Source organism: Streptomyces sp. NPDC056480 (genome assembly GCF_042795405.1).
GTDB lineage: Bacteria > Actinomycetota > Actinomycetes > Streptomycetales > Streptomycetaceae > Streptomyces.
The window spans coordinates 57,672-114,003 of record NZ_JBHTSA010000010.1; the positions used below are offsets into that span (position 1 = coordinate 57,672).

54 protein-coding genes and 1 pseudogene (2 of these 55 only partly in view) are annotated in these 56,332 nt (G+C 70.9%); 36 read left to right on the forward strand and 19 right to left on the reverse strand.

Annotated features, from left to right (window positions below):
- From thrB to ACFQ79_RS07705, 20 genes are all read left to right on the forward strand, one after another.
- On the forward strand, nt 1-812 hold the 3' portion of the coding sequence (thrB, locus tag ACFQ79_RS07610; RefSeq protein ID WP_383580030.1) for a homoserine kinase. Its footprint begins 106 nt before the window's first position; 812 of the gene's 918 nt are visible here — the last part of the coding sequence; the start codon falls outside the window, past its left edge; its stop codon occupies nt 810-812.
- 419 nt (nt 813-1,231) lie between these two features.
- On the forward strand, nt 1,232-3,286 hold the full coding sequence (rho, locus tag ACFQ79_RS07615; protein ID WP_383580031.1) for a transcription termination factor Rho: 2,055 nt from the start codon (nt 1,232-1,234) through the stop codon (nt 3,284-3,286).
- Nucleotides 3,287-3,503: 217 nt separating this feature from the next.
- A complete protein-coding gene (locus ACFQ79_RS07620; protein ID WP_383580032.1) occupies nt 3,504-4,601 on the forward strand; it encodes an LCP family protein in 1,098 nt (365 codons plus the stop codon).
- A gap of 178 nt (nt 4,602-4,779) precedes the next feature.
- The gene (gene rpmE / locus ACFQ79_RS07625; protein WP_030321069.1) at nt 4,780-4,998 is read left to right on the forward strand and encodes a 50S ribosomal protein L31; all 219 of its coding nucleotides are present in this window, start codon (nt 4,780-4,782) and stop codon (nt 4,996-4,998) included.
- 96 nt (nt 4,999-5,094) lie between these two features.
- Nucleotides 5,095-6,171: a peptide chain release factor 1 gene (gene prfA / locus ACFQ79_RS07630; protein ID WP_383580033.1), complete on the forward strand. Its 1,077-nt coding sequence runs from the start codon at nt 5,095-5,097 to the stop codon at nt 6,169-6,171.
- 47 nt (nt 6,172-6,218) lie between these two features.
- On the forward strand, nt 6,219-7,064 hold the full coding sequence (gene prmC, locus ACFQ79_RS07635; RefSeq protein ID WP_015036198.1) for a peptide chain release factor N(5)-glutamine methyltransferase: 846 nt from the start codon (nt 6,219-6,221) through the stop codon (nt 7,062-7,064).
- A 49-nt stretch (nt 7,065-7,113) separates the two neighbouring features.
- Nucleotides 7,114-7,761, forward strand: coding sequence for an L-threonylcarbamoyladenylate synthase (locus ACFQ79_RS07640; RefSeq protein WP_383580034.1), 648 nt, complete (start codon nt 7,114-7,116; stop codon nt 7,759-7,761).
- Entirely contained in the window at nt 7,758-8,405 is a 648-nt protein-coding gene (locus tag ACFQ79_RS07645) for a protein-tyrosine-phosphatase (protein ID WP_383580035.1), read from the forward strand. The genes ACFQ79_RS07640 and ACFQ79_RS07645 overlap by 4 nt, the downstream gene beginning before the upstream one ends.
- 130 nt (nt 8,406-8,535) lie before the next feature.
- On the forward strand, nt 8,536-9,783 hold the full coding sequence (gene glyA / locus ACFQ79_RS07650) for a serine hydroxymethyltransferase (RefSeq protein ID WP_383580037.1): 1,248 nt from the start codon (nt 8,536-8,538) through the stop codon (nt 9,781-9,783).
- A 118-nt stretch (nt 9,784-9,901) separates the two neighbouring features.
- Entirely contained in the window at nt 9,902-11,215 is a 1,314-nt protein-coding gene (locus ACFQ79_RS07655) for an MraY family glycosyltransferase (protein ID WP_383580038.1), read from the forward strand.
- 262 nt (nt 11,216-11,477) lie between these two features.
- Nucleotides 11,478-11,891: a hypothetical protein gene (locus tag ACFQ79_RS07660; protein ID WP_073912432.1), complete on the forward strand. Its 414-nt coding sequence runs from the start codon at nt 11,478-11,480 to the stop codon at nt 11,889-11,891.
- Nucleotides 11,892-12,113: 222 nt separating this feature from the next.
- Nucleotides 12,114-12,923: a F0F1 ATP synthase subunit A gene (gene atpB, locus ACFQ79_RS07665; RefSeq protein ID WP_319309821.1), complete on the forward strand. Its 810-nt coding sequence runs from the start codon at nt 12,114-12,116 to the stop codon at nt 12,921-12,923.
- A gap of 94 nt (nt 12,924-13,017) precedes the next feature.
- The gene (gene atpE, locus ACFQ79_RS07670) at nt 13,018-13,275 is read left to right on the forward strand and encodes an ATP synthase F0 subunit C (protein WP_093874070.1); all 258 of its coding nucleotides are present in this window, start codon (nt 13,018-13,020) and stop codon (nt 13,273-13,275) included.
- A 40-nt stretch (nt 13,276-13,315) separates the two neighbouring features.
- A complete protein-coding gene (locus ACFQ79_RS07675) occupies nt 13,316-13,861 on the forward strand; it encodes a F0F1 ATP synthase subunit B (RefSeq protein WP_030321090.1) in 546 nt (181 codons plus the stop codon).
- Entirely contained in the window at nt 13,858-14,673 is an 816-nt protein-coding gene (locus ACFQ79_RS07680) for a F0F1 ATP synthase subunit delta (protein WP_383580039.1), read from the forward strand. The genes ACFQ79_RS07675 and ACFQ79_RS07680 overlap by 4 nt, the downstream gene beginning before the upstream one ends.
- Before the next feature lie 146 nt (nt 14,674-14,819).
- The gene (gene atpA, locus ACFQ79_RS07685) at nt 14,820-16,418 is read left to right on the forward strand and encodes a F0F1 ATP synthase subunit alpha (protein WP_030321094.1); all 1,599 of its coding nucleotides are present in this window, start codon (nt 14,820-14,822) and stop codon (nt 16,416-16,418) included.
- Between the two features lie 20 nt (nt 16,419-16,438).
- Nucleotides 16,439-17,356 carry a F0F1 ATP synthase subunit gamma gene (locus ACFQ79_RS07690; protein WP_266969308.1) on the forward strand — a complete coding sequence of 306 codons (918 nt, stop codon included), beginning with the start codon at nt 16,439-16,441 and terminating at the stop codon, nt 17,354-17,356.
- Nucleotides 17,356-18,798, forward strand: a complete 1,443-nt coding sequence (atpD, locus tag ACFQ79_RS07695; protein ID WP_030321098.1) for a F0F1 ATP synthase subunit beta — start codon at nt 17,356-17,358, stop codon at nt 18,796-18,798. Before ACFQ79_RS07690 ends, atpD begins: the two co-directional genes overlap by 1 nt.
- Before the next feature lie 113 nt (nt 18,799-18,911).
- The gene (locus ACFQ79_RS07700) at nt 18,912-19,286 is read left to right on the forward strand and encodes a F0F1 ATP synthase subunit epsilon (protein WP_024761909.1); all 375 of its coding nucleotides are present in this window, start codon (nt 18,912-18,914) and stop codon (nt 19,284-19,286) included.
- A 142-nt stretch (nt 19,287-19,428) separates the two neighbouring features.
- Entirely contained in the window at nt 19,429-19,875 is a 447-nt protein-coding gene (locus tag ACFQ79_RS07705) for a DUF2550 domain-containing protein (protein WP_383580040.1), read from the forward strand.
- A gap of 64 nt (nt 19,876-19,939) precedes the next feature.
- On the opposite strand, the gene ACFQ79_RS07710 is transcribed toward ACFQ79_RS07705, so the two are convergent.
- The 3 genes from ACFQ79_RS07710 to ACFQ79_RS07720 all read right to left on the reverse strand — a co-directional run bounded on the left by ACFQ79_RS07710 (nt 19,940) and on the right by ACFQ79_RS07720 (nt 23,766).
- The gene (locus tag ACFQ79_RS07710) at nt 19,940-21,787 is read right to left on the reverse strand and encodes a glycosyl hydrolase family 18 protein (protein ID WP_383580041.1); all 1,848 of its coding nucleotides are present in this window, start codon (nt 21,785-21,787) and stop codon (nt 19,940-19,942) included.
- A 132-nt stretch (nt 21,788-21,919) separates the two neighbouring features.
- The gene (locus tag ACFQ79_RS07715; RefSeq protein WP_383580042.1) at nt 21,920-22,573 is read right to left on the reverse strand and encodes a response regulator; all 654 of its coding nucleotides are present in this window, start codon (nt 22,571-22,573) and stop codon (nt 21,920-21,922) included.
- Nucleotides 22,570-23,766 carry a sensor histidine kinase gene (locus ACFQ79_RS07720; RefSeq protein ID WP_383580043.1) on the reverse strand — a complete coding sequence of 399 codons (1,197 nt, stop codon included), beginning with the start codon at nt 23,764-23,766 and terminating at the stop codon, nt 22,570-22,572. Before ACFQ79_RS07720 ends, ACFQ79_RS07715 begins: the two co-directional genes overlap by 4 nt.
- 152 nt (nt 23,767-23,918) lie before the next feature.
- Between ACFQ79_RS07720 and ACFQ79_RS07725 the strand changes: the two genes are divergently transcribed.
- Entirely contained in the window at nt 23,919-24,542 is a 624-nt protein-coding gene (locus ACFQ79_RS07725; RefSeq protein WP_383580044.1) for a hypothetical protein, read from the forward strand.
- Here ACFQ79_RS07725 and ACFQ79_RS07730 read toward each other — a convergent pair.
- Genes ACFQ79_RS07730 through ACFQ79_RS07740 form a run of 3 tightly spaced genes read right to left on the reverse strand, consistent with a single transcriptional unit; the run spans nt 24,462 to nt 26,623 of the window.
- On the reverse strand, nt 24,462-25,034 hold the full coding sequence (locus ACFQ79_RS07730) for a cob(I)yrinic acid a,c-diamide adenosyltransferase (RefSeq protein WP_383580045.1): 573 nt from the start codon (nt 25,032-25,034) through the stop codon (nt 24,462-24,464). The genes ACFQ79_RS07725 and ACFQ79_RS07730 overlap by 81 nt on opposite strands.
- A gap of 13 nt (nt 25,035-25,047) precedes the next feature.
- Entirely contained in the window at nt 25,048-25,797 is a 750-nt protein-coding gene (locus ACFQ79_RS07735; protein ID WP_383580047.1) for an ABC transporter permease, read from the reverse strand.
- A 52-nt stretch (nt 25,798-25,849) separates the two neighbouring features.
- A complete protein-coding gene (locus ACFQ79_RS07740) occupies nt 25,850-26,623 on the reverse strand; it encodes an ABC transporter ATP-binding protein (RefSeq protein ID WP_383580048.1) in 774 nt (257 codons plus the stop codon).
- A 106-nt stretch (nt 26,624-26,729) separates the two neighbouring features.
- On the opposite strand from ACFQ79_RS07740, the gene ACFQ79_RS07745 reads away from it, so the two are divergent.
- The 4 genes from ACFQ79_RS07745 to ACFQ79_RS07760 all read left to right on the forward strand — a co-directional run bounded on the left by ACFQ79_RS07745 (nt 26,730) and on the right by ACFQ79_RS07760 (nt 31,779).
- The gene (locus ACFQ79_RS07745) at nt 26,730-27,368 is read left to right on the forward strand and encodes a TetR/AcrR family transcriptional regulator (protein ID WP_383580049.1); all 639 of its coding nucleotides are present in this window, start codon (nt 26,730-26,732) and stop codon (nt 27,366-27,368) included.
- A 206-nt stretch (nt 27,369-27,574) separates the two neighbouring features.
- The gene (locus tag ACFQ79_RS07750; protein ID WP_187622548.1) at nt 27,575-28,423 is read left to right on the forward strand and encodes a 3-hydroxyacyl-CoA dehydrogenase family protein; all 849 of its coding nucleotides are present in this window, start codon (nt 27,575-27,577) and stop codon (nt 28,421-28,423) included.
- Between the two features lie 126 nt (nt 28,424-28,549).
- Nucleotides 28,550-28,873 (forward strand): STAS domain-containing protein, encoded by a 324-nt coding sequence (locus ACFQ79_RS07755; protein ID WP_015036221.1) that lies wholly within the window; start codon nt 28,550-28,552, stop codon nt 28,871-28,873.
- 227 nt (nt 28,874-29,100) lie between these two features.
- Nucleotides 29,101-31,779 carry an ATP-binding protein gene (locus tag ACFQ79_RS07760; RefSeq protein ID WP_383580050.1) on the forward strand — a complete coding sequence of 893 codons (2,679 nt, stop codon included), beginning with the start codon at nt 29,101-29,103 and terminating at the stop codon, nt 31,777-31,779.
- A gap of 101 nt (nt 31,780-31,880) precedes the next feature.
- On the opposite strand, the gene nucS is transcribed toward ACFQ79_RS07760, so the two are convergent.
- The gene (nucS, locus tag ACFQ79_RS07765) at nt 31,881-32,552 is read right to left on the reverse strand and encodes an endonuclease NucS (protein ID WP_231071679.1); all 672 of its coding nucleotides are present in this window, start codon (nt 32,550-32,552) and stop codon (nt 31,881-31,883) included.
- A gap of 250 nt (nt 32,553-32,802) precedes the next feature.
- Between nucS and ACFQ79_RS07770 the strand changes: the two genes are divergently transcribed.
- The gene (locus tag ACFQ79_RS07770; RefSeq protein WP_015036224.1) at nt 32,803-33,195 is read left to right on the forward strand and encodes an SCO5389 family protein; all 393 of its coding nucleotides are present in this window, start codon (nt 32,803-32,805) and stop codon (nt 33,193-33,195) included.
- A 174-nt stretch (nt 33,196-33,369) separates the two neighbouring features.
- Here the strand turns inward: ACFQ79_RS07770 and ACFQ79_RS07775 are convergent, their stop codons facing one another.
- The gene (locus ACFQ79_RS07775; protein ID WP_383580051.1) at nt 33,370-34,404 is read right to left on the reverse strand and encodes an LLM class flavin-dependent oxidoreductase; all 1,035 of its coding nucleotides are present in this window, start codon (nt 34,402-34,404) and stop codon (nt 33,370-33,372) included.
- Nucleotides 34,405-34,603: 199 nt separating this feature from the next.
- Here ACFQ79_RS07775 and ACFQ79_RS07780 point away from each other — a divergent pair, with 199 nt between their 5' ends.
- The gene (locus ACFQ79_RS07780; RefSeq protein WP_383580053.1) at nt 34,604-34,933 is read left to right on the forward strand and encodes an ATP/GTP-binding protein; all 330 of its coding nucleotides are present in this window, start codon (nt 34,604-34,606) and stop codon (nt 34,931-34,933) included.
- 27 nt (nt 34,934-34,960) lie between these two features.
- On the opposite strand, the gene ACFQ79_RS07785 is transcribed toward ACFQ79_RS07780, so the two are convergent.
- From ACFQ79_RS07785 to mce, 7 genes are all read right to left on the reverse strand, one after another.
- The gene (locus ACFQ79_RS07785; RefSeq protein ID WP_383580055.1) at nt 34,961-35,797 is read right to left on the reverse strand and encodes an ABC transporter permease; all 837 of its coding nucleotides are present in this window, start codon (nt 35,795-35,797) and stop codon (nt 34,961-34,963) included.
- Complete coding sequence (locus ACFQ79_RS07790) at nt 35,794-36,948, reverse strand: ATP-binding cassette domain-containing protein (RefSeq protein ID WP_383580056.1); 1,155 nt, start codon at nt 36,946-36,948, stop codon at nt 35,794-35,796. The genes ACFQ79_RS07785 and ACFQ79_RS07790 overlap by 4 nt, the downstream gene beginning before the upstream one ends.
- A gap of 199 nt (nt 36,949-37,147) precedes the next feature.
- Nucleotides 37,148-37,927, reverse strand: a complete 780-nt coding sequence (locus ACFQ79_RS07795) for an ABC transporter permease (RefSeq protein WP_383580057.1) — start codon at nt 37,925-37,927, stop codon at nt 37,148-37,150.
- Between the two features lie 3 nt (nt 37,928-37,930).
- A complete protein-coding gene (locus tag ACFQ79_RS07800; RefSeq protein WP_383580058.1) occupies nt 37,931-38,899 on the reverse strand; it encodes an ABC transporter ATP-binding protein in 969 nt (322 codons plus the stop codon).
- 164 nt (nt 38,900-39,063) lie between these two features.
- Nucleotides 39,064-39,999 (reverse strand): cellulose-binding protein, encoded by a 936-nt coding sequence (locus ACFQ79_RS07805; RefSeq protein WP_030321132.1) that lies wholly within the window; start codon nt 39,997-39,999, stop codon nt 39,064-39,066.
- Between the two features lie 114 nt (nt 40,000-40,113).
- Nucleotides 40,114-44,343 carry a polarized growth protein Scy gene (gene scy / locus ACFQ79_RS07810; protein WP_383580060.1) on the reverse strand — a complete coding sequence of 1,410 codons (4,230 nt, stop codon included), beginning with the start codon at nt 44,341-44,343 and terminating at the stop codon, nt 40,114-40,116.
- Nucleotides 44,344-44,546: 203 nt separating this feature from the next.
- The gene (mce, locus tag ACFQ79_RS07815; protein WP_383580061.1) at nt 44,547-44,999 is read right to left on the reverse strand and encodes a methylmalonyl-CoA epimerase; all 453 of its coding nucleotides are present in this window, start codon (nt 44,997-44,999) and stop codon (nt 44,547-44,549) included.
- 137 nt (nt 45,000-45,136) lie between these two features.
- Between mce and ACFQ79_RS07820 the strand changes: the two genes are divergently transcribed.
- Entirely contained in the window at nt 45,137-46,339 is a 1,203-nt protein-coding gene (locus ACFQ79_RS07820; RefSeq protein WP_383580062.1) for an acetyl-CoA C-acetyltransferase, read from the forward strand.
- Nucleotides 46,340-46,374: 35 nt separating this feature from the next.
- Nucleotides 46,375-47,331, forward strand: a complete 957-nt coding sequence (meaB, locus tag ACFQ79_RS07825) for a methylmalonyl Co-A mutase-associated GTPase MeaB (RefSeq protein WP_383580063.1) — start codon at nt 46,375-46,377, stop codon at nt 47,329-47,331.
- A 91-nt stretch (nt 47,332-47,422) separates the two neighbouring features.
- On the opposite strand, the gene ACFQ79_RS07830 is transcribed toward meaB, so the two are convergent.
- The 4 genes from ACFQ79_RS07830 to ACFQ79_RS07845 all read right to left on the reverse strand — a co-directional run bounded on the left by ACFQ79_RS07830 (nt 47,423) and on the right by ACFQ79_RS07845 (nt 50,053).
- On the reverse strand, nt 47,423-47,899 hold the full coding sequence (locus ACFQ79_RS07830; protein WP_073912482.1) for a MarR family winged helix-turn-helix transcriptional regulator: 477 nt from the start codon (nt 47,897-47,899) through the stop codon (nt 47,423-47,425).
- Between the two features lie 83 nt (nt 47,900-47,982).
- Nucleotides 47,983-48,768, reverse strand: coding sequence for an AIM24 family protein (locus ACFQ79_RS07835; RefSeq protein WP_383580064.1), 786 nt, complete (start codon nt 48,766-48,768; stop codon nt 47,983-47,985).
- Nucleotides 48,765-49,415: an AIM24 family protein gene (locus ACFQ79_RS07840; RefSeq protein ID WP_030321147.1), complete on the reverse strand. Its 651-nt coding sequence runs from the start codon at nt 49,413-49,415 to the stop codon at nt 48,765-48,767. The genes ACFQ79_RS07835 and ACFQ79_RS07840 overlap by 4 nt, the downstream gene beginning before the upstream one ends.
- Entirely contained in the window at nt 49,415-50,053 is a 639-nt protein-coding gene (locus tag ACFQ79_RS07845; protein WP_383580066.1) for an AIM24 family protein, read from the reverse strand. The genes ACFQ79_RS07840 and ACFQ79_RS07845 overlap by 1 nt, the downstream gene beginning before the upstream one ends.
- 107 nt (nt 50,054-50,160) lie before the next feature.
- Here ACFQ79_RS07845 and ACFQ79_RS07850 point away from each other — a divergent pair, with 107 nt between their 5' ends.
- From ACFQ79_RS07850 to ACFQ79_RS07880, 7 genes and pseudogenes are all read left to right on the forward strand, one after another.
- Complete coding sequence (locus tag ACFQ79_RS07850; RefSeq protein ID WP_187623214.1) at nt 50,161-50,514, forward strand: DUF3817 domain-containing protein; 354 nt, start codon at nt 50,161-50,163, stop codon at nt 50,512-50,514.
- A complete protein-coding gene (locus ACFQ79_RS07855; protein WP_209496847.1) occupies nt 50,511-50,807 on the forward strand; it encodes an MTH1187 family thiamine-binding protein in 297 nt (98 codons plus the stop codon). The genes ACFQ79_RS07850 and ACFQ79_RS07855 overlap by 4 nt, the downstream gene beginning before the upstream one ends.
- Nucleotides 50,808-50,973: 166 nt before the next feature.
- Nucleotides 50,974-51,697: pseudogene (locus ACFQ79_RS07860) on the forward strand (hypothetical protein).
- A gap of 44 nt (nt 51,698-51,741) precedes the next feature.
- Nucleotides 51,742-52,401 (forward strand): DUF4166 domain-containing protein, encoded by a 660-nt coding sequence (locus ACFQ79_RS07865; protein WP_383580075.1) that lies wholly within the window; start codon nt 51,742-51,744, stop codon nt 52,399-52,401.
- Nucleotides 52,398-53,090: a TetR family transcriptional regulator gene (locus tag ACFQ79_RS07870; RefSeq protein ID WP_383580067.1), complete on the forward strand. Its 693-nt coding sequence runs from the start codon at nt 52,398-52,400 to the stop codon at nt 53,088-53,090. The genes ACFQ79_RS07865 and ACFQ79_RS07870 overlap by 4 nt, the downstream gene beginning before the upstream one ends.
- A gap of 90 nt (nt 53,091-53,180) precedes the next feature.
- Nucleotides 53,181-55,004 carry a glycosyltransferase family 2 protein gene (locus ACFQ79_RS07875; RefSeq protein WP_383580068.1) on the forward strand — a complete coding sequence of 608 codons (1,824 nt, stop codon included), beginning with the start codon at nt 53,181-53,183 and terminating at the stop codon, nt 55,002-55,004.
- Between the two features lie 3 nt (nt 55,005-55,007).
- Nucleotides 55,008-56,332: the 5' portion of a galactose oxidase-like domain-containing protein gene (locus ACFQ79_RS07880; RefSeq protein ID WP_383580069.1), read on the forward strand. 637 nt of this gene lie beyond the right edge of the window; the window shows 1,325 of its 1,962 coding nt (coding positions 1-1,325); the start codon lies at nt 55,008-55,010; the stop codon falls past the right edge of the window.

Consider the following 56,332-nt stretch of genomic DNA (forward strand, 5'->3'; position numbering starts at 1 on the left):
ACGACGACGTCGTCGTCCGTGTCGCCGACTCCGGACTGCACGTCGACATCGCCGGCGAGGGCGCCGAGACGCTCCCGCGCGACGAGAGCCACCTGCTCGTACGCTCCCTGCGCACCGCCTTCGACCTGCTCGGCGGGCAGCCGCGCGGCCTCGAGGTCGTCTGCGCCAACCGCATCCCGCACGGCCGCGGCCTCGGCTCCTCCTCCGCCGCCATCTGCGCCGGCATCGTCGCCGCCCGCGCCGTGACCATAGGCGGGGACGCCAGGCTCGACGAGGCCGCCCTCCTGGAGCTGGCCACCGAGATCGAGGGCCACCCCGACAACGTCGCCGCCTGTCTGCTCGGCGGATTCACCCTCGCCTGGACCGAGTCCGGTGCCGCGCGGGCGATCAGGATGGATCCCTCGGATTCCATCGTTCCGGTGGTTTTCGTCCCCGGAAAGCCGGTCTTGACCGAGACCGCCCGCGGACTTCTGCCGCGCACCGTCCCCCACGTGGACGCCGCGGCCAACGCCGGGCGCGCCGCCCTCCTCGTCGAGGCCCTGACCCGCCGCCCCGAGCTGCTGCTCGCGGCCACCGAGGACCGGCTGCACCAGGAGTACCGGGCTCCCGCGATGCCCGACAGCATCGCCCTGGTGAACCGGCTGCGGGCGGACGGCGTCCCCGCGGTCATCTCCGGCGCGGGCCCCACGGTCCTCGCGCTGGCCGAACACGGAACGGCAGACAAGGTCGCCCGCCTCGCGGGCGAGGGCTGGGCCGCGAACCGGCTCGACCTCGACGCGTCCGGAGCGAGCGTCCTTCCGCTGGCGCCCTAGGCGCACGGCGGCCGGACGCCGGGCAGCGTCCGGGACAGGAGATTGCCGGTGAGGGAGAGGGGGAATGTTTGTCGGAGCCGGTAGTGTTAACCTCAAGTCAGCACCCGGCGCCTTTGTGGCGCGGTGCTGAGTGTCCCCATCAGGGACCACCGATTCTTCCGGGAGCCTCCCCAACTGCCTGAGCAGCCTGCCTGAGCAGTTTCGAGCACGCTCCGGAACCGGCACGACACCCCTCGCTCTTCTTTCCTCGCGAGGGCCGAGCAGGGGGCGCTCGGGCCGGACCCCAGCACGTTTTCTCTCCGCCGTACCCGGCGGGACCACCGCCCCGGACACGGTCCACCCAACACGGGACCGCTGCCGGACAGCACAACCGGTCGCCGAGCCAGATGGCCGACGTCCGCTCCAGGGAAGGACCCTTCGTGAGCGACACCACCGATCTGATGGGCGTGACTGCCGACAGCAGTGTCGACGCCGCCGCGCCCGCCGCAGGTGCTGCCACAGGCGGCACCGCACGGCGCCGCCGCTCCGGCACCGGCCTCGAGGGCATGGTTCTGGCCGAGCTGCAGCAGGTCGCGTCCGGCCTCGGCATCAGGGGCACCGCGCGGATGCGCAAGAGCCAGCTGATCGAGGTCATCAAGGAGGCGCAGGCCGGTGGCGGCTCCGCCGCCCCCGCCAAGGCCGCCGACGCCGCCGAGACCAAGCCGAAGCGCCGCACCACCGCCAAGACCCGTACGGCTGAGACCGCCGCCGAGGCCTCCGAGCCCAAGGCGGAGAAGGCCGAGAAGGCCGTCGCCCAGCAGCAGATCGACATCCCGGGTCAGCCGGCCTCCGACGACCAGCCCGCGGGCGAGCGTCGTCGTCGCCGTGCCACCGCCCCCGCCGGTTCGCCGGAGGGCGAGGCCAAGGCCGAGACCGCGCAGGTCGTCAAGACCGAGACCCGTACCGAGGCCAAGGCCGACGCGGGCACCGACGCCAAGGCCGAGGCCGCCGTCGACGGCGCCGAGGGCCGTGGCCGTCGTGACCGCGGCGAGCGCGGGGAGCGTGGCGAGCGCCGCGACCGCCGTGACCGTCAGCGCGACCGCGGCAAGGGCGACGAGCAGCAGGGCGGTGGCCAGGGCGGCCAGCGCCAGCGCCAGGGCGGCCAGGGCCAGGGTCAGGGCCAGCAGGTCCAGGGCCAGGGCCAGGGTCAGCAGGGCGGCCAGCAGGCCGGCCCGCAGGACGACTACGACGACGAGGCCGGCGGTCGCCGCGGGCGTCGCGGCCGCTACCGCGACCGCCGTGGGCGTCGTGGCCGTGACGACTTCCAGGCCGGCGAGCCGCAGGTCGCCGACGACGACGTCCTGATCCCCGTCGCGGGCATCCTCGACATCCTCGACAACTACGCGTTCATCCGGACCTCCGGCTACCTGCCCGGTCCGAACGACGTGTACGTCTCCCTCGCCCAGGTCCGCAAGAACGGCCTGCGCAAGGGTGACCACGTCACCGGTGCCGTGCGTCAGCCGAAGGAGGGCGAGCGCCGCGAGAAGTTCAACGCGCTGGTCCGCCTGGACTCGGCGAACGGCATGGCCGCCGACTCCGGCCGCGGCCGCCCCGAGTTCAACAAGCTGACCCCGCTCTACCCGCAGGACCGGCTCCGTCTGGAGACCGACCCGGGCGTGCTGACCACGCGGATCATCGACCTCGTGTCGCCGATCGGCAAGGGCCAGCGCGGTCTGATCGTGGCCCCGCCGAAGACCGGCAAGACCATGATCATGCAGGCGATCGCCAACGCGATCACGCACAACAACCCCGAGTGCCACCTGATGGTCGTCCTGGTCGACGAGCGTCCGGAAGAGGTCACCGACATGCAGCGGTCGGTCAAGGGCGAGGTCATCTCCTCGACCTTCGACCGTCCGGCCGAGGACCACACCACCGTCGCCGAGCTGGCCATCGAGCGCGCCAAGCGTCTCGTGGAGCTGGGTCACGACGTGGTCGTCCTGCTCGACTCGATCACCCGCCTGGGCCGCGCGTACAACCTCGCGGCGCCGGCCTCCGGCCGCATCCTGTCCGGTGGTGTCGACTCGACCGCGCTCTACCCGCCGAAGCGCTTCTTCGGTGCGGCGCGCAACATCGAGGACGGCGGCTCGCTGACCATCCTGGCCACCGCGCTGGTCGACACCGGCTCGCGCATGGACGAGGTGATCTTCGAGGAGTTCAAGGGCACCGGCAACATGGAGCTCAAGCTCGACCGGAAGCTCGCCGACAAGCGCATCTTCCCGGCCGTCGACGTCGACGCCTCGGGTACGCGTAAGGAAGAGATCCTGCTCGGCAGCGACGAGCTCGCCGTCACCTGGAAGCTGCGTCGCGTGCTGCACGCGCTCGACCAGCAGCAGGCGATCGAGCTGCTGCTCGACAAGATGAAGCAGACGAAGTCGAACGGCGAGTTCCTGCTCCAGATCCAGAAGACGACGCCTGGCGGCAAGAACGACGACTGACGTGTGACCTGCGTCATGCGCCGGCCGTACGACAAGGACGTGGCCTCGGTCTCGTAACCCTGTCGTGACCTGCGTGAACCACTGCGCCCACCGTGCTCCCGCACGGTGGGCGCAGTGCTGTACCGGCCCGCGCTCACCGAAACCTCACAGGCCCGTATGCAACCCTTTCGGGTGCTTCACCGTCACATATGGTGAACCTAGGGCCCGAGGGATGGCGATGACCGAGCAGAGCAAGAGCGGCCGAATAGGCGGCGCGGGAAGCGGCCGCCGGCGCAAGCAGCCCGCCAGGCGCAGCCGCAAGGCGGCCGTGCTGGTCTCGGGCGCCCTCGCCGTACTCGTCCTCGGCGGCACGGGCCTCGGATACGTCTACTTCAAGCTCGACGGCAACCTCGAGACCGTCGACATCAACGCACAGCTGGGCACCGACCGCCCCGACGACGTCGACAACGGCTCCATGGACATCCTCGTCCTCGGCTCCGACTCGCGCTCCGGCGACAACGGCGCGTACGGCAAGGACGAGGGCGGCGCCCGCTCCGACACCGCGATGGTCGTCCACGTCTACGAGGGCCACAAGAAGGCCAGCGTGGTCTCCATCCCCCGCGACACCCTCATCGACCGGCCGAAGTGCGCCGACGCGCAGGGCGCCGCCGTCCCCGCCGAGCGGCGGGCCATGTTCAACACGGCGTACGAGGTCGGCGGCCCCGCCTGCGCCGTCAAGACCGTCGAGTCGATGTCCGGCATCCGCATGGACCACTACATCGAGGTCGACTTCACCGGCTTCAAGAAGCTCATCGACAAGCTCGGCGGAGTGGAGATCACCACCACCACCGCCATCAAGGACACCAAGAGCCACCTCGACCTCGCGCCGGGCACCCACACCCTCGACGGCGAGCAGTCCCTCGGCCTCGTCCGGACCCGCAAGAGCGTCGGCGACGGCAGCGACCTCGGCCGCATCCAGCTCCAGCAGGCCTTCATGAAGGCCTTCATGAACCAGGTCAAGGACGTCGGCGTCCTCACCAACCCGAAGAAGCTCCTCGACCTCGCCGACGCCGCCACCAAGGCCATCACCCCCGACTCCGAACTCGACTCGGTCCAGGAGCTGATGGGCTTCGCCAAGAGCCTCACCGGAATCGGCGCCCAGAACGTCCACATGGTCACCCTGCCCGTCGAGTACGACCCCCGGGACCCCAACCGCGTCGTGCCCCTGGAAGCCCAGTCGCGGCAGGTCTGGACGGCCCTGAAGAAGGACCTGCCGATCCCCGCCTCGGCGACGAAGGACACGGCCACCGGCCAGGCCGACGGCATCGTGAAGTAGCGCCCGGGGCGCCGTGGGGCACGGCGAACCGCCGGCCGGGGCAGTTCAGGAATACTTTCGCCGCCACCCCGGTTTGGGGAGATGCGGCCGGTCCTGGCAGACTGGTACGTCGGCCCCGGTTCACGTTTGCCGCGACCCGCGGAAGCGACCCGGAGCCCTCCCGAAACTAGGAGACACCTTGAAGCGCGAGATTCACCCCGAGTACGTCGAGACCCAGGTCAGCTGCACCTGTGGCGCGTCGTTCACCACCCGGAGCACCCTGACCGAGGGCACCATCCGTGCCGAGGTCTGCTCCGAGTGCCACCCGTTCTACACGGGCAAGCAGAAGATCCTCGACACCGGCGGCCGCGTCGCCCGCTTCGAGGCCCGCTTCGGCAAGGCCGGCTCCGCCAAGTAGCGAGCCCCTGCGCCGGTCCACGGTCGCCCCGCGCGGGTGGCCGGGACCGGCGCTTTGCCGTCCCGTAGCAACTGACGAAAAACCCAGGAGCCCCCGATGTTCGAGGCGGTCGAGGAACTGGTCGGCGAGCATGCCGGCCTCGAGACGAAGCTCGCAGACCCTTCGGTCCACGCCGACCAGGCGAACGCGCGCAAGCTGAACAAGCGCTACGCCGAGCTGACCCCGATCGTCGGCACCTACCGGGCCTGGAAGCAGACCGGTGACGACATCGAGACCGCCCGCGAGCTGGCACACGACGATCCCGACTTCGCCGCCGAGGTCAAGCAGCTGGAGAAGGACCGGGAGGAGCTCACCGAGAAGCTCCGTCTGCTCCTCGTCCCGCGCGACCCGAGCGACGACAAGGACGTCATCCTGGAGATCAAGGCGGGCGCGGGCGGCGACGAGTCCGCCCTCTTCGCCGGCGACCTGCTCCGCATGTACCTCCGGTACGCCGAGCGCGTCGGCTGGAAGACCGAGATCATCGACGCCACCGAGTCCGAGCTGGGCGGCTACAAGGACGTCCAGGTCGCCGTGAAGACCAAGGGCGGCAACGGCGCCACCGAGCCCGGCCAGGGCGTCTGGGCGCGGCTGAAGTACGAGGGCGGGGTGCACCGCGTGCAGCGCGTGCCCGCGACCGAGTCCGCCGGCCGTATCCACACCTCCGCCGCCGGCGTCCTCGTCACGCCCGAGGCCGAGGAGGTCGAGGTCGAGGTCCACGCCAACGACCTGCGCATCGACGTCTACCGCTCGTCGGGCCCCGGCGGCCAGTCGGTCAACACCACCGACTCCGCCGTCCGCATCACCCACCTGCCGACCGGCATCGTCGCCTCCTGCCAGAACGAGAAGAGCCAGCTCCAGAACAAGGAGCAGGCCATGCGCATCCTGCGCTCCCGGCTGCTCGCCGCCGCGCAGGAGGAGGCCGAGTCCAAGGCCGCCGACGCCCGTCGCAGCCAGGTCCGCACCGTCGACCGGTCCGAGAAGATCCGTACGTACAACTTCCCGGAGAACCGGATCTCGGACCACCGCGTCGGCTTCAAGGCGTACAACCTCGACCAGGTGCTCGACGGCGACCTGGACGCGATGATCCAGGCGTGCGTCGACGCCGACTCGGCTGCCAAGCTCGCCGCGGCGTAAGTGGCGTCAGTTCCGTAAGCCCCACCCCCGCACCACGGAGGACCAGCGTGAACCTGCTGCTTGCCGAGGTGGCCCAGGCCACCCAGCGGCTGGCCGACGCCGGCGTTCCCTCACCGCGTTTCGACGCGGAGGAGCTCGCCGCGTTCGTGCACGGCGTCAAGCGGGGGGAGCTGCACAACGTCAAGGACGCGGACTTCGACGCCCGCTACTGGGAGACGGTCGCCCGCCGCGAGGCCCGCGAACCGCTCCAGCACATCACCGGGCGGGCGTTCTTCCGGTACCTGGAGCTCCAGGTCGGGCCCGGGGTCTTCGTGCCGCGCCCGGAGACCGAGTCGGTCGTCGGCTGGGCCATAGACGCCGTCCGCGCGATGGACGTCGTCGAACCCCTCATCGTCGACCTCTGCACCGGCTCCGGCGCCATCGCCCTCGCGATGGCCCAGGAGGTGCCGCGCTCGCGCGTGCACGCGGTGGAGCTCTCCGACGACGCGCTCGTGTGGACGCGCAAGAACGCCGAGGGCTCCCGCGTCACCGTCCACCAGGGCGACGCGCTCAGCGCGCTGCCCGAGCTGGACGGCCAGGTCGACCTGGTCATCTCCAACCCGCCGTACATCCCGCTCACCGAGTGGGAGTACGTGGCACCCGAGGCCCGTGACCACGACCCGGAGATGGCCCTCTTCTCCGGCGAGGACGGCCTCGACACCATCCGCGGCATCGAGCGCACCGCCCACCGACTGCTCCGTCCCGGCGGCCTCGTCGTCATCGAGCACGCGGACACCCAGGGCGGGCAGGTGCCGTGGATCTTCAACGAAGAGGCCGGCTGGGCCGACGCCGCCGACCACCCGGACCTGAACAACCGGCCGCGCTTCGCGACCGCCCGCAAGGCCATGCCGTGACCGGCATGACCGCCATGACGAACCACGCGTACGAGGAGGCCGGGAACTGATGGCACGGCGATACGACTGCAACGAGGCGACCGACCGTCTGACCGGTCTGCGCGAGGCCGCGTCCGCCGTCCGCCGGGGCGAGCTGGTCGTCCTGCCCACCGACACCGTGTACGGGATCGGGGCGGACGCCTTCAGCAGCGAGGCCGTGGCGGACCTGCTCGCCGCCAAGGGCCGGGGCCGCAACATGCCCACGCCCGTGCTCATCGGCTCCCCGAACACCCTCCACGGCCTGGTCACGGACTTCTCCGAGCAGGCGTGGGAGCTCGTCGACGCCTTCTGGCCCGGCGCCCTCACCCTCGTCGCCAAGCACCAGCCGTCCCTCCAGTGGGACCTGGGCGACACCCGGGGCACCGTCGCGATCCGCATGCCGCTGCACCCCGTCGCCATCGAGCTGCTCACCGAGGTCGGCCCGATGGCCGTCTCGTCGGCGAACCTCACGGGACACCCGTCCCCCGAGGACTGCGACGCGGCGCAGCAGATGCTCGGCGACTCCGTCTCCGTCTACCTGGACGGCGGTCCGACGCCCGGCATCGTCCCGTCCTCCATCGTCGACGTCACGGGCAAGGTGCCGGTGCTGCTGCGCGAGGGCGCGCTCTCCCCGGAGGAGCTCCGGAAGGTCGTACCCGACCTCGAGGTGGCGAATTGACCGCCCCTGAGGGGCGTGGCATAGCGGGGTTCGACGACAGCAACACCTTCCGCATCCTCCACGTCAGCACCGGCAACGTCTGCCGCTCGCCGATCACCGAGCGGCTGACCCGGCATGCCCTGAGCGACCGCCTCGGCGACCCTCTCGGCGGCGGCCTGATCGTGGAGAGCGCGGGCACCTGGGGCCACGAGGGCGCCCCGATGGAGGCCAACGCGGAACTGGTCCTCGCCGACTTCGGCGCGGACTACAGCGGCTTCGTGGGGCGCGAGCTCCTCGACGAGCACGTCATCCGCGCGGACCTGGTCCTGACGGCGACCCGCGACCACCGCGCCCAGGTCATCTCGATGGGCCACTCGGCGGGCCTGCGCACCTTCACCCTGAAGGAGTTCACCCGCCTGGTCCGGGCGATCGACCCGGCGACGCTCCCGGACGCCCACGACGAGGGCATGGTGGAACGCGCGCGTGCCCTGGTCCGCGCGGCAGCGGCTCTACGCGGGTGGCTCCTCGCCCCCTCGGTGGACGCGGACGAGGTCAACGACCCGTACGGAGCGCCCATCACCTTCTTCCGTTCGATCGGCGACGAGATCAACCAGGCGCTGGATCCGGTGGTGACGGCGCTGACGGGCGTGCGGGCGCGCGACTGACGTCGCCGGTGGCGTGGCCCGGCGTGGGGGCGGGCGTACCGGCGGGTGGCGTGGCGCGCGAACGGGGTTCGTGTGGTGTCTGCCCGTCGTTCACCGGGCGCGCGGGGGAGTGCGTGCCTACATTGGTGACATGTCGGTCACCGCTCCCCCCGATGAGGCTCTTGACGTCCTGCGCCGGCAGGACCCGGAGATCGCCGACGTGCTGCTCGGTGAGGCGCGGCGGCAGGCCGACAGCCTGCAGTTGATCGCCGCCGAGAACTTCACCTCGCCCGCCGTTCTCGCCGCCCTCGGTTCCCCGCTCGCCAACAAGTACGCCGAGGGGTATCCCGGCGCCCGCCATCACGGCGGCTGCGAGTACGCCGACGCCGCCGAGCGGATCGCCGTGGAACGGGCCACCGCGCTCTTCGGAGCCGACCATGCGAACGTCCAGGCGCACTCGGGCTCCTCGGCCGTCCTGGCGGCGTACGCGGCCCTTCTGAGGCCCGGTGACACGGTGCTCGCCATGGGCCTGGACCACGGCGGGCACCTCACGCACGGTTCGCCGGCCAACTTCTCGGGGCGCTGGTTCGACTTCGTCCCGTACGGCGTCGACGCCGAGACCGGGCTCGTCGACTACGAGCAGGTCGCCGCGCTCGCCCGCCACCACCGCCCCAAGGCGATCGTGTGCGGCTCCATCGCGTACCCCCGGCACCTCGACTACGCGCTCTTCCGTGAGATCGCCGACGAGGTCGGCGCCTATCTCATCGCCGACGCCGCCCATCCCATCGGCCTGGTCGCCGGGGGAGCGGCCCCCAGCCCCGTGCCGTACGCCGACGTCGTCTGCGCGACCACCCACAAGGTGCTGCGCGGGCCGCGCGGCGGGATGGTCCTCTGCGGGGAGGAGCTCGCGGGGCGGATCGACCGGGCCGTCTTCCCGTTCACCCAGGGCGGCGCCCAGATGCACACCATCGCGGCGAAGGCGGTGGCCTTCGGCGAGGCGTCCACCCCGGCGTTCACCGCGTACGCCCATCAGGTGGTCGAGCACGCGCGCGTGCTCGCGGCCGCGCTCGCCGCCGAGGGCTTCGCGCTGACGACCGGCGGCACCGACACCCACCTCATCACCGCCGACCCCTCCCCGCTCGGCGTCGACGGCCGCACCGCACGCGCCCGGCTCGCCGCCGCCGGCATGGTCCTCGACACCTGTGCGCTTCCGTACGGGGAGGGGCGCGGGATCCGGCTGGGCACCGCCGCCGTCACCACTCAGGGCATGGGCGCCCCGGAGATGGCGCGGATCGCCGTGTTGTTCACCGCGGCTCTGCGTGACGATCCCGCGGAGACGGCCCGGGTACGGGCGGAGGTACGGGGGCTGACCGGGCGATTTCCCCCGTACGGAGGCTGAGCGGAGGTCACGGAAAGTCGCTGTGCAACCGTTCGGGGGGGCCAGGTGTCTCCAAGCACATGGACGGCACGGCTAGGGTGTGGGGCTGAGATGGCCAGCGAAACCTGTGGGGCAGCCCGTGCGTGATTACCTGCTGACGCTCTGTGTCACGGCCGCGGTGACCTATCTGCTCACCGGTCCGGTGCGGAAGTTCGCCATCGCGACCGGGGCGATGCCGGAGATCCGTGCCCGAGACGTACACCGAGAACCGACTCCGCGGCTCGGTGGCATCGCCATGTTCTTCGGGCTGTGCGCGGGACTCCTCGTCGCCGACCACCTGCAGAACCTGAACAGCGTCTTCGAGCTCTCCAACGAGCCGCGCGCGCTGCTCTCCGGTGCCGCCCTGATCTGGCTGATCGGCGTCCTGGACGACAAGTTCGAGCTGGACGCCCTGATCAAGCTGGGCGCGCAGATGATCTCGGCGGGCGTCATGGTGGCGCAGGGCCTGACGATCCTGTGGCTGCCGATCCCGGGTGTCGGCGTCGTCTCGCTGACCTCGTGGCAGGGCACGCTCCTGACCGTCGCCCTGGTCGTCCTCACCATCAACGCGGTGAACTTCGTCGACGGTCTCGACGGTCTCGCGGCCGGCATGGTCTGCATCGCCGCCGCCGCCTTCTTCCTGTACGCGTACCGCCTCTGGTACGGCTACACGATCGAGGCCGCCGCCCCCGCGACGCTCTTCACCGTCATCCTCATGGGCATGTGCCTGGGCTTCCTGCCGCACAACATGCATCCGGCGCGGATCTTCATGGGCGACTCCGGCTCGATGCTGATCGGTCTGATCCTGGCGGCCTCGGCCATCTCGATCACGGGGCAGGTCGACCCGGACGCGCTGAAGATCTTCGAGGGCTCGACCCGTCAGGCCACGCACGCCGCCCTGCCGGTCTTCATCCCGCTGGTGCTGCCGCTGACGATCATCGCGATCCCCATGGCGGACCTGATCCTCGCGATCGTGCGCCGCACGTGGAAGGGCCAGTCGCCGTTCGCGGCCGACCGCGGCCACCTGCACCACCGGCTCCTGGAGATCGGGCACTCGCACAGCCGCGCGGTCCTGATCATGTACTTCTGGTCGGCGCTCATCGCCTTCGGGACGCTGGCGTACTCGGTCCACTCGGCGTCGATGTGGATCGTCCTCTGCGTCGTCGCGCTCAGCGCGATCGGTCTGGTGCTGCTCCTGCTGCCGCGCTTCACCCCGCGCGCGCCCCGCTGGGCCGAGTCGGTCGTACCGCCTCGTTACCGGCGCCGCAAGAGGGTTCCCGTCGTGGAGGCCGCTCCGGAGCCCGTCACGGTCGAGGAAGAGCGGATTCCGGTGCCCGCGGGGATCAACGGCGCCACCGCCATCGGCAACCGTGGGCGCTTCACCGACAGGCGGAAGGCCGGAACGCCAAGTTGACGAAGGCCGCATAAGCGGCCATTAGCAGACAAGGCACCGTGCTGTCGCGCACACACGCGCGGGGTAACTCTCATGTGTGACTGTTGGCACACCTTATGGGTAAAGACCTATTCAAATAGTTTGTGATACGGTTCACGAGACCCGGCGACAGTGCCGAAAGACCGTAGTGCGACGGTCTGTTGGCCCCGAGACCCACCTCGGACCGGGCTTACGCTCGTCCTTGACGACACCATCGCCCCCTCCAGCAAGCGGAGACACCGCCATGCCGTCCAACGACGCACGCATCCTTCTGCACACCGTGATCCCCACCGCAGCCGTCGGCGCGATCGCCACGGTCATCAGCGCTGTGGTCGCCGGTGGCAAGGGCGCGCTCGGCGCCGTCGTCGGCACCCTGGTCGTGCTCCTCTTCATGGGGATCGGGCAGGTCGTCCTGCAGCGGACGGCGAAGTCGCTCCCGCATCTGTTCCAGGCCATGGGGCTCATGCTCTACACGGCCCAGTTGCTGGTGCTCTTCATCTTCCTGGCTTTGCTCAAGAACACCACGCTGTTCAACTTCAAGGCCTTCGCTTTCACGCTGCTCGCGACGACCGTGGTGTGGGTCGCCGCACAGGCCCGTGCCTACATGAAGGCCAAGATCACGTACATCGACCCCGGAAACACGGGGTCGAAGTCGTGAAGGGTAGGGCCGGGATAAAGCCGCGTTCGGCTTCCTGCTATCGTCCGGTGCCAACTGCGGCACTGCGGGCGCGGGCATCCGAGACGCCTGTCCCAGCGCGAGGCTCGATGCCGAACCGCCGCCCCCTTATCCGTAAGACCAGTCCAGTGCCGACCCGCGGCTGCGTGCCGCGCCGACACAACGAGGTTGCCGTACCTATGCGCCACGCTGAAGGAGCCCGCGGTGAGTGCTGACCAGACGCTTGCCTTCGACCCGGATTGCCACATCTTCAGTGGATGTGGCTTCCCGGCGCCGGGCCTGCACACGTTCATGTACGAGCCCATCGCGACGGTGGGGGGCATCGAGATCACCAAGCCGATGCTGCTCGCCCTCCTGGGCTCCATCGTGGTCGTCGGGTTCTTCTGGGCCGCGTTCCGCAAGCCCAAGCTGGTCCCCGGCAAGCTGCAGATGGTTGGCGAGGCCGGTTACGACTTCGTGCGCCGCGGCATCGTCTACGAGATCATCGGCAAGAAGGACGGCGAGAAGTACGTCCCCTTCATGGTGTCGTTGTTCTTCTTCGTCTGGATCATGAACCTCTGGTCGATCATTCCGCTCGCCCAGTTCCCGGTCACCTCGCTGATCGCCTTCCCGGCCGGTCTCGCGCTGATCGTCTACGTCATGTGGATCTCGCTGACGTTCAAGAAGCACGGCTTCGTCGGCGGCTGGAAGAACATCGTCGGCTACGACAAGTCGCTCGGCGCGATCCTTCCGATGGTCGTCGTCCTCGAGTTCTTCTCGAACCTGCTGATCCGGCCCTTCACGCACGCGGTGCGACTGTTCGCGAACATGTTCGCCGGTCACCTGCTGATCGTGATGTTCTCGCTGGCCACCTGGTACCTCATGAACGGCCTGGGCTTCGTCTACGCCGGCGCCTCGTTCGTGATGGTCCTCGTGATGACCGCCTTCGAGCTCTTCATCCAGGCCGTCCAGGCGTACGTCTTCGTCCTCCTGGCCTGCAGCTACATCCAGGGCGCGCTCTCCGAGCACCACTGAGCCGATCCGTCCCGGATCGCAGCTTCACCCCCAATCCAACAGTCGTCCGGTGGCCAACCCCCACCGGGTCATTGAAAGAGAAGGAAGTAACGGCATGTCCGCTGCTCTCGACATGGTCAACCTCGCCGCCGGCGCCAAGGAGAACGTGGTCGGCAACGTCGCGTCGATCGGCTACGGCCTGGCCGCCATCGGCCCCGGCGTCGGCGTCGGCATCATCTTCGGTAACGGTACGCAGGCGCTCGCCCGTCAGCCCGAAGCTGCCGGCCTGATCCGCACCAACCAGATCATGGGCTTCGCGTTCTGTGAGGCGCTCGCCCTCATCGGCATCGTCATGGGCTTCGTCTACCAGTAAGCCGGACCGACAGCCCGATTCTTTTACGGAAGGCACTGATGTGAACGCGCTGCTTCTTGCGCAGGCGGAGGAGCCCCAGCCTCCTCTGATCCCGCATCTCGACGAGCTCGTCATCGGCCTGATCGCCTTCGTCATCGTCTTCGGTTTCCTCGCCAAGAAGCTTCTCCCGAACATCAACAAGGTTCTGGAGCAGCGTCGCGAGGCCATCGAGGGTGGCATCGAGAAGGCCGAGTCGGCCCAGATCGAGGCTCAGAGCGTGCTGGAGCAGTACAAGGCCCAGCTCGCCGAAGCCCGCCACGAGGCCGCGCGTCTTCGCCAGGAGGCGACGGAGCAGGGCACCGCGATCATCCAGGAGATGAAGGCGGAAGGCCAGCGCCAGCGCGAGGAGATCATCGCGGCCGGCCACACGCAGATCGCGGCCGACCGCAAGGCCGCCTCTGCCTCGCTGCGTCAGGACGTGGGCAAGCTCGCCACCGACCTGGCCGGCAAGCTGGTCGGCGAGTCCCTCGAGGACTCCGCCCGCCAGAGCCGGACGATCGACCGCTTCCTCGACGAGCTCGAGGAGAAGGCGGAGGCCGTCCGATGAACGGAGCGAGCCGTGAGGCACTGGCCGCCGGACGTGAGTCCCTCGACGCGCTGACCGACAACACGTCGGCCGACGCGACGAAGCTCGCGAACGAGCTGGCCGCAGTCACCACGCTGCTCGACCGCGAGGTGTCGCTGCGTCGGGTCCTGACCGACCCCGCGCAGTCGGGCGAGGCCAAGGCCGAGCTCGCGCAGCGACTCCTGAGCGGTCAGGTGGGCGGCGAGACCGTCGACCTGGTGTCCGGCATGGTGCGTTCCCGCTGGTCGCGTTCGCGTGACCTGGTCGACGCGACCGAGGAGCTGGCGAACACCGCCGACCTCACCGCGGCGCAGAAGGCGGGCGCCCTCGACGGAGTCGAGGACGAGCTGTTCCGCTTCGGCCGGATCGTGTCCTCCAGCCCCGAGCTCCGCTCGGCGCTGACGGACAAGGCCGCCACGGCCACCGCCAAGGGCGAGCTGCTCCGCAGCCTGCTCGGCGGCAAGGCCAACGTCGCCACCGAGCGTCTGGTCGTCCGTCTGGTGACCCAGCCCCGGGGACGTAGCCTGGAAGCGGGACTCGAGTCCCTCTCCAAGCTCGCCGCGGCGCGCCGGGACCGGATGGTCGCCGTCGTCACCTCGGCGGTGCCGCTGTCGGACCAGCAGAAGCAGCGCCTCGGAGCCGTACTCGCCAAGCTGTACGGCCGCGAGATGCACCTGAACCTGGACGTGGACCCCGCGGTCCTCGGCGGGATCACGGTGCAGGTCGGCGACGAGGTCATCAACGGCTCGATCGCGGAGCGCCTCGACGAGGCGACCCGTCGACTGGCCGGCTGACGACCGTCACCAGCACAAGGCATCACAGCTACACAGCATCACCAGCGGCCCGGTTGGGCCGTGCAGAGATTGCAGAAGATTCCTGGGGGTCGGCCCCCAGACCCCTTAAGAAACTTCGGGCCCAACAAGGAGAGCAGGGAACCCAGATGGCGGAGCTCACGATCCGGCCGGAGGAGATCCGGGACGCACTGGAGAACTTTGTCCAGTCGTACCAGCCGGACGCGGCCTCGCGCGAGGAGGTCGGCACGGTCAGCCTGGCCGGTGACGGTATCGCGAAGGTCGAGGGTCTTCCCTCGGCCATGGCGAACGAGCTGCTGAAGTTCGAGGACGGGACCCTCGGTCTCGCGCTGAACCTCGAAGAGCGCGAGATCGGTGCGATCGTCCTCGGCGAGTTCAGTGGCATCGAGGAGGGTCAGTCGGTGCAGCGCACCGGCGAGGTCCTCTCCGTCGGTGTCGGTGAGGGTTACCTGGGTCGCGTCGTCGACCCGCTCGGCAACCCGATCGACGGTCTCGGCGAGATCGCGACCGAGGGCCGCCGCGCCCTCGAGCTGCAGGCCCCGGGCGTGATGGCCCGTAAGTCGGTGCACGAGCCGATGGAGACCGGCTACAAGGCCGTCGACGCCATGACGCCGGTCGGCCGTGGTCAGCGTCAGCTGATCATCGGTGACCGTCAGACCGGCAAGACCGCTCTGTGTGTCGACACGATCATCAACCAGCGCGACAACTGGCGCTCGGGCGACGTGAACAAGCAGGTCCGCTGCATCTACGTCGCCGTCGGCCAGAAGGGCTCGACCATCGCGTCCGTGCGCGGCGCCCTGGAAGAGGCCGGTGCGCTCGAGTACACGACGATCGTCGCCGCCCCGGCGTCCGACCCGGCCGGCTTCAAGTACCTGGCGCCGTACACCGGCTCCGCCATCGGCCAGCACTGGATGTACCAGGGCAAGCACGTCCTGATCGTCTTCGACGACCTGTCGAAGCAGGCCGACGCCTACCGCGCCGTGTCGCTGCTGCTGCGCCGCCCGCCGGGCCGTGAGGCCTACCCGGGTGACGTCTTCTACCTGCACTCGCGTCTGCTCGAGCGCTGCGCGAAGCTCTCGGACGAGCTGGGTGCCGGTTCGATGACCGGTCTTCCGATCGTCGAGACCAAGGCGAACGACGTGTCGGCGTTCATCCCGACCAACGTCATCTCCATCACCGACGGCCAGTGCTTCCTGGAGTCCGACCTGTTCAACGCCGGCCAGCGTCCGGCCCTGAACGTCGGTATCTCGGTCTCGCGTGTCGGTGGCTCCGCCCAGCACAAGGCGATGAAGCAGATCTCCGGTCGCCTCCGTGTGGACCTGGCCCAGTTCCGTGAGCTCGAGGCGTTCGCCGCCTTCGGTTCCGACCTGGACGCCGCCTCCAAGGCGCAGCTGGAGCGTGGACAGCGCATGGTCGAGCTGCTCAAGCAGGCTCAGTACCAGCCGATGCCCACCGAGAACCAGGTCGTCTCCGTCTGGGCCGGCACCACCGGCAAGATGGACGACGTTCCGGTCGCCGACATCCGCCGCTTCGAGGCCGAGCTCCTGGCGTACCTCCGCCAGAACCACTCGGGCCTCATGACCTCCATCCGTGAGGGCGGCAAGATGTCCGACGACACCCTGCAGGCCGTGGGCGACGCCATCGCGGAGTTCAAGAAGCAGTTCGAGACCTCTGACGGCAAGCTGCTGGGCGAGGACGCTCCTGCCGCCGTCAACGTCTCGAAGTGACGACGGAAGGGACCTGACTCATGGGAGCGCAGCTCCGGGTCTACAAGCGTCGCATCAAATCCGTCACCGCGACGAAGAAGATCACCAAGGCGATGGAGATGATCGCCGCCTCGCGTGTCGTCAAGGCGCAGCGCAAGGTGCAGGCGTCGACTCCGTACGCGACCGAGCTGACGCGCGCGGTCACGGCGGTGGCCACGGGTGCGAACGACAAGCACCCGCTGACCACCGAGGCGGAGAACCCGATCCGTGCCGCGGTCCTGCTCCTCTCGAGCGACCGCGGTCTGGCCGGCGCCTTCAACTCCAACGCCATCAAGGCCGCGGAGAAGCTGACGGCGAAGCTTGAGGGCGAGGGCCGTGAGGTCACCGTCTACGTCGTCGGCCGTCGTGGCATCGCCCACTACAACTTCCGCGAGCGGAAGCTGGCCGGTACGTGGACCGGGTTCACGGACCAGCCGTCGTACGGCGACGCCAAGACGATCGCGGCTCCGCTGATCGAGGCGATCGAGAAGGACACGGCCGAGGGTGGTGTGGACGAACTCCACATCGTCTACACCGAGTTCGTCTCGATGATGACGCAGACGGCGGTCGAGGCCCGGCTGCTGCCCCTCAGCCTCGACGAGGTGGCGAAGGAGGCGGGCGACAAGGACACCCTCCGTCCGCTGTACGACTTCGAGCCGTCGGCGGAGGACGTCCTCGACGCCCTGCTGCCCCGGTACGTCGAGAGCCGGATCTACAACGCGCTGCTCCAGTCGGCTGCTTCCAAGCACGCCGCCACGCGACGCGCGATGAAGTCGGCGACCGACAACGCGGGAGACTTGATCAACAACCTCTCCCGACTTGCCAACGCGGCCCGCCAGGCCGAAATCACCCAGGAAATCAGCGAGATCGTCGGTGGCACCGCAGCCCTGGCCGACGCGACCGCGGGGAGTGACAAGTAATGACGACCACTGTTGAGACGGCCGCCGCCACGGGCCGCGTCGCCCGGGTCATCGGCCCGGTCGTCGACGTGGAGTTCCCCGTCGACGCGATGCCGGAGATCTACAACGCGCTGAACGTCCAGGTTCCGGACCCGGCCGAGGAGGGCGCGACCAAGACGCTGACCCTCGAGGTCGCCCAGCACCTCGGTGACGGCGTTGTCCGCACCATCTCGATGCAGCCCACCGACGGCCTGGTCCGCCAGGCCCCGGTGACCGACACCGGCACGGGCATCACCGTGCCCGTCGGCGACGTCACCAAGGGCCGCGTGTTCAACACGCTGGGTCAGGTGCTGAACGCGGACGAGTCCACCGTGGCCGACGCGCCGCGCTGGACGATCCACCGCAAGGCCCCGGCCTTCGACCAGCTCGAGTCCAAGACCGAGATGTTCGAGACCGGCCTGAAGGTCGTCGACCTTCTCACCCCGTACGTCAAGGGTGGAAAGATCGGTCTGTTCGGTGGTGCCGGTGTCGGCAAGACCGTTCTGATCCAGGAAATGATCGTCCGTGTGGCCAAGCTGCACGACGGTGTGTCGGTCTTCGCGGGCGTCGGCGAGCGCACCCGTGAGGGCAACGACCTCATGGTGGAGATGGAGGAGGCCGGCGTTCTGGACAAGACCGCGCTGGTCTTCGGCCAGATGGACGAGCCCCCGGGCACCCGTCTCCGCGTGGCCCTCGCCGGTCTGACCATGGCGGAGTACTTCCGCGATGTGCAGAAGCAGGACGTGCTGTTCTTCATCGACAACATCTTCCGCTTCACCCAGGCCGGTTCCGAGGTGTCGACCCTGCTCGGCCGTATGCCCTCCGCGGTGGGTTACCAGCCGAACCTGGCCGACGAGATGGGTCTCCTCCAGGAGCGCATCACCTCGACCCGTGGTCACTCGATCACCTCGATGCAGGCGATCTACGTCCCCGCGGACGACCTGACCGACCCGGCTCCGGCCACCACCTTCGCCCACCTCGACGCGACGACGGTTCTCTCCCGTCCGATCTCCGAGAAGGGCATCTACCCGGCCGTGGACCCGCTGGACTCCACGTCCCGGATCCTGGACCCGCGCTACATCGCGCAGGACCACTACGACGCCGCCACGCGCGTCAAGGGAATCCTGCAGAAGTACAAGGACCTCCAGGACATCATCGCGATCCTCGGTATCGACGAGCTGAGCGAGGAGGACAAGCTCGTTGTCCACCGCGCCCGGCGTGTCGAGCGCTTCCTGTCCCAGAACACCCACGCGGCGAAGCAGTTCACCGGTGTGGACGGTTCGGACGTTCCGCTCGACGAGTCGATCGCCGCGTTCAACGCGATCTGCGACGGTGAGTACGACCACTTCCCCGAGCAGGCGTTCTTCATGTGCGGTGGCATTGAGGACCTCAAGGCCAACGCCAAGGAGCTCGGCGTCTCCTGAGCCCCGTGCTCTCCCGAGGGGGGCGGGATCCGGTCCCGCCCCCCTCACCACGCCCACTAGAATTGACCCCAACACCCGGCACGACCGCCGGGTGGTGACCCGAGGAGCCACCCTTGGCTGCTGAGCTGCACGTCGAGCTGGTCGCCGCGGACCGGAGTGTCTGGTCCGGCGAGGCCACCCTGGTCATCGCGCGTACCACCTCCGGCGACATCGGCGTCATGCCCGGCCACCAGCCGCTGCTCGGTGTGCTGGAGTCGGGCCCGGTGACCATCCGTACCAGTGAGGGCGCGACTGTCGTCGCCGCCGTCCACGGTGGATTCATCTCGTTCGCCGACGACAAGCTGTCTCTGCTCGCGGAGATCTGCGAGCTGGCGGACGAGATCGACGCCCAGCGCGCCGAGCGCGCGCTGGAGCGTGCGAAGTCGGATTCCGACGCGGCCGCCGAGCGGCGCGCCGATGTCCGGCTGCGCGCGGTAGCGGTCCGCTGACGGTCCGCGCAGAGTAGTGCCCTCAGCCGCGGCACGGCTGGAATTTTCCAGACCGTGCCGCGGCTGAGGCGATGCAGATGCAGGTTGTATTCGGTTCTGCCGGCGGTGCCGGCTACGGGACGCAGCGAGGAGGTCGGTGAAGATGTTCCTCGCTCTGCTCGTGTGCGGCCTGGTCGTCGCACTGGTGGTGATCGGGCTCTTCGTCTTCGGCTTGCGCCGGAGGCTGATCCAGCGCGCCGGCGGCACCTTCGACTGCTCGCTGCACTGGAACGTCCCGGACGAGCCGGACCCGAGCGGCAAGGGCTGGGTGTACGGCGTCGCCCGCTACAGCGGCGACGAGATCGCCTGGTTCCGGGTCTTCTCGTACGCGCCCCGCCCGCGCCGGACCCTGGAGCGTGCGTCCATCGTGGCCCTGGAGCGCCGGATGCCGGAGGGCGAGGAGGAGCTCGCCCTGCTCTCCGACATGGTGATCCAGCCCTGTATGTACGAGGGCGTCCGCCTGGAGCTCGCGATGAGCGAGGACGCCCGGACGGGTTTCATGGCCTGGCTGGAGGCGGCGCCTCCCGGGCAAAGGGTGAACGTCGCGTGATGCGTGAGGAAGCGGGGGTCGGCGTGCTGCGCCGGCCCCCGCTTCGTCGTGACCCCGTGGGGGGTTAGTTCAGACCGGTGTTGATGGCGCCGACGAGCTCGCCGTTGCCGGTGTCACCGCTGAACTCCCAGAAGAACGCTCCGCCGAGGCCCTGGTTCTTGGCCCAGCTCATCTTCGAGTTCACGGTGGCGGGGGTGTCGTAGCTCCACCAGTTGCTGCCGCACTTGGCGTACGCCGTGCCCGCGATCGTGCCGGTGGCCGGGCAGGAGGTCTTGAGGACCTTGTAGTCCTCGATGCCCTGCTCGTAGGTGCCCGCGGCCGGGCCGGTCGCCGTGCCGCCGGGGGCCGCCTGGGTGACGCCGGTCCAGCCGCGTCCGTAGAAGCCGATGCCGAGCAGCAGCTTGTTGGCGGGGACGCCCTTCGCCTTGAACTTGGCGATCGCCTCGGCGGAGTTGAAGCCCGCCTGCGGGATGCCGGCGTACGAGGTGAGCGGGGAGTGCGGGGCCGTCGGGCCCTGCGCCGCCCAGGCGCCGAAGAAGTCGTACGTCATGACGTTGAACCAGTTCATGTACGGTGCGGCGCCCGCGTAGTCGGCGGCGTCGATCTTGCCGCCGGCGGAGGCGTCGGCCGTGACGGCCGCGGTGACCAGGTAGCTGGGGCCGAACTTGGCGCGCATGGCCTGCATCATGTTCTTGAAGGAGGCGGCGCCGCTGGTGTCGCAGGAGAGACCGCAGGCGTTCGGGTACTCCCAGTCCAGGTCGATGCCGTCGAAGACGTCGGCCCAGCGCGGGTCCTCGACCAGGTCGTAGCAGGACTGCGCGAAGGCTGCCGGGTTCTGTACGGCCTGGCCGAAGCCGCCGGACCAGGTCCAGCCGCCGAAGGACCAGAGGATCTTGATGTTCGGGTAGGCCTTCTTCAGCTTGCGCAGCTGGTTGAAGTTGCCGCGCAGCGGCTGGTCCCAGGTGTCGGCGACGCCGTCGACGGACTGGTCGGCGGTGTAGGCCTTGTCGTAGTCGGCGTAGGCGTCACCGATGGTGCACTTGCCGCCGGTGACGTTGCCGAAGGCGTAGTTGATGTGGGTGATCTTGGACGCGGAGCCCGAGGTCACGATGTTCTTCACGTGGTAGTTGCGCCCGTAGACGCCCCAGTTGGTGAAGTAGCCCATCTTCACGGCGTTGGGGAGCGGCTGGCCGCCACCGCCGCCGGTGGTGCGGACGGGGGTCGCGCCGGAGTCCGGGCCGGTCTGGTCGACGGTGTCGCGGGCGACGACCGTGTAGCTGTAGTCGGTGCCGGCGGTCAGGCCCGTGTTGGTGTAGGTGAGGCCGGTGACGGTGGCGACGGTGGTGCCGTCGCGCTTGACGTCGTAGTTCTTGATGCCCTTGTCGTCGGTGGCCGCGGTCCAGGTGAGCTTCACCGAGGTGTCGGTGATGTCGGAGGCGACGGGGGTGCCGGGGGCGGAGGGGGCGTTGTCGCCGGGCTGGCTGGTGCCGTCGCAGGCGGCGCCGTTGATCTTACAGCCGCTGGGGGCGCCGGGACCGGCTCCGTTGTAGCCGAAGGAGACGGAGGCGCCGGGGGCGAGGGTCCCGTTCCAGCCGACGTTCTTGGCGGTCCAGTGGGTGCCGGAGCTGGTGACGGTGGCGTCCCAGGCGGAGGTCACGGAGGTGCCGGTGGGGTAGTCCCACTCGACGGTCCAGGAGTTGATGGTGGTGGTGCCGGTGTTCTTGACGGTCCAGCTGGCACCGAATCCGGTGCCCCAGTCCTGGGTCTTGGTGTACGTGGCCGTGGCCGAGGTGGCCGCTTCGGCGGGGGTGGCGAGGCCGACCATGGCGGCGAGGGGCAGGATCAGGGCGGTGAGACCGGCGGCGGCCCGGTGTCTGAACCCTGTTCTGCGCGTCGGTGCTTGAGTGCTCAACGGTGCTCCTCAAGTTGCGGACGGACATGGGTGGGGGTGGTCCGGTGGTCCGTGAAGATGCGCGCGCCCCGCGAGCGTAGGAAGGTCTGGACCAATCGTCAAGAGGTCCAGACCAACGTCGACGATGTCCCCTCAGACCCCCAACTCCTGTGCCAGGACGGCCGCTTGTACCCTGCTGCGCAGTGCCAGCTTCCCGAGCACCTTGCTGACGTGGGTCTTCACCGTCGCCTCCGCCATGTCGAGCCGTACCGCGATCTCCGCGTTCGACAGGCCCTGGCCGAGCGTCGACAGGACCTGCCGCTCCCGCGGCGTCAGGACGTCGAGCACGGAGGGGTCCGTCTTCGGCGCCGGCCGCGCCGGAGCGCCCGTCGCCGCGAACTCCGCGATGAGCCGCCGGGTCACCGCGGGGGCGATCAGCCCCTCGCCGCGCGCCACCGTCCGGACCGCCTCGATCAGCTCCCGCGCCTCCGCGTTCTTCAGCAGGAAGCCGGACGCCCCCGCCCGCAGCGCCCCGAAGACGTACGCGTCGAGATCGAAGGTCGTCAGGACCAGCACATCGGCGAGCCCCTCCGACACGACGATCCCGGTCGCCGTCACCCCGTCCATCCGGGGCATCTGCACATCCATCAGGACCAGATCGGGGCGCAGTTCGCGGGCGAGCTCCACCGCCCGCTCGCCGTCCGCCGCCTCGCCGACGACCTCGATGTCCGGTGCGCTGCCCAGGATGAGCACAAGGCCCGCCCGTACCGCGGACTGGTCCTCGGCGACCACCACCCGCACTGTCATGCCCGCTCCTCGTCCTTCACGTCCATGGGCAGTTCCGCCCTGACCTGCCACTGCCCGCGTCCGGCGTGGTCCGTCACCGGCCCCGCCTCGAAAGCGCCGCCGAGCAGGTCCACCCGCTCCCGCATCCCCACCAGACCGGCGCCGGAACCGGGTGCGGTCGGGCCGGGGCGCTCCCCGCGCGGACTCGTGACCTCGACCGTAAGGGCTGCCCGTCCGCCGGTGAGCACCACCCGGACCTCACCCGGTGCCGCGTGCTTGAGCGCGTTCGTCAGGGACTCCTGCACGATCCGGTACGCGGCCAGCTCCACCGGCGCAGGGAGGCCCTCGGTCGACTCCCGGCTGTCCTCCAGGACGAGGACGAGACCGCTCGGCCGGGCGTTGGCCCGTGCCTGGTCGACCAGGGCGTCCAGGCCGGCGAGGGTGGGCGCGGCGGCCGGTTCCGAGTCCCCGCTGCTGTCCCGGAGGAGGCCGATGAGCCGCCGCATCTCCGAGAGGCCGGCCACGCTGTTCTCCCGGATCACGGTCAGCGCCTGCCGGGTGGTGGCCGGTTCGTCGATCGACATCGCGGCGGTGGAGTGGATCGCGATGGCGGAGAGGTGGTTCGCGACCATGTCGTGCAGCTCGCGCGCCATCCGGGCCCGCTCGGCCACGACGGCCTGGGTGCGGTCCATCTCGGCGAGCAGCGCGGTCTGCTCCGCGCGGAGGAGGGCGGCGTCGGCGGCCTGGCGGTGGTTGCGCACGACGGCTCCGGTCAACGCGGGCAGGAACGAGACCATGCCGGTGATCAGGCCGACCACCAGGGCGATCGCGTTCTGCCACCAGACGAGGAAGCCGATCGTCAGGCCGATCGTGATGAGCCCGGTCAGGTACGGGAGGCGCCGGGCGGCGGCGGCCGTCCCGTAGACCACGGCCGCGTAGACCAGGTCCGTGAACATCAGCGCGGTCACGAGCGTGCCGTAGGTGAACTGGTCCGCGACGAGGGCGACCGTGCCGACGTTCAGCGCGGTCAGCGGCCTCGTCCGGCGCAGGGCCACCATCGAGGCCATGACGAAGAGCGGGATCAGCGTCGCCCAGCGCGCGGTGATCAGCCGGCCGGTCTGGGTGTGCAGCCCGAAGGACCACATCAGCAGACCGATGGCGAGGCCGCCGGCGGCCATGAGCAGATCGACGCGGTGCGGTCGGGGGAGTGTCACGTCCCCATCCAACACGGCCCGCGGACCCCGGGCCTCGCCGTCCGGGCCGATCCGCTCCTCCATCGAAGGATGTAGGCGCACTTCGTCATCGGCGACGACGATCCGGGCGGTCCGCCGGGGGACGCTGAGGGGGTACCGAAAGGGGAACCGTCGTGATCGTCACGCTGATCGTCGTCTGCGAGGTCGGGTTCTGGGTCCTGCTGGCCGCCGGCCTCGCCGCCCGCTACCTCCTGAAGATGCCCCGGACGGGTATCGCGCTGCTGCTCTGCGAGCCGCTCCTGGAGGTGCTCCTCCTGGTCGCCACCGCGATCGATCTGAAGAACGGCGCCGACCCCAGCTGGAAGCACGGTCTCGCCGCCCTCTACATCGGCTACACCGTCGGGCACGGCCACCGCACCGTGAAGTGGCTCGACGGCCACGCCGCCCACCGCTTCGGCGGCGCTCCCCGGCCCCCGAAGCCCCCGCAGTACGGGATGGCCCGCGCCCGCCACGAGGGCAAGGTCTGGCTGGGCTCGGTCACGGCGGCGGCCGTCGCCTCGGCGCTGCTGCTCCTGGCCGCCCTGTACGTCGGCGACGAGGGGAACACCGACAGCCTCTACGGCTGGATCTTCGTCGCCTGGCGGGCGGCGGGCATCCACGGCCTGATCGCGCTCAGCTATGCGATCTGGCCGAGGAAGGCCCCGGAGGGAGCGGCCTCAGCGGTCCCCGCCCGGGACCCAGAGCACGTCCCCGACCTCCTTGTTCGCCGTCCGGGCAAGGATGAAGAGCAGGTCTGAGAGGCGGTTGAGGTACGTGGCGGTGAGGGTGTTCATCGTCTCGCCGTGCACCTCGAGGGCCGCCCAGGTGGAGCGCTCCGCCCGCCGGACCACCGTGCACGCCTGGTGCAGCAGCGCTGCCCCGGGCGTGCCGCCCGGCAGGATGAAGGAGCGCAGCTTGTCGAGCTGCTCGAGGAAGAGGTCGCAGTCGGCCTCCAGCTTGTCGACGTACGACTGCTCGACCCGCAGCGGCGGGTACTTCGGGTCCTCGACCACCGGGGTGCAGAGGTCCGCGCCCACGTCGAACAGGTCGTTCTGCACGCGGACGAGGACCTTCACGACCTCCGCGTCGAGCTGCCCGAGGGCGATCGCCGTACCGATGGCGGCGTTGGCCTCGTTGGCGTCGGCGTAGGCCGAGATCCGCAGATCCGTCTTGGCGGTCCTGCTCATGTCGCCGAGCGCCGTGGTGCCCTGGTCGCCGGTACGGGTGTAGATGCGCGTCAGATTGACCATGGGACCAGCCTAGTTAGGCGATGGCCTTCTGGAACGTCCGTGTGCCGACCGTCACGGCGAGCGCCGCGACCCCGAGGGCGACGAGCACCCCGTACAGCAGCGTCGGTGTCGTGTAGTGCCCGATGTACGCCTCCCGGACCGCGTCCACCAGATGGCGGAACGGCATCAGGCGCGAGAGGACGTCCAGCCAGCCGGGGGCGAGGGTCATCGGCAGCATCAGGCCCGACAGCAGCATCGCCGGCATCGCGAGCGTGTTGACCGCGGGTCCGAACTCCTGCGGGGTGCGCAGCTTGAGGGCGAGCGCGTACGAGAGGGAGGCCAGCGCCACCGAAAGGAGCGCGACGAAGCCGAAGCCGATCAGGATGCCGGCGAGCGGCGCCCTGAGGCCCATCGGCAGGGCGACCAGGACCAGCAGCACCGCCTGGAAGACGAAGAGGGCGGCGTCCCGCAGGACCCGGCCGAGCAGCAGGGCGAGCCGGCTCACCGGGGTGACCCGCATCCGGTCGAACACGCCCCAGTTCTTCTCCATGATGATCGAGAAGCCGGCGAACGAGGCGCCGAAGAGCCCCAGTTGGAGCAGGAGCCCGGGGACGAGGACCTGCCAGGAGTCGCCCTCGCCGCCGAGTGGCAGTCCGGTGAGCAGCGGCCCGAAGAGCAGCAGGTAGAGCAGCGGCATCAGGGCGCCGAAGAAGATCTGGAACGGGGAGCGCAGGGTCTGGCGGGCATAGCGCCCGAAGAGGAGCGCGGTGTCGCGGAGAAGCATCGGATGTCCTGAGGACGTGAGGGGACCGGGAGGTCCTGGACGGCTACGGGATCTAGACGGCTGCGGGAGTCGTGTCGGCGGGGGCGGGGCCGCGCCCGGTGACGGCGAGGAACGCGTCCTGGAGGGTGGCGGCGCCGTGGGCTGCCTTGAGGCCGGCGGGGGAGTCCTCGGCGACGACCGTTCCCCGGTCGACGACGACCAGCCGGTCGGCGAGGGAGTCGGCCTCGTCCAGGTAGTGGGTGGTGAGGACCACGGTGGTGCCGTGTTCGTCGCGCAGCCGCCGCACCAGCGCCCACAGGTCGGCGCGGCTGCCGGGGTCGAGGCCGGTCGTCGGCTCGTCGAGGAAGAGGATCTCCGGCCGGTGGGTGAGCCCCATGGCGAGGTCGAGCCGGCGGCGCTGGCCGCCGGAGAGCGCCGGGGTCCTGCGGTCGAGGAGCTCGGTGAGGCCGAGGTCCTCCGCGAGTTCCTCGGCGCGGGCCGTCGCGCGGGCCCGGTTCATGCCGTAGAGCCGGCCCTGGGTGACGAGCTCGGAGCGGACGGTCTCCTGCGGGTCGAGGCCGCCGGACTGGGCGACGTACCCGATGCGGCGGCGGACGGCGGCGGGGTCCCGTACGAGGTCGTGGCCGGCGACGGTGGCGGCGCCGCCGGTGGGCGGCAGGAGGGTGGTGAGCATCCGGAGCGTGGTGGTCTTGCCGGCGCCGTTCGGGCCGAGCAGTCCGAGGATCTCGCCGGGCCGGACGGTGAGGTCGATTCCGCGGACGGCCTCCACGGGGCCGCTCCTGGTCGTGAAGGTCCGGGCGAGCCCGGCCGTGCTGATGATGGGCATGGCGACCACGAAAACAGAGTCACTGGAATTTTGCAATGCCTCCAAAAATTCAGAGCCAGCAAAGTTGGGGAGGGTCTAAGATTTCAGGGAGCCTAGGATGAGCGGCATGGCCGAGGGACTCAGGGAACGCAAGAAGCGCGAGACGAAGCAGCGGATCTCGGACATCGCGACCGGGCTCTTCCTGGAGCACGGCTTCGTCCACGTGACCGTCGCGGACGTCGCCGAGGCGGCGGACGTCTCCGTCAACACGGTGTACAACTACTTCCCGGCCAAGGAGGACCTCTTCCTCGACCGGATGGACGGCGTCACCCAGCGCCTCGCCCGCGCGATCCGCGGCCGCGACCGCGGGGAGTCCGCCGCGCGGGCCGTCCTGCGCGAACTCCGCCAGGACATCGGGGCCGTGTCACCCGCGTACGGGCTCATGGACGGCTTCGACGCCTTCATGAACGTCATCGAGCACGCCCCGACCCTCAAGGCCCGGCTGTTCCACGTCCAGCAGCAGGTCCACGACGCCGTCGTCACCACCCTCCGCGAGGAGACCGGCGCCACCGCCGAGGACCCGCTGCCGCTGCTCGTCGGCGGCCAGCTCGCCTGGATCGAGAACACCGTCGTCGGCTACATCACCCGCGCGATGACCGACGGGGGCAGGGCGACCGCCGTCTCCCGCGAGGCGCTCGTCCTCCTCGACGAGATCGAGGAGCTGCTGAGCGAGAAGGTGCTGAACTACGCGGTACGGGAGGGCTGACGGGCCCCGCCTGCCCGACCGCCGCCCCGCAGGGCCTACCCCCCGAGGGTATGTCGCGACCGCGGAGGCGCCCGAACGGGGTGCTGCGAGTGTGACGTCCGTCAAACAGGGCGTGACGCGCATTACTTCACGGTCACATGACGGCTCCCGACCGCTAATCTCCGCCGGAGAGCCAGAAGTGAACAGGCGTTAAGGGGTGGAACATCGTGGCCAGGAAGCTCGCCGTCATCGGGGCCGGACTCATGGGATCCGGCATCGCACAGGTCTCGGCACAGGCGGGCTGGGACGTCGTCCTGCGTGACGTCACCGACGCCGCCCTCACCCGGGGCACCGACGGCATCAAGGCGTCGTACGACCGCTTCGTCGCGAAGGGCAGGCTGGACGCCGCCGACGCCGAGGCCGCGCTCGGCCGCATCACCGCCACCACCGAGCTCGAGGCCGTCGCCGACGCCGACATCGTCGTCGAGGCCGTCTTCGAGAACCTCGACGTCAAGCACGAGATCTTCCGCTCGCTCGACAAGATCGCCAAGGACGGCGCGGTCCTCGCCTCCAACACCTCCGCGATCCCGATCACCAAGATCGCCGCGGTGACCGAGCGCCCCGAGTCCGTCGTCGGCGTCCACTTCTTCTCGCCGGTCCCGATGATGCAGCTCGTCGAGCTCGTCCGCGGCTACAAGACCAGCGACGAGACCCTCGCCACCGCGCGGGAGTTCGCCGAGTCCGTCGGCAAGACCTGCATCGTGGTCAACCGCGACGTGGCCGGCTTCGTCACCACCCGCCTCATCTCGGCCCTCGTCGTCGAGGCGGCCAAGCTCCAGGAGTCCGGCGTCGCGACCGCCGAGGACATCGACATCGCCTGCAAGCTCGGCTTCGGCCACGCCATGGGCCCGCTCGCCACCGCCGACCTCACCGGCATCGACATCCTGGTCAACGCGGCCAACAACATCTACACCGAGTCCCAGGACGAGAAGTTCGCGGTGCCCGAACTGATGCGCCGGATGGTGGACGCGGGTGACATCGGCCGCAAGAGCGGGCAGGGCTTCTACAAGTACTGAGCCGTACCCGCCACCCCGCCTCACCCCGTGGGGTGAATTTCGGTATCGGTTCGCTGACAAGGCGCAACGTATCTGCCGGTGCGGCAGTCAGTTGTTGCGAAGACGGAGCACTCTCGGGGAGCGCATATGCACATCAGGGGCGACCATGTCGAGCTGGTCGTCGGGGGCCGCCTCGACGTCCGGAGCGCGGCGGACGCCCGTACGGTCCTGCACTCGGCCGTCGACGACGGCGTCGGCGACCTGGTGCTCGACCTGACCGGCCTCGACTCCTGGGACGCGACCGGACTCGGCGTCATCATGGGCGCCCACCGGCGTGCGGGCCGCTGCGGCCGAAGGCTCGTCCTGCGCGGGGTGCCGCCCCAGATGCAGCGGCTGCTCGTCGCCACCAAGCTGCACCGCATCCTCGCCATCGAGGGCGGCCTCGCGCTGGAGTCCCTGCCCCGGGTGTGACCACCCGGAGCGGAGGCGACCCGGTGCGGGACAACCCGCGGTGGCACGCGTGTGAAGCAGCTGTGTGAACCAGGCGTCACGCTCAATCCTCACAAGACCGTGACGACTGGGTCTCCTGGGCACCCCACCTGTTCCCGAGCGCCTGACCACGGTCTAGGGTTCGGTCGCCTGCACATTGACGGACCCACCCGGCGGGCACCGGACACCGCTTCTTGGGGGCTTGGACCATGGACCCGATCAACCCGGGGCCGGAGGAGTACGGACACGACGGCGAGGGCGACGACGCCCGCCAGGGACGCGGCACCCCCGCCCCGGCCCCCGCACCCGCGCGTGCCCGCGTCGTCCGGCTCGTCTCCGGCGACCTGCTCGTCACCGTCAACCCCGTCGACGGCAGCGAGATCGAACCCTGCCCGCCCGGCCACGAACCCGCCGCCCCCCGCCCCCGCACCGCCGAGGAGCGCGCCGAGGCCGCCCGCGCCGGCGCCCCGCCCGTACCTCCCGGCCCGGCCGCCCCCGAGCTGCCCCTCCTCGAACGCCAGGAGCAGCGCGAGCGCCTCGTCGGCATCCTCGGCCGCGGCCGCTCCGCCCGCCTGAGCGGCCCCGCCGGATCCGGTCGCACCGCCCTCCTCGACGCGGTCGCCGCCGACTGCGCCGACCTCGCGCCCGACGGAGTCGTCCGGCTCTCCGGCCACCACCGCACCCCGGCCGAACTCCTCCACGAGCTGTTCGCCGCCGTCCGGTACGCCCCCGACCACCGGCCCGGCCGCACCGTGCTCCACGACCGGCTCCGCGAGATCGGCGCCGTCGTGGTCGTCGACGACCTGGAGTTCGGCGGCGCCGCCCTCGACGAGTTCCTCGCCGCCGCCCCCGAGTGCGCCTTCCTGCTCGCCGCGGGACCCGACACCCCCGCCCCCTCGGCCGACGCCCACGTCGAGGACATCCACCTCGCAGGACTCGGCCGCGGCGCCGCGCTCAAGCTCCTGGAGAGCGCCGTCGGCCGCACCCTCACCGACGACGAGGCCAACTGGGCCGGCGACCTGTGGTTCGAGTCCGAGGGCCTGCCGCTCCGCTTCGTCCAGGCCGGCGCCCTGCTCCGCCAGCGCGACCGGCTCCGCGTCACCCCCGCCGAGTTCGACGCCTTCGGGGCCCTCGAGGAGGCCTTCGGCCCGACCGACCCCGAAGCGGCCGCGGTCGCCGCCGCGGCGGCCTTCGACGGAGTCGACGACCCCGACGTCGAACTGCGCGAGATACCCCTGCCCAGCCTCGGCGAGGGCGCCGCCCCCGCCGCGCTGCTCGCCTCCCGCCTCAGCCGCTCCGCCCAGACGGCGCTGCGCTTCGCCGTCGCCCTCGGCGGCGAGGTCCCGCACCAGGCCCATCTGCCGGCCCTGGTCGGCGACACCCACGCGGACGCCGCCCTCGGTGAACTGCGCGCCTGCGGCCTGCTCTCCCCGGTCGGCCCCCGCTACCGGCTGGCCGCCGGTGTCCTCACCCAGCTCCTCGCCCAGGGATACGAGGCCGAGGGAGCCGACCGCGCCCACACCGTCGCCCAGCACTACGCCTGGTGGGCCGCGCACCCCTCCGTCACCCCCGAGCGGGCCGCCGCCGAGTCCGACGCCCTCCTCGCCGCCCTGTCCGTCCTCGTCGCGGGCACCGGAGGCGACCCCGACACGGAGGCCGAGCACCGCGCCACCGCCGTCCTGCTCGCCCGTGCCGCCGCCCCCGCCTTCGCCGCGGGACTGCACTGGGGCGCCTGGGAGCGGGCCCTGCGCGCCGGCCAGGAGGCCGCCCGGCTCACCGGCGAGGTCGCCGAGGAGGCCTACTTCCACCACGAGCTCGGGGTCCTCGCCCTGTGCGCCGGACACCTGGAACGGGCCCGCGCCGAGCTGGAGGCCTCCATCGGCATGCGCGGCGTGCTCGCCGACAAGCGCGGCACCGTCGCGGGACGGCGGGCGCTCGCCCTGGTCGCCGACCTCTCCGGAGAGCACGCCGCCCAGGCCGCGACCCGCGCCGAGGAGCCCGTCTCGCCGCCCCGCGGCATTCCCTCCCTGCGAGGCCCCGGCCGCAGACCGGCCCCCGAGCCCTTCCCGACGCCGCCGGCCGGAGCCGTGGCAGCCGTGGGCCGGACCCCGCTGTCCGGCGGACCCGGGCGCAGCCCGGCGCAGTCCTCGATGCCGGCGTTCCCCGACTTCGCCGACGAGGGCCCGACGCTCATCACCCGCCCCGACACCGAGAAGGGCACCGGCCGCCCGAACCTCAAGGGCGGCATCATCAACGGCGCGCGGCGCAACCTCGCCGCGGTCGGCGCGGGCGCGCTGCTCGTCGCCGTCCTCGGCACCGTCGTGACCCTCGGCGCCACCTCCGGCAACGGCGAGGACCCGGCCACCAACCACGTCACCTCCGACAGCACGGCCACCGACGACACCACCGACGACGGCATCGACGGCGAGGAGCAGCCGGCCGAGGGCGAGACGGGCGAGCCCGGCAGGACCGGCGAGGCCACCCGCTCCGGCTCCCCGAGCCCCTCCGGCTCCGGGAGCACCTCCCCGTCGGGCCCGACGGACCCGTCGAGCTCGGGCACCCCGGACACCTCGGGCACCCCGTCGTCCTCGGACAGCCCGTCGACGACCACGCCGCCCACGAGGACGACGGCCCCGCCGACGAACCCGACCACGCGTCCGACGACGACCAGGCCGTCGAGCCCGAAGCCGCCGACCATGACGCCGCCGACACCTCCCACCACCACCCCGCCGTCGACGACCCCGCCGACCACGACGCCGCCGGCGACGACGACCCCGCCGACGACGGTTCCGCCGGGGGAGGAGAACAGCCCCAGCAACTCCGCGTCCTCGTCCCTCGGCGGCCCGCCCGCCGCCGGCGACGCCACCGGCTCCCAGACGCCCGCCTGACGGGCTTCACGGAGCCGGAGAGCACGTACGTACGGAGACGGGGACGGCCCCGGGCGCGTTCACCGCACCCGGGGCCGTCCCCGTACCGCCACCGCCGTCCGTCAGAACAGCCGCAGCTTGTCGTCCTCGATGCCCCGCATCGCGTCGTAGTCCAGGACCACGCAGCCGATGCCGCGGTCCGTCGCGAGGACCCGGGCCTGCGGCTTGATCTCCTGCGCCGCGAAGACGCCCCGCACCGGAGCGAGGTGCGGATCGCGGTTGAGCAGCTCCAGATAGCGGGTCAGCTGCTCGACGCCGTCGATCTCGCCGCGCCGCTTGATCTCGACCGCGACCGTCGCGCCGTCCGAGTCGCGGCAGAGGATGTCCACCGGGCCGATCGCGGTCGGGTACTCGCGGCGGATCAGGGTGTAGCCCTCGCCGAGGGTCTCGATGCGGTCGGCGAGCAGCTCCTGGAGGTGCGCCTCGACGCCGTCCTTGATGAGACCCGGGTCCACACCCAGTTCGTGCGAGGAGTCGTGGAGGATCTCCTCCATCGTGATGATCAGTTTCTCGCCCGCTTTGTTGATCACGGTCCAGACGCCCGCCTCGCCGTCGGCACCCTCCTTGAGGGTGCAGGGCGGGGACATCCAGTTGAGCGGTTTGTACGCCCGGTCGTCCGCGTGGATGGAGACACTGCCGTCTGCCTTGATGAGGATCAGACGGGGCGCGGAGGGCAGGTGGGCCGTGAGCCGGCCCGCGTAGTCCACGGAGCAACGGGCAATGACGAGACGCATGGTCGCCAACGCTACAAGACGGGCGCTCTTCCGCGCGATTCGGGCATCACCCGGACCCCCTCCGGGCATGATCCTGAGCCGAACACCCGTCGGTTATCAGCCGGTTGTGTTCCCCATCTCCTGGTGCGTGCAGGACTGCGCGCTTACCGTGGAAGCTGGAGGTCGTCGTCCGTGCACGCTGCGTGGCGGGCGGCCCGGCCTTCGCCCCTGCCCGCAAGACCCCGTCCGCGGGGTCGCGAGAGGAGAACCCATGTCGCTCGACGTCTCACCGGCACTGTTGGAACAGGCCGAGCGAGGCGAGGTCGACGAAGCCGACTTCGTCGACTGCGTCCGGACCTCCCTGCCCTACGCATGGGAGATGATCAGTTCTCTGGTGGCTCAGCTGAAGGTCGACGGCGGAGAGTTCGCCGACAACCAGACGCCGCCGCCGAATGAGCAGGCACGTGGTCAGCTGCTGCGCGCGCTCGCGAGCGATGCCATTCGTGGTGCGCTGCAGCGGCATTTCGGGGTGCGTCTCGCCTTCCAGAACTGCCACCGGGTGGCGGTCTTCCCGCTGGACCCGTCGGTGGACGAGCGGCTCGCCCGCTTCACGTCCGTACGGGGGCAGCTGCTGAACCAGTCGCCGGAACTGCGCGACTGCTGAGACGTGGTGCTGCCGCTCCGCATCGCGGGAGACGCGATCGATGCGTGTCGACGCGCATCGCCGCGCGGAGATGCCGGAGCGGCAGCACAGCCCCGCCCTGAGTGCGTACGGTCCGCCCCTCGGCCCGTACGGTTCCCCCTTCGGTCCGTACGGTGCGCACATCCGTCCGTACGGTCAGACGAGCAGCGGCAGGACCTCCGCGCCGAGCCGCCGCACGTTCTCCTCGGTCGACGCGAGGTCGCCCGTGCCCTCGGCGAGGAGGGCGAAGCGGGTGATGCCCGTGCGCTCCGCCGTCGCCGCCAGCCGGTCCGCCGCGCGCCGGGGCGTGCCCACCGGGTGCAGCCCGCACAGCAGCTCCGTGTACGCCACGGGGTCCCGCATCGCCCGGTGCCGGCCGTCGACCGTCACATGCGCGTCGAGGCCCTGCTTCAGCCAGCCCGGCATCGCCTTCACCAGCGCCTCGGCCGCGTCCGCGCCCCGGTCCGCGAGCTGGGCCACGCCCGCCGACACGTGGTGGGACCCGATCCGCGCGATCTCGTCGGGGTCGCGCCCGGCCTCCCGCGCGCAGCGCGCCCAGGCCGTGACCATCTCGGCCTTCTCCTCGTCGCCGCAGTGCATCCCGAGCAGCATCGGCAGTCCGCGCTCGGCCGCAAGCCGCACGCTCTTCGGCGAGGTGCAGGCCACCACGACCTCCGGGGCCGGGTCCCCGCCGATCAGCTCGTCGGGGCGGGGCACCACCGGCACCTCGCGGAAGGCGAATCGTTCTCCCTCGGCGCCCACGCGGGGCTCGGAGAGCCAGCGCAGCAGCAGGTCGAGCGATTCGGGGAAGTCCTTCTCGTACGCCCCGAGGCCGGCGCCGAAGACCTCCAGGTCGACCCAGGGTCCGCCCCGGCCCACCCCGAGGGTGAACCTGCCGCCCGAGGTGAGGTGCAGCAGCGCCGCCTGCTCGCCCAGGGCGACCGGGTGGACGTTCGGCAGTACGCTCACCGCCGTGCCCACCCGCAGTCGTCGTGTGCGGCCCAGGAGCAGCGCGGCCAGTGTCACGGCCGAGGGACAGACCCCGTACGGCACGAAGTGGTGCTCGGCCAGCCAGACCGAGTCGAGGCCCGCCTCCTCGGCGACCTCCGCGGTCCGGACCGCCCGGTGCAGGGCCTCACCCTGTCCCTGACCCGGGAACTGGGCTGCCAGAACGAACGTACCCACGCGCATCGCCTTGTGCCTCCTCTGCGGCCGACGCGTAACTCCCCTCGCACTGGCACCAACGTCTGACACGTGCCAAAGGCAACGGCCGTTCATGAAGTTCTTGCGATTTTCGGCTAAGCCGTCGCGGACGGGGCCCGGGGCACCGCATCGCGGCCCGTAGGCTTGAGGGAACGGTCCGTGTTCCCAGACCCCGTGAGGTGTGCCCGTGTCCCCGCGCCACAACCGTTCCCGAGGCGGCGAGAAGCCCGAGCAGCAGCAGGGCGACAACGGCGACCGGTACGGCGGCGTGCAGCGCACCGAGACCTGGCAGGGCGAGGAGTGGTACGTCCGCCTCGTCGCCGGGGCGAGCGCACCCGGCAAGCGCTACCGCTGCCCCGGCTGCGACCAGGAGATCCCGCCCGGCGCCCCGCACGTGGTCGCCTGGCCGGAGTACGGGGGAGTGGACGACCGGCGGCACTGGCACAAGGCCTGCTGGAACGCGAAGGACCGCCGCACCAGCAGGGTGCAGCGGTCCAGGAACGCGCCGAAGTACTGAGCCGGGAAGCCGGGCCGCGGACCCGGGCTACACGTCCCGGCTGTTCAGCAGGGCGTACGCGCCGGCCAGCGCGACCCCGGCGACCCCGGTCATGATCAGCAGCGGCTCCCAGCCCGCGGGGCCCTTGTCACCGAACGGCGGCTGCGCGGCGTACAGCGCGATCATCTGCGAGGGGATCGCGTACGTGAACAGCCACTCCTGGACCGACTTCAGCGCCTCGGAGAACATGAACATGGCCGCCACCAGCGGCAGCAGCAGCAGACCGATCATCACCGTGATCGCACCGGCCGAGTGCCGGATCAGCGTGCCGAGCGCCAGCGAGAGCAGCCCGAGCATCGCGAGGTAGGCGCCCGCGCCGACCGTCGCCCGCAGCCACTCGCCCGCCGTCGGGGCGTCCGCCGTGTCCACCAGGGCCACCTGCCCCGCCCCCACGAGCGCGGCGACCACCGTCGTCACCGTGAAGACGAGCAGGAAGAAGACGATCGCCTTCGCCGTGAGCACCCGGGCCCGGCTCGGGCAGGCCGTCAGGGTCGTACGGATCATGCCGGTGCCGTACTCGGAGGCGATGGTCAGCACGCCGAGGGTGATCACGCAGATCGAGGCCGGCAGCATCCCGAAGAAGCCGAAGCCGAGCGCGGACTCGTCGCCCATCGGGGCCTCGGAGTTCGCGGCGATCGCCGCCACCCCCAGGCCGATGAGCAGCATCAGCAGGATCATGACGCCGAGCGTCCACAGCGTCGAACGCACCGAGCGGATCTTCGTCCACTCGGAGGCGAGGGCGTCACCGAGGGTCGCCCTGCGGACCGGGATGGGGGAGACATAGGAGTGCGGCGCCGGAGCGTGGTGCTGGGCGGGGGCGGTCATCGGGCGTCCTTGGTGGTGTCGCTCGGCTGAGGGGCGGCCTGCTGCGGGGCGGCCGGAGGGGCGTACGGGCCCGGCGCGGGAGCCTGGCCGGGAGCCCCCGCGTACGGGTTCTGTCCGGGCGGCGGCGGGGCGTACCAACCCTGCTGCGGCACGTCCTGCACCACCGGCTGCGGCGGCATGCCGTACCCGTGGTGGCCGGGCTGCTGCGGCGGCTGGAGGTGCGCGAGCCGGTCGTCGGTGGAGCGGTAGTCCACCGCGCCCTGCGTCAGCCGCATGTACGCCTCCTCGAGGGAGGCCTGGTGCGGGGACAGCTCCCAGAGCCGTACGTCCGCGTCGTGCGCGAGGTCGCTGATCCGCGGCAGCGGCAGGCCCGTCACCCGCAGCGCGCCGTCCGGCTCCGACATCACCTGGCCGCCGGCCTCCATGAGGGCCGCCGTCAGCTTCTCCCGCTGACCCGGATCGGTCTGCGGGGTCCGGACCCGGGCGAAGTCGGCGGAGTTCGCCGAGATGAAGTCCGTGACGCTCATGTCCGCGAGCAGCTGCCCGCGGCCGATCACGATCAGATGGTCGGCGGTGAGGGCCATCTCGCTCATGAGGTGGCTGGAGACGAAGACCGTCCGCCCCTCGGCGGCCAGCTTCTTCATCAGGTTGCGGACCCAGAGGATGCCCTCCGGGTCCAGGCCGTTGACCGGCTCGTCGAAGAGCAGCACCTGCGGGTCGCCCAGGAGCGCCGCCGCGATGCCGAGCCGCTGGCCCATGCCGAGCGAGAAGCCCTTGGAACGCCGCTTGGCCACGTCCTGGAGGCCGACGACCCCGAGGACCTCGTCGACGCGCTGCGCCGGGATGCCGGCGAGCTGCGCGAGCGACAGCAGATGGCTGCGCGCGCTCCGCCCGCCGTGCACGGCCTTCGCGTCGAGGAGCGCGCCGACCTGACGGGGCGCGTTCGGCAGCTGCCGGAAGGGGTGGCCGCCGATCGTGACATGGCCCGCGGACGGCTGGTCGAGACCCAGGATCATGCGCATCGTGGTCGACTTGCCGGACCCGTTGGGCCCCAGGAACCCGGTGACGACACCGGGCCTCACCTGGAAGGAAAGGTTGTACACGGCCGTCTTGGCGCCGTAGCGCTTCGTCAGGCCGACTGCCTCGATCATTCTCCAGCCCCATCGACAGGTCGGTCGCACCATGGTCGGGGCGTGGCGGCCGTCGGCCGGAGCCCCCCGTATGAGCTAGGAGCTTATCCAGCCATTGACGGTTCCGGCGAAATGGATACGGCCTCCGGGCGGTCATCGGGGGAACGTCAGGGGCCCCCTAGGGGGCCCCTGGGGCCCTGAGGCCCGAACCCGCGAGCCCTCAGGCGTCCCGCTTCTTCAGCACCAGGTAGCCGCCGGCCAGCGCGGCCACCACCCAGATCACCATGATCCCCAGACCGGCCCACGGGCCGTACGGAGCCTCCTCCGTGTTCATGGCGTCCGGGACGACCTGCATGATCTTCGATCCGGCCTGGTCGGGGAAGTAGCGGGCCACCTCCTTGGCCTTCGGCACGGCCGCCAGGATCTGCGAGACCAGGAAGAAGAACGGCATCAGGATGCCCAGCGAGAGCATCGACGAGCGCAGCATCGCCGCCACGCCCATGGAGAACAGCGCGATGAGGCCCATGTAGAGCCCGCCGCCGATCACCGCCCGCAGCACGTTGTCGTCACCGATCGAGGCCCGGTGCTCGCCGAGCAGTGCCTGCCCAAGGAAGAAGGAGAGGAAGCTCGTCGCGAGTCCCACGGCGAACGCGAGCCCGCCCGCCACCGTGACCTTCGAGAAGAGGAAGGTCGCGCGCTGCGGCACGGCCGCCAGCGAGGTGCGGATCATGCCCGAGGAGTACTCGGTCCCCACCACCAGGACGCCGAAGACCACCATCGCCAGCTGCCCCAGGGTCATCCCGAAGAAGCTGACCAGGGTCGGGTCGAAGGTGGCCCGCTCGACCTCGCTGAGGTCGTCGAAGGTGGAGTTGAACACGGCGGACAGCGCCGCGCCGATCGCCACGGTGACGATCAGGGCGCTCGCCAGCGTCCAGACGGTCGACGACACCGTCCGGATCTTGGTCCACTCGGACTGCAGGACCGCGGATACCGCTGCCATCGTTCAGGCTCCCTGGGAGGTCGTGCCCCACTGGGGGCCGGGCGCCGGGGCGCCACCGTGTACATCGGTGCCGTGCGCGTGGTACTCCACCGCACTTGCCGTCATCTGCATGAAGGCCTCTTCGAGCGAGGCGCGCTGGGAACTCAGCTCGTGCAGCACGAGCCCGTTCTCGGCGGCGAGTTCACCGAGCTTCTCGGTCGTGGCCCCGTCCACCTCGAGGGTGCCGTTGCCCGCCTCGACCGCGATGAAACCGTGCGCGTGCAGCATGTCCCGGAGCCGCTCCTGCTGCGGGGAGCGCAGCCGTACATAACTCCGGGAATTCTCCTGGATGAAATCCGCCATCGAGGTGTCGGCCAGCAGCTTTCCCTGTCCGATCACGATCAGATGATCGGCTGTCAGGGCCATTTCACTCATGAGATGACTGGAAACGAAGATCGTCCGGCCCTCGGCCGCCAACGCCTTCATCAGATTGCGGATCCAGTGAATTCCCTCGGGGTCCAGACCATTGACGGGTTCGTCGAACATCAGGATCTCGGGATCGCCGAGCAGCGCCGACGCGATGCCGAGCCGCTGCCCCATGCCCAGGGAGAAACCTTTCGACTTCTTCCGCGCCACCGGTGTCAGACCCACCAGATCCAGCACCTCGCTCACCCGTCGTTCCGGGATGCGGTTCGACTGCGCGAGACACAGCAGGTTGTTGTACGCGGAGCGGCCGCCGTTCATGGCCTTGGCGTCGAGCAGCGCGCCGATGTACTTCAGCGGCTCCTCGAGCTCCCGGTAGTGCTTGCCGTCGATCCGGACCGTCCCGCTCGTCGGGTTGTCCAGGTCCAGCATCATCCGCATCGTCGTGGACTTGCCCGCCCCGTTGGGCCCGAGGAAGCCCGTGATCACCCCAGGACGCACCTGGAAGGAGAGATGGTCGACCGCGGTCTTCGCCCCGTATCGCTTGGTCAGGCCCTCAAGCTCGATCATGCGTCCCAACCTACGGGTGCGCAAAACCCCCCGCCACCGGAATGACAGGGGGTTCTGGGGAACGCTACGAACTCGTTACCGGCTGTGCGTCAGATCGACGGTCACGACCCGGACGGCCGTACGGGGGGCGGCCGTACGCGGGGCGGGCGTACGTGTGACGGGCGTCAGCGGGACTGCTGGGCCGGGACGCCGGCCGGGCGCTCGTCGTCGATCGGCGAGCCGGCCGCCGCCACCGCGGCACCGGTCAGCGTCGCCAGCATCTCGCGGACGTTGGTCAGCTGGGCGTTGATCGAGTCCCGGCGGTTCGTCAGCGCCGCGAGCTCGCGCTCCGATTCGCTGCGGATCCGGTCGGCCTTGGCGTTCGCGTCGGCCACGATGTCCTCGGCCTGGCGCTGCGCGGTCTCCACCGTCTGACGGGCCCGGCGCTCGGCGTCCGTGCGCAGCTTCTCGGCCTCCAGGCGGAGCTGCTCGGCGCGGTGCTCGATCTCGGCGAGGCGCTTCTCGGCCTTGGCCTGACGCGAGGCCAGGTCGCGCTCCGACTGCTCGCGGCGCTTGGCCAGGTTGGTCTCGAAGTCCGCGGCGGCCTGGGCGGCCTTGGCGCGGGTCTCCTCGAAGAGGGCGTCCGCCTCCTCGCGCTTCGACTGCGCGTCCTTCTGCGCCTCGGCGCGCAGCGTGTTGGCCTCGCCCTGCGCCTTCTCGACGATGCGGACGCCCTCGTCCTCGGCCTTCGACTTGCGCTCGGCCGCGAAGGACTCCGCGTCGTTGCGCACCTGCTGGGCGGCCGACTCGGCCAGCTCGCGGTGCTGCTCGGCGGCGCGGCGGGCCTCCTCACGCAGGTCCTTCGCCTCCTCCTCGGCGAGCCGGAGGATCTTCTCGACCCGGGCGCCGAGCCCCGCGTACGACGGCTCGGCGTCGGTGACCTGCGCCTGGGCGTTCTGCGTCTCGAGGTGGAGCTCCTCGATGCGCTTCTCCAGGGAGGTGATGCGGGACAGCGCACTGTCGCGGTCGGACACGAGCTTGGTAATGCGGTCGTCCACCTGACCGCGGTCGTAACCGCGCCGCACGAGCTCGAAGCCGAAGGGGGAGGATGTGTCGCTCATGGGTTTCCTGTCGAATGAGACCGGTGAGGTGTTAGAGGGAATCCTAGGGGCCGAAGCGGCGTGTCATCGAGCGTATGCCCGTTTGATCTGGAGAATGTCCAGCCTTTTGAGTGGCTAGCCGTCCTGGGGCTTGCCACTCGAACGAGTGGACCCCGCTGAGGCGCCCGCCTTGGCACCCACCGCCCCCGCGGACTTCGGGCCGGCGGACGGAGTCTCGAAAGACTCCAACGCCTCCAGCACGTCCTGGACACGGGAGATCTCGGCATTGATGTCCTTGCGGCGCCGCACGAGCACCTCCAGTTCGCGCTGACCTTCCTCGATCGTCTGCTCCGCCTCGGAGCGGGCCTCCGCCAGCGCCCGCTCGGCCTCGGCCTTGATGCCCTCGGCCTCCGCGACGAGCGAGGCCTTCTTCTGCTCGGCCTCCTTGAGCAGCGCCTCGGCCTTGCGGACCGCGGCGATACGGACCTTGCTCGCCTCCGAACTCGCCTCGGAGACCAGCTCCTTGGCCTTCTCGTCGGCCTCGGCCCGCTGTTCCGTCGCGGCCTTCATCAGGTTGTCGACCCGCTCGCCCGCCGTCTTCATCTGCTCGGCGCTCTCGCGGCGCGCACGCTCGTGCAGTTCCTCGATCTCGCCCTCGATCCGGCCCCGCAGCTCATCGGCCCGCTCCCTTATGGCCGTCGCGTCGCCGCGTGCCCCGACCAGGAGTTCGTCCGCGTCGGTACGCGCCTTCTCCACCAGCGAGTTGCCCTCGACGGTCGCCTCGGCGACGATCCGCTCGGCCTCCTTGCGGGCCGCGCCGACCATCATGTCGGCCTGCGCCTCGGCCTCGGTGGTGGCGCGCAGCGCCTCCTCCTGGGCCTTGCCGATGAGCTGGTCCGCCTGCTCGGCCGCGTCCGAACGCTTCCGGGCGCCGGCCTCCCTCGCCTCGTCGAGCGTCCGGTCCGCCTCCGCGCGGGCCTCCGAGCGCATCTGCTCGGCCGCCGCCTCGGCGTCCGCCCTGAGCCGCTCCGACTCGGTACGGATCCGCTCGGCGTCCTGCTGGGCGGAGCCCACGGTCGTCTCGGCCGCGGCCTGCGCCTCCGCCGTGACGGAATCGGCGAGTTCACCCGCCTCACGGGTGAGCCGCTCGGCCTCGGCGGTCGCCTCGCGGGTGAGCCGCTCGGCCTCCGAGGTGGCCTCGGCGACGAGTGCGTCGGCCTGTTCGGCGGCGTCGCCGCGGCGCTTGTCGGCGGCCTTGCGGGCCTCGTCGAGGACCTGCTCGCCGTCGGCCAGCGCGGCGTTCCGCAGGGCCTGCGCGTGCGCCTCTCCGTCGATCTTGACCTGTTCGGCCTCGGTGCGGAGGCGTCGGGCGTCCTGCTCGGTGGTCTCCATGAGCTCGACCGCCTCGGCGGTGAGCCGTTCGGTCTCGGCGGCCGTCTCGCGGGTGAGCCGCTCGGCCTCCGAGGTGGCCTCGGCGAGCAGCGCGTCGGCCTGCTCGGCCGCGTCGCCGCGGCGCTTGTCCGCCGCCTGACGGGCCTCGTCCAGGACCTGCTCCGCCTCGGCGGCGATCCGCTCCGCCTCCGTACGGGCCTCGCCGACGACCGACTCGGCGCGCTCGGCGGCCTCCGAACGGATCCGGTTCGCGTCCTCGCGGGCGTCGGCCCGGGTGCGGGCCGCGTCCTGCTCGGAAGCGGCGAGCGAATCCGTCACCTCGGTGCGTACCCGCTGCGCGTACTCGGCGGTGTCCGCCCGCAGCTTCTCCGACTCGGAGATCGCGTCGGCGACCGTCCGCTCGGCCAGCGCCTTCGCGGCGTCCGTCTCCTCCTGCGCACGCGTCCGCGTGCGGGCGGCGTCCTCGGAGGCACGCTCCCGCTCCTCGTACGCGTCGGCGCGGACCCGGTCCGCCTCCTCCTGCGCCTCGGAACGCGTCCGCTCGGCCGCGTGCTCGGCGGCGCTGCGCAGCCCGGCGACCTCCTCCTCGGCCTGCTCGCGCAGACCCGCCACCGAGTCCCGTACCTCCTGGGCGGCTCGCGAGGCCGCGGAGACCATCTCGGTCGCCCGGGTGTCCGCCTCCTCGACCAGGCGCTGCGCCTCGACCTGCGCGTCCTCGACGCGCTTGCGGGCCGCGGCGAGAAGCTCCTCGGACTGCTCGCGGGCGTGCTCGCGCTCCCGGCCGGCCTCGGAACGGGCCGACTCGAGGGTCTCCTCGGCCTCCCGGCGCCGCCGGACGGCCTCCTCCTGGGCGGCGGCCAGCGCCTCGGCGGCCTCGGCGGCCACCCGCTCGGCGGCGGCGGCGGCCTCGGCCCGCACCCGGTCGGCGGTCTCCTGGGCCTCCGAGCGCAGCCGCTCGGCCTCCTCGGCCGCCTCCTTGCGGAGCCGTCCGGCGGCGTTCTCGGCCTCCGTACGGGTGGTGGACGCGTCCGACGCGGCCTCGGCGCGGAGCCGCTCGGCCTCCTGCTCGGCCTGCTCCCGGAGCGTACGGATGCGCTCGGCGGCCTCGGTCCGCAGCCGCTCGGTCTCCTCGGCGGCCTCGCGCCGGATCAGCTCGCCCTCGGCACGCGCGTCGGTGAGCTCCTCCCCGGCCGCCGCGACCTTCGCCTCGGCGTCGGTGTGCAGCCGGGTCAGCTCCTCGGCGGCCTCGGCGCGGCGGGCCTCGGCGGCCCGCTCGGCGTCGGCGCGCAGCCCGGCCGCGGCCTCCTCGGCCGCCGCCTTGACCGCCTCGGCCTGCTCCTCGGCCTCGGCGCGCAGCCGCTCGGCCTCGGCGCGGGTCCGCTCCAGGGTCTCCTCGGCCTGGGTCCGGAGCGTCTGGGCGCGCTCCATGGCCTCCGACTTGACCCGCTCGCTCTCGGCGCCGGCCTTCGTCCGCATCTCGTCGGCGTCGGTACGGGCCTTGGTGAGGAGCTCCTCGGCGGTGCTGGCCGCCTCCTCGATCTGCTGGACGGCCTCGCGGCGGGCCTCGCCGCGGATCCGCTCGCCCTCCGCGATGGCCTCGGCGCGCAGCTGCTCGGCCTCGCCGCGCAGCCGGCGGGCCTCCTCCTGCAGCTCGACCGTCTTGGCGCGGTACTCCTTGGTGTCGTCCTTCGCCGAACCGAGCAGCTCGTCCGCCTGCTCCTCGGCCTGGGAGCGCAGCCGGTCGATCTCCGCCTCGGTCTCGCGGCGGATCCGCTCGGCCTCCTCGGAGGCCTTGCGGGTGGTCTCCCGGGCGTCGTCGGACGCCTTGGTGAGGATCTCCTCGGCGTTGCGCGCGGCCTTGGCGAGCGCGGCGGCGGAGTCCTCGGCGGCGACCGTACGGGCCTTCTCGGAGGCCTCGGTGACGAGCTTCTCCGCCTCGGCGGTGGCCTCGCGCAGCTTCTCCGCGGCCTCGGCCTTGAGGGCCTCGGTGTCCTTGGTGGCCTCGCCGACCAGCCGGGCGATCTCCGCCTTGGCGGTGCGGGTGCGCTGTTCGTTGACCGACTCGGCGGTGGCGAGCTGCTTGGCGGCCGCCTCCTTGGCCTCGGCGAGGGCCTTCTCGGCCTCCGCGCGCGCGACGCGCAGCTTCTCCTCGGCCTCCTGCATGCGCTGCTCGGCGGCACGGGAGAGCTCGGTGGCCTGACGGCGGGCCTGGTCGGTCTCGGCGGTGGTGGTCGAGCGGAGCTGCTCGGCGTGGCTGGTGGCCTCCTGCGCCTGGCTGGAGGCGACGGTGAGGAGCCGCTCGGCGTCCTTGCGGGCGCGCAGCAGAATCGCTTCGGCCTCGGCACGGGCCGCCTCGGCCTCGGAGCCGACGCGACGGCTGGTCTCCTCGGCGAGCCGGGTGGCCTCGGCGCGGGCGCCGGCGAGCGCCTGCTCGGCCTCCGCGCGGGACTCCTCCATCAGCCGGCGGGCCTGGGACTCCGTGCGGGCGCGGAGCTGTTCGGCCCAGGCGACGTTCTCGTTGACGTGCGCCTCGACGGTCTGCCGGCGTTCGCTGAGCTCCTGGTCCAGCTGCTGACGGCGCTGGACCGCCTCGTTGTGCAGCTCGGCCTGGAGCCGGGACTGGTGCTCGGCGTGCTCCTGGAGGATGCGCTGCGTCTGGGCGCGGGCGTCGCGGAGCTCGCGCTCGGCGTCCTGGCGGAGCTGCTCGGCCTGCGCCTGCGCGTTCCGCAGCAGCTGCTCGGCCTGGTAGCCGATGTCCGCGCTGTCGTAGGCGGGCCGGGACGCGATGGTGCGGCGCGCCTCGTGGAGCTTGGCGCGCAAGACCTCGACTTGGTATCCGAGGTCCTCGGCGTGCTGAACGGCCTTCTCGCGCTCGGTCTTCAGCCGGTCCATCTCGGCTTCGAACCTGGCGAGATGGTCGTCTTCAGCTCGGTGGCTCTCCTGGCGTTCGTAGCCCCGCACTGCGCGGTCCATCCTTCCCCGAGCTCTTCGAGCAGGGGATACCCCAACCCTGGTCGCAACTCCAACGAGCACCGCCCCCTCACGGCTGAGGACGGACCCCCGGGAAATGGTGGCAGATCGGACGACCCCGACATCCCGACTACGGTGCCGCACGGAGCGGCCCCGACCGGCCCCGGCCCGGAGTCGCCCACTCTACCGGGCCAGGAATCCGGAGGTCAGTGCTCCGCTGAGGAGTGGTCAGCCGAGGGCTCTGCCGAGGTGACCAGTTCCGTGAGTACGCCGTGGCAGTCCTTGGGGTGCAGGAACGTGATCCGGGAGCCCATGGAGCCGATCCGCGGCTGGTCGTAGAGGACCCGGACGCCCTTGCCTCGGATGTCCTCGGCGTCGCCGTCGACGTCCGCGGTGCCGAAGGCGATGTGGTGCACGCCCTCGCCGTTCTTGGCGAGCCACTTGCCCACCGCCGAGTCCTCCCGGGTCGGCTCCAGGAGCTGGAGGTACGAGGCTCCGCCGTCCGAGGTGTCGTTGATCTTGAGCATGGCCTCGCGGACGCCCTGCTCCTCGTTGACCTCGGAGTGGAAGACCTCGAAACCGTACGTGGCACGGTAGAACTCGACAGTCTTGTCCAGGTCGAAACAGGCGATCCCGATGTGGTCGATTCGCGTCAGCATGCCTCCAGTGCAGCGCCGTGACGGTGGTTACGCAACGTGCGCGCCGTCACACCGACCGGCCGGTGACCCGGCGGTCCGCCGCTCAGTACATTGGCGGTAAACCCTCGTTCACTTCTCATCCCTAGGGGCCGTGCCTCATGTCTGGAACGACCGGTACCACCTCAGTGATCGTCGCGGGCGCCCGCACGCCCATGGGTCGCCTGCTCGGCTCGCTCAAGTCCTTCTCGGGCGCCGAGCTCGGCGGCTTCGCCATCAAGGCCGCGCTCGACCGGGCCGGCATCGGCGGCGACCAGGTCCAGTACGTGATCATGGGCCAGGTGCTCCAGGCGGGCGCCGGCCAGATCCCCGCCCGCCAGGCCGCGGTCAAGGCCGGCATCCCCATGAACGTCCCCGCGCTCACCATCAACAAGGTGTGTCTGTCGGGTCTCGACGCCATCGCGCTCGCCGACCAGCTGATCCGCGCCGGCGAGTTCGACGTGGTCGTCGCCGGCGGCCAGGAGTCGATGACCAACGCGCCGCACCTGCTGCCGAAGTCCCGCGAGGGCTTCAAGTACGGAGCCATCGAGATGCTCGACGCCATGGCGTACGACGGTCTGACCGACGCCTTCGAGAACATCGCGATGGGCGAGTCCACCGAGAAGCACAACAGCCGCCTGGGCATCCGGCGCCCCGAGCAGGACGAGATCGCCGCCCTCTCGCACCAGCGCGCCGCCGCCGCCCAGAAGAACGGCATCTTCGAGGCCGAGATCACCCCGGTCGAGATCCCGCAGCGCAAGGGCGAGCCGGTCGTCTTCTCCAAGGACGAGGGCATCCGCGCGGAGACCACCGTCGAGTCCCTCGGCAAGCTCCGCCCGGCCTTCGCCAAGGACGGCACCATCACCGCCGGCACCTCCTCGCAGATCTCCGACGGCGCCGCCGCCGTCGTCGTGATGAGCAAGGCCAAGGCCGAGGAGCTGGGCCTGGAGTGGATCGCCGAGATCGGCGCCCACGGCAACGTCGCGGGCCCGGACAACTCGCTGCAGTCGCAGCCGTCCAACGCGATCCTGCACGCCCTCGAGAAGGAGGGCCTGACCGTCGGCGACCTCGACCTGATCGAGATCAACGAGGCCTTCGCGGCGGTCGCCGTGCAGTCAATGAAGGACCTCGGCGTTACCCCCGAGAAGGTGAACGTCAACGGTGGCGCCATCGCGCTCGGCCACCCCATCGGCATGTCCGGCGCCCGCGTGGTGCTGCACCTGGCCCTGGAGCTGAAGCGGCGTGGCGGCGGCATCGGCGCGGCCGCCCTGTGCGGCGGCGGCGGTCAGGGCGACGCGCTGATCGTCCGCGTCGCCGGCAAGTAAGTCACCTCGGCAAGGTCAGGCAAGGAGCTCTGCACATGGTGGACGTCCCCGCTCTGGTCACCCAGGCACGGGAGGGCAGGCCGCGGGCCGTGGCCCGGCTGATCTCGCTCGTGGAGGGGGCGTCCCCGCAGCTGCGCGAGGTCATGGCGGCGCTCGCGCCGCTCACCGGCGGCGCGTACGTGGTGGGCCTGACCGGCTCGCCCGGCGTCGGCAAGTCCACGTCGACGTCCGCGCTGGTCTCCGCCTACCGGCGGGCGGGCAAGCGGGTCGGCGTCCTGGCCGTCGACCCGTCCTCGCCGTTCAGCGGCGGGGCGCTCCTCGGCGACCGGGTCCGGATGTCGGAGCACGCCTCCGACCCGGGCGTCTACATCCGCTCCATGGCGACCCGCGGTCATCTCGGCGGTCTCGCCTGGTCCGCCCCGCAGGCCATCCGTGTCCTGGACGCGGCGGGCTGCGAGGTGATCCTCGTGGAGACCGTGGGCGTCGGGCAGTCGGAGGTGGAGATCGCCTCCCAGGCCGACACCTCGGTCGTGCTGCTCGCGCCGGGCATGGGCGACGGGATCCAGGCCGCGAAGGCGGGCATCCTGGAGATCGGCGACGTGTACGTGGTGAACAAGGCCGACCGGGACGGCGCGGACGCCACCGCCCGCGAGCTGAACCACATGCTGGGTCTCGGCGAGGCGCGCGGCCCCGGCGACTGGCGGCCGCCGATCGTCAAGACGGTCGCGGCGCGCGGCGAGGGCATCGACGAGGTCGTGGAGGCCCTGGAGAAGCACCGTGCCTGGATGGAGGAGCACGGGGTCCTGGCGGAGCGCCGCAGGGCCCGTGCCGCGCGCGAGGTCGAGACCATCGCGGTCACGGCCCTGCGGGAGCGGATCGGCGATCTGCACGGCGACCGGCGCCTGGACGCGCTCGCGGAGCGGATCGTGGCGGGCGGCCTCGACCCGTACGCGGCCTCGGACGAGCTGGTCGCGAGCCTGACGGGCAACTGAGCCGCGGTACGGCTCCACAGGGATGGATCAGGGCCTCACCGGGACGACCGGTGAGGCCCTACTTCGTCAGGTCCGCCGGCGGCGGCCGCCGCTACGGCTTGCCGCGCCGGCCGCGCAGCTGGTCCGCGACCGGCTTCAGGGACTCGCGCAGGTCGCCGAGCGCGTCCGTGCCGATCTGGTCGATGAAGTGCTTGCGCACCGACTCGACGTGGTGCGGGGCGACCTTGTGCATGGTCTCCATGCCCGCGTCGGTCAGCACGGCGTACAGTCCGCGGCGGTCGGACTCGCAGTTCTCGCGCCGGACGAGTCCGGCGTTCTCCATGCGGGTGATCTGGTGCGAGAGGCGGCTCTTCGACTGGAGCGTGGCCGCGGCCAGATCGCTCATGCGCAGCCGCCGTTCGGCCGACTCCGAGAGGTTCACGAGGATCTCGTAGTCGTTCATCGTCAGTCCGAAGGGCTGGAGGTCCCGCTCCAGCTGGTACGTCAGCATCCTCTGGACGTCCAGGAATGTGCGCCACGCACACTGCTCGGCGTCGGTGAGCCACGGGGTGGCGGTCTCGGTCTCCATATATGGATTCTACCTAAGAAGTTGAATACTTGACGAAGTCTGGGAGCGTGCGTTCGAAGACGTCACCCTCCGCAGACTACCGCTCACAGACCGAAGCGACGCTGGAGGTCGCCGAGCTGGCCGGGAAGGCGCGGTACCGAGCCTTGCACAGACTGGCCGGAACCGGGCGATCCGTGGCCCCCGGGTACACCCGGCTGGGCCGGTGGGCCGCCGATCGCACGGTCGGCCATCAGGATCTCCGTCGACTGGAGGAGGACCGTGCCCGCCCCCACGAACTCGAACTGGTGCTCCTCGCCCGAGGTGCCGCCGATGCCCGTCAGCGCGCGGAGGCCGCCCATCACGCCCGTCATGTAGCCGTGGTCGTAGTGGTGGCAGGGGGACGGGCAGTCCGCCCAGCCGACCAGGGCCTGCGGGTCCACCCGCATCGGTGGCTCCATGAAGACCACCGGGCCGTTCGACGCGGCCACGAACTTGCCCGTGCCGATCAGCGTCACGAAGCCCGGCACGATCGACTGCTTCAGTGCGAGCGTCGGCTGGTAGGCGAGCAGATTGCCGGAACGGATCGTCAGGTTGCCCTCGTCCAGGTCGAAGGAGTTCACGTCGAAGGCCCGGTCCGCCAGCAGCATCTTCCCGCTGCCCTCGGCCACCACCCAGTCGCTCGCGTGCAGCGGCGAGTGGAACGACGTCCGGACCAGACGGTCCAGCCGCCCGTGCCCGATGCCGTTGAACTCGATCCGCCCGTAGTAGGCGATCATCTTGCCCTTCTGCAGGAACCACTGGGAGCCCTTGAGCTCCACGCAGAAGGTGTACGGGTTCACGTTGTCGTCCGACGGCAGGGTCGTCGGGTCGTGGATCACGGGACCGGTCACAGCTTTTCCTCCGAGGCCTGCACGTACACCGCACCGCTGCCGCTCAGCTCCAGCTGGAACGCCTCGCCCGAGCCGCGCCCCACCATGTCGCGCCAGCCCAGCGCGGTGGAGAGCTTGTTCCGTACGTCGCCGTGGTGGGCCACGTAGGCCTGCGGGTCCACATGGACCGGGCGGCCCGGGGTGATCGGCAGCTCGATGACACCGCCGTGCGCCATGACGGCCACCGCGCCGTGGCCCTTCAGGGTGGTGGTGAAGAGGCCCTGGCCGGTGACCTGGCCGCGGACCATGCCCATGACCCCGCCCTGCGAGCCCATGAACATGGTGCCCTGCTCCAGGGTGCCGTCGAAGGCGAGGAGGCGGTCGGCCTCCACGTACAGGGTGTCCCCGGTCAGCCCGATCACCTGGATGTGGTGACCGCCGTGCCCGAACATCACCGTGCCGTTGCCCTCGACGGTCATCAGCGGCGTCGCCTCGCCGGCCACCCGGCGGCCGATCATCGACATCACGCCGCCCTGGCCGCCCGCCGTGTTCGGCGTGAAAGTGACGTCGCCGCGGTACGCGAGCATCGCGCCGCGCTGGCTGAACATCCGCTGCCCGGGGATGACGGTCGCCTCGACCATCTTCGAGTTGATCTCGCGGAACGGCATCAGACGTCGCCCCCGATCGTGTTCCGCTCGCTCGGCTGGACGTACACGAGGCCGTCCCCCTCGAAGCGGATCTGGAAGGCCTCGCCGCCGCCCTCGCCCATGATGGTGCGGAAGGTCACACCCGACTGGAAGTGCTGCTGGAGGTTGCCCTGGTGGGCGATGTACGCGCCGGGGTCGACCTGGAGCGGGTACTGCGGGGTCACCCGCAGCACCACCGCCGGGCCGTCGGACATGATCGCGGCCTGGCCGGTGCCCTCGACGGTCGTGGTGAAGAGACCGTTGCCGGTGGCCCCGCCGCGCAGGCCCGTGAAGGTGGTGCCGGTGCGCAGCCCCGCGTCGGTGCAGAGCAGATTGCTCGCCTCGACCCAGAGCTTGTCGCCGTGGAGCGAGACGAGGTTGATCTCGGAGGCCCGGTCGGCGAACCAGCAGGTCCCCTGGCCGCGTACCTCCATCACCTCCATCTGCTCGCCTGTGAGCCGGCGGGTGACCATGCCGCGCAGGCCCTCACCACCGCCGCTCATCTTCTTGAACGCCATCTGGCCGTCGTAGGCGACCATCGAGCCGTTCTTCGCCTTGACGGCGTCGCCGGTCATGGAGACGGCGAGCACCTTGCTGCCCTGGAGTCGGAACGTTGCCACCCGCTGAAGGTACTGGGGACCCGGATAAAGAGACAGCAAAGTCGGCGTGCACAATGGACGGGCCCTTGTGCATCCGTTCACAAGATCGAACGAAGGTGACCCCCTCCGTGGACATCAAGACCGCTTCCTCCCTCCACCGGCTCCGGCTCGTCTCCGCGCCGGAGGCCGTCTCGTTCCTGCTCCTGCTCGTCTGCTCGGTGCTCAAGCGGACGACGGACTTCAACGCGGTGCCGGTCATGGGCGCGATCCACGGCGTGCTGTTCATCCTCTACGTCCTGTTCTGGCTGGACGCCTGGAACCGGACCAAGTGGAGCTTCGGGACCGCCGCCCTCTACTTCGTCCTCTCCGTGCTGCCCCTGGGCGGCTTCTACGCCGAGCGGAAGCTCAAGCGCGAGGCCGAGAACGCGGTCATCGCCTCCCGCGCCCGCGCCGCGGCCGCCGAAGGCGCGGTGAAGGCGTGATCGTCGCGTTCTCGGTCACCCCGCTGGGCGTGGGGGAGGAGGTCGGCGAGTACGTCGCCGACGCCGTCCGGGTCGTCCGCGAGTCCGGGCTCCCCCACCGCACCGACGCGATGTTCACCTCCGTCGAGGGCGAGGACTGGGACCAGGTCATGGACGTCGTGAAGCGGGCGGTCGCCGCCGTGGAGGCGCGGGCCCCGCGCGTCTCGGTGGTCATGAAGGTCGACATCCGTCCCGGTGTCACGGACGGTCTGCACAGCAAGGTCGCCACGGTGGAGCGGTACCTGGAGGGCTGAGGCCCCCGCCGTCCTGCGTAGGCCGCGGTACACGAGAGGCCCCTGGTCCCCCGGGCTTCGTCGTACCCCGGGACGCATCTTGAGCGACTGCTCAAAATCGGCTACCTTCAGCCGCGGGCAGTTTTGAGCAGTCGCTCAAAATGCCGTACGAGCTGGGAGAACACCCATGGGTCTCTACATCGAGACACGGGTCCGCGCGGACCTGGAGACGCTCTGGGAACGCACGCAGGAACCCGACCGGCACCAGCGGTGGGACCTGCGGTTCACGGAGATCGACCACCTTCCGCGCACCGGGGACGAACCCCAGCGCTTCCGGTACGCGACACGCGTCCTGCCCTTCCTGGTCGTCGCCGGCACCGGTGTCTCCGCGGGGGAGCGCCACCGGGCCGGCGGCGACCGGGTCTCGGCCCTCCGATTCGCCTCCCCGCACCCGCTCTCGCTCCTCGCCGAGGGCAGCGGCTACTGGCGCTACGTCCCCACCCCGGACGGCATCCGCTTCCTCACCGGCTACGACTACCGGCCCCGCTGGGGCCGCACCGGCCGGCTCGCCGACCCGGCTCGTGTTCCGGCCCCTCATGGGCTGGGCCACCGCCTGGTCCTTCGACCGGCTGAGGCTCTGGTGCGAGCGGGGCATCACCCCGGAGCGCTCCCGGAACCGCTGGCTGCTCGAACTCCTCACCCGGGTGCTGCTCGTGGCCGTCCCCTGGGCCGCCACCGCCCTGCCCCTGGGACTCGTGTCGCTCGTCGCCGTGCCGCTCACCGTCCTCGGGCTCGCCCTCGCCGTGCTCGTACCGCCCTCGCCGCGCACCCCCGCGGCCCGGCGCTGTCTGCGCACCCCGCCCGCCCGCACCCGGGAGCCCCGGCTCCTCGCCGCCCTGGAGCAGCCGTGACCGCGACCGCGTCCGCCACCGCCCCCTCCATCTTCCGTACGGCCATGGGGGACGCGGCGTTCGAGCGCCTGCACCCCGAGCTCCGGCGGCGCTTCTCCGTCGGGCTCGCGAGCGGGGAGCTGTGCGTCGGGCGCGGTGTCATGGACCGGATCTGGCACGGCCGGGCCCTGGTGAAGCCCTTCCTCGCGGTCGGCGGGCTGCGGAACATCCTGCTGCCCCGCACCGGCCGCGACGTCCCCTTCGTCATCGAGAACGTGCCGTACGCAGACTCGTACGGCCGCGAGACCGTCACCTTCGTCCGGACCTTCGCCCTGCCCGGCGGGCCCCGGCGCTTCGACGCCACCATGGTCCACAGCCCCGAGCGCGACTGCGTCCTCGACTACCTCGGCACCCACCAGCACCTCGCCAGCGATCTGCACCTGTCCGCCGAGCCGGACGGCTCGCTCCTCATCCGCTCCGGCGAGCACCGGTTCCGCGAGGGCCCGCTGGACGTGCGCGTCCCGGAACTGATCGGCGGCCGCGCCGAGGTGCGCGAGTCCTTCGACGAGCGCACCGGCCGCTTCCACATCGACGTCCGGGTGGAGAACAGGTACGTCGGTCCCGTCTTCGGATACGAGGGTTCGTTCGTCGCCGAGTACATGGACCTACGATCCCGGGGGGTGCGCGCGGGGCTGCGCCCGGTGCGCGAGGAGGTACGGGCATGAGCGGGGACGTGCGGGACCGGCGGGCGGGGGAGCCGCGGGCGCAGGACGCGCGCAGCCGGGAGACCCGGGAGAAGCTGCTCGCGGGCGCCCTGCGGACCCTCGTCGAGCAGGGCATCGCCAAGGCCTCCGCCCGTGCCATCGCGGCCACCGCGGGCGTGAACCAGGCCCTCGTCTTCTACCACTTCGGCTCCGTCGACGAGCTGCTCGCCGAGGCCTGCCGGTACGGCGCCGAGCAGCGGGTCGCCCGGCACCGCGAGCGGCTCGCCGCGGTCGGCAGCCTCACCGAGCTGCTCGCCTTCGGACGCGAGCTGCACGAGGAGGAGCGGGAGGCCGGTCATGTCGCCTTCCTCGGGCAGCTGCTCGCCGGCGCGCAGGCGCACCCCCGGCTGGTGCCGGCCACGGCCGCCGGTCTCGACCTGTGGATCGCCGAGATCGAGCAGGTGCTCGTCCGGGTCCTGGCGGGGACCCCGCTCGCCGAGTTCACCGACCCCGCCGGGCTCGCCCGCGCGGTCGGCGCCTCCTTCATCGGCCTCGAACTGTACGAGGGCGTCGACCCGGCGGGCGCCGAGGCGGCCTTCGCCGCCCTGGAGCAGCTGGGCGCCCTGATGGCCGCCGTGGAGGAGCTGAACCCCGTCGCCAGAAAGGCCGTCACCTACACGCTCCGGCGGCAGAGCGCCCGTACCCGCTAGACCAACCCACTCGGACTACTCCAGTCGACACGCCGATGGTTTGCCCCTTTCGTTGGGATATCGGACCGTTCGAGGACAGCTGGAGGCGCCGTGCGGCCGGGAGCCTACGACTACGACACCTACAGCCGACTCGCCGGTCCGCTCACGGAACCGGAGCCCGAGGCCTACCGGGTGCGGTACCGGAGTCTGCTCTCCAGGGAGCCGCACCGCATACGCGCCGTCCTCCTGATGACCCTCGCGCCGGTCCTCTCGGCCCTGCTCCTCGCCTATCTCGTCTGGCCCGGCCACTGGACCGTCCGCGAGGGCGGCGACCGCCGGCTCGTCCACCTCGACACCGTGATGCTCGTGTCGATCGGGCTCATCTGCTTCTTCATGCTGGTGAACGTCACGGCGATCGCCCACGCCACCATGGTCGCCCGCGACCCCATACCCGTGTACGCCGAGAAGGGCACCCGCGTCGCCTTCCTCACCACCTACGTCCCGGGCAAGGAGCCGCTCACCATGGTCCGCGGCACCCTGGAGGGCGCCACCCGGCTGCGACACGACGGCCTCCTCGACCTGTGGCTCCTCGACGAGGGCGACTCCGCCGAGGCCAGGGCGCTCTGCGCCGAGCTGGGCGTCCGCCACTTCACCCGGGCCGGCGTCCCCGAGTGGAACCGGGTGAAGGGCCCCCACAAGGCGCGGACCAAGCACGGCAACTACAACGCCTGGCTCGCCCTGCACGGCGACGCGTACGACTACTTCGCCTCCGTCGACACCGACCACGTCCCGCTCCCCGACCTCCTGGAGCGGATGCTCGGCTACTTCCGCGACCCCGACATCGCCTTCGTCGTCGGACCGCAGGTGTACGGCAACTACACCGGCGTCGTCACCAAGGCCGCCGAGTCCCAGCAGTTCCTCTTCCACGCCCTCGTCCAGCGCGCCGGGAACCGCTACCACGCGCCCATGTTCGTCGGCACGAACAACGCCGTCCGGATCTCCGCCCTCAAGCAGGTCGGCGGACTGTACGACTCGGTCACCGAGGACATGGCCACCGGTTTCGAACTCCACCGCAGGAAGAACCCGCGCACCGGCCGCTACTGGCGCTCCGTCTACACCCCCGACGTCCTCGCCGTCGGCGAGGGGCCGGCCTCCTGGACGGACTTCTTCGCCCAGCAGCTGCGCTGGTCCCGGGGCACGTACGAGACGATCGTCAAGCAGTACTGGAAGGCGCCCTTCCGCACCCCGCCGGGCCGCTTCCTCAACTACACCCTGATGCTGGCCTACTACCCGATGACCGCGGTCAACTGGCTCCTCGGCATCCTCAGCAGCGTCCTCTACCTCTGGTTCGGCGCCTCCGGCACCCAGGTCTCCACCTCGGTGTGGCTGATGATCTACAGCGACGCCGTCGCCCTCCAGATCGGCCTCTACCTCTGGAACCGGCGGCACAACGTCTCGCCGCACGAACCCGAGGGCTCCGGCGGCCTCGCCGGCATGGCGATGTCCGCGTTCTCCGCCCCGATCTACCTCAAGTCCCTCGCCTCCGCGGTCCTGCGGACCCGCGGCCGCTTCGTCGTCACGCCCAAGGGCGGCGAGGCGAGCCCCGACCGGATCCTGACCTTCCGTATCCACCTCTTCTGGGCGGCGGTCCTCATCGCCTCGCTCGCCGCCTCCGTACACTTCGGGCACACCCACGCGGCCATGCGCACCTGGGCGCTCCTCGCCCTGGCCATCGCTCTCGCCCCGATCACCCTCTGGGCGCTCACGTCCCTCGGCAGGCGGCGCGCGCTCCGCGTCCGCGCGCGCGCCCGGGCCCGCCTCCGGGCCCGCGTCCCCGCCGGCGCCCGCGAAGGGGCCGAGGTCGCCACGGCGGTCGCCACCCCGCCGCCGACCGCCCCCGTCACCTCCGCCCCCACGACGACCGGAGGGAACTGAGCCATGGCCTACCGGCCGTCGAAGAAGTTCAAGAAGACCCTGTTCGGCAGCGCGGCGGTCCTGGTCCTCGCGGCGCTCAACGCCCCCGCCGCCGTCTCCTTCGCCGAGGAGAAGTACCACGCGTACAAGATCGCCCAGCCCGGCTACCAGCAGCGGTTCGGCTCCTGGACCGAGGTCGCGGTCCCCGGCCGGTACCGGATCAACGCCATCCACGCGGCCCTGCTGCACACCGGCAAGGTGCTGCTGATCGCCGGCTCGGGCAACAGCCAGAAGAACTTCGACGCGGGCACCTTCGAGACCGTCCTCTGGGACCCCGTCGAGAACACCTTCAAGAAGATCCCCACCCCCGTGGACTTCTTCTGCTCCGGTCACACCCAGCTCCCCGACGGCCGGCTGCTCGTCGCCGGCGGCACCGCGCGGTACGAGATCCTCGACGGCGAGGTCAAGAGGGCCGGCGGCGGCATGCGGGTCAAGAACGAGAGTCCCGACAAGGCGGTCACCCTCAAGAAGGGCACCGTCTTCCGCTCGCCGTCCGGGGTCGAGTACGTCTCCAGGTTCGACGTCACCGTCCCCAGGGCCAAGCGCGCGTTCGAGATCGCGTACTTCGCGAGCGGCCAGATGAAGCCGTGGACGACCAAGGTCACCGCAGCCGAGGCCCGGGTCTTCGTCGAGGCCCGCGAGGAGGGACCCCAGGCCCTCACCACCGAGGCCGCGCAGTACGAGGTCGTCGGCCTCAAGGGCGACGACGCCGACAACGTCTACGGCCTCGCGCAGAAGCTCACCACCGAGAAGCAGGACTTCCAGGGCATCAAGGGCGCCTACGAGTTCGACCCCAGGGCCGAGAGGTACATCCCGGTCGCCCCCATGAAGGACGCCCGCTGGTACCCCACGCTCGTCACCCTCGAGGACGGCAAGGTCCTCGCCGTCTCCGGACTCAACGACGTCGGCGACGTCGTCCCCGGCGACAACGAGATCTACGACCCCGAGACCAAGAAGTGGTCCAAGGGCCCCGTCCGCTACTTCCCCACCTACCCCTCGCTCTTCCTCACCAAGGGCGGCAAGCTCCTCTACACCGGCTCCAACGCCGGCTACGGCCCCGCCGAGAAAGGCCGCGAACCCGGCCTGTGGGACCTGAAGAAGAACTCCTTCACCCCGCTCGGCGGGCTCACCGACCCCGACCAGCTGGAGACCTCCGCCTCCCTGATCCTGCCCCCGGCCCAGCACCAGAAGGTCATGGTCCTCGGCGGCGGCGGGGTCGGCGAGTCGCCCAGGTCGACCGCCCGCACCTCCATCATCGACGTGTCCGAGGACAGCCCCGTCTTCACCGA

Bases quoted from the DNA above. Each gene is read 5' to 3' on its own strand.
- ACFQ79_RS07620 (WP_383580032.1), top strand. From the start codon at position 3,504: ATGACCGAGCAGAGCAAGAGCGGCCGAATAGGCGGCGCGGGAAGCGGC.
- prfA (WP_383580033.1), top strand. From the start codon at position 5,095: ATGTTCGAGGCGGTCGAGGAACTGGTCGGCGAGCATGCCGGCCTCGAG.
- ACFQ79_RS07640 (WP_383580034.1), top strand. From the start codon at position 7,114: ATGGCACGGCGATACGACTGCAACGAGGCGACCGACCGTCTGACCGGT.
- glyA (WP_383580037.1), top strand. From the start codon at position 8,536: ATGTCGGTCACCGCTCCCCCCGATGAGGCTCTTGACGTCCTGCGCCGG.
- ACFQ79_RS07660 (WP_073912432.1), top strand. From the start codon at position 11,478: ATGCCGTCCAACGACGCACGCATCCTTCTGCACACCGTGATCCCCACC.
- atpE (WP_093874070.1), top strand. From the start codon at position 13,018: ATGTCCGCTGCTCTCGACATGGTCAACCTCGCCGCCGGCGCCAAGGAG.
- ACFQ79_RS07680 (WP_383580039.1), top strand. From the start codon at position 13,858: ATGAACGGAGCGAGCCGTGAGGCACTGGCCGCCGGACGTGAGTCCCTC.
- atpA (WP_030321094.1), top strand. From the start codon at position 14,820: ATGGCGGAGCTCACGATCCGGCCGGAGGAGATCCGGGACGCACTGGAG.
- ACFQ79_RS07690 (WP_266969308.1), top strand. From the start codon at position 16,439: ATGGGAGCGCAGCTCCGGGTCTACAAGCGTCGCATCAAATCCGTCACC.
- atpD (WP_030321098.1), top strand. From the start codon at position 17,356: ATGACGACCACTGTTGAGACGGCCGCCGCCACGGGCCGCGTCGCCCGG.
- ACFQ79_RS07705 (WP_383580040.1), top strand. From the start codon at position 19,429: ATGTTCCTCGCTCTGCTCGTGTGCGGCCTGGTCGTCGCACTGGTGGTG.
- ACFQ79_RS07715 (WP_383580042.1), bottom strand. From the start codon at position 22,573: ATGACAGTGCGGGTGGTGGTCGCCGAGGACCAGTCCGCGGTACGGGCG.
- ACFQ79_RS07730 (WP_383580045.1), bottom strand. From the start codon at position 25,034: ATGGTCAATCTGACGCGCATCTACACCCGTACCGGCGACCAGGGCACC.
- ACFQ79_RS07735 (WP_383580047.1), bottom strand. From the start codon at position 25,797: ATGCTTCTCCGCGACACCGCGCTCCTCTTCGGGCGCTATGCCCGCCAG.
- ACFQ79_RS07740 (WP_383580048.1), bottom strand. From the start codon at position 26,623: ATGCCCATCATCAGCACGGCCGGGCTCGCCCGGACCTTCACGACCAGG.
- ACFQ79_RS07745 (WP_383580049.1), top strand. From the start codon at position 26,730: ATGGCCGAGGGACTCAGGGAACGCAAGAAGCGCGAGACGAAGCAGCGG.
- ACFQ79_RS07755 (WP_015036221.1), top strand. From the start codon at position 28,550: ATGCACATCAGGGGCGACCATGTCGAGCTGGTCGTCGGGGGCCGCCTC.
- ACFQ79_RS07760 (WP_383580050.1), top strand. From the start codon at position 29,101: ATGGACCCGATCAACCCGGGGCCGGAGGAGTACGGACACGACGGCGAG.
- nucS (WP_231071679.1), bottom strand. From the start codon at position 32,552: ATGCGTCTCGTCATTGCCCGTTGCTCCGTGGACTACGCGGGCCGGCTC.
- ACFQ79_RS07770 (WP_015036224.1), top strand. From the start codon at position 32,803: ATGTCGCTCGACGTCTCACCGGCACTGTTGGAACAGGCCGAGCGAGGC.
- ACFQ79_RS07775 (WP_383580051.1), bottom strand. From the start codon at position 34,404: ATGCGCGTGGGTACGTTCGTTCTGGCAGCCCAGTTCCCGGGTCAGGGA.
- ACFQ79_RS07785 (WP_383580055.1), bottom strand. From the start codon at position 35,797: ATGACCGCCCCCGCCCAGCACCACGCTCCGGCGCCGCACTCCTATGTC.
- ACFQ79_RS07790 (WP_383580056.1), bottom strand. From the start codon at position 36,948: ATGATCGAGGCAGTCGGCCTGACGAAGCGCTACGGCGCCAAGACGGCC.
- ACFQ79_RS07795 (WP_383580057.1), bottom strand. From the start codon at position 37,927: ATGGCAGCGGTATCCGCGGTCCTGCAGTCCGAGTGGACCAAGATCCGG.
- ACFQ79_RS07800 (WP_383580058.1), bottom strand. From the start codon at position 38,899: ATGATCGAGCTTGAGGGCCTGACCAAGCGATACGGGGCGAAGACCGCG.
- ACFQ79_RS07805 (WP_030321132.1), bottom strand. From the start codon at position 39,999: ATGAGCGACACATCCTCCCCCTTCGGCTTCGAGCTCGTGCGGCGCGGT.
- scy (WP_383580060.1), bottom strand. From the start codon at position 44,343: ATGGACCGCGCAGTGCGGGGCTACGAACGCCAGGAGAGCCACCGAGCT.
- mce (WP_383580061.1), bottom strand. From the start codon at position 44,999: ATGCTGACGCGAATCGACCACATCGGGATCGCCTGTTTCGACCTGGAC.
- ACFQ79_RS07820 (WP_383580062.1), top strand. From the start codon at position 45,137: ATGTCTGGAACGACCGGTACCACCTCAGTGATCGTCGCGGGCGCCCGC.
- meaB (WP_383580063.1), top strand. From the start codon at position 46,375: ATGGTGGACGTCCCCGCTCTGGTCACCCAGGCACGGGAGGGCAGGCCG.
- ACFQ79_RS07830 (WP_073912482.1), bottom strand. From the start codon at position 47,899: ATGGAGACCGAGACCGCCACCCCGTGGCTCACCGACGCCGAGCAGTGT.
- ACFQ79_RS07840 (WP_030321147.1), bottom strand. From the start codon at position 49,415: ATGCCGTTCCGCGAGATCAACTCGAAGATGGTCGAGGCGACCGTCATC.
- ACFQ79_RS07865 (WP_383580075.1), top strand. From the start codon at position 51,742: ATGGGGGACGCGGCGTTCGAGCGCCTGCACCCCGAGCTCCGGCGGCGC.
- ACFQ79_RS07870 (WP_383580067.1), top strand. From the start codon at position 52,398: ATGAGCGGGGACGTGCGGGACCGGCGGGCGGGGGAGCCGCGGGCGCAG.